This is a genomic window from Mesotoga sp. Brook.08.105.5.1 (assembly GCF_002752635.1).
Lineage (GTDB): Bacteria > Thermotogota > Thermotogae > Petrotogales > Kosmotogaceae > Mesotoga.
The window spans coordinates 57,672-115,342 of sequence record NZ_AYTW01000017.1; the positions used below are offsets into that span (position 1 = coordinate 57,672).

Annotated in this window: 53 protein-coding genes (2 of these 53 cut by a window edge); 24 read left to right on the plus strand and 29 right to left on the minus strand. The window is 44.8% G+C overall.

Annotation, left to right across the window (positions count from 1 at the left end):
* On the minus strand, positions 1-11 hold the start of the coding sequence (gene rbsD, locus V512_RS07815) for a D-ribose pyranase (RefSeq protein WP_099829912.1). The gene continues 433 nt to the left of window position 1, outside the view; the window shows 11 of its 444 coding nt (coding positions 1-11); the start codon lies at positions 9-11; the stop codon falls past the left edge of the window.
* Positions 12-32: 21 nt separating this feature from the next.
* On the minus strand, positions 33-1,046 hold the full coding sequence (locus V512_RS07820) for a LacI family DNA-binding transcriptional regulator (protein WP_099829914.1): 1,014 nt from the start codon (positions 1,044-1,046) through the stop codon (positions 33-35).
* Between the two features lie 381 nt (positions 1,047-1,427).
* Between V512_RS07820 and V512_RS07825 the strand changes: the two genes are divergently transcribed.
* Both V512_RS07825 and V512_RS07830 read left to right on the plus strand, forming a co-directional pair.
* Positions 1,428-1,871 carry a PspC domain-containing protein gene (locus V512_RS07825; protein ID WP_099829915.1) on the plus strand — a complete coding sequence of 148 codons (444 nt, stop codon included), beginning with the start codon at positions 1,428-1,430 and terminating at the stop codon, positions 1,869-1,871.
* A 4-nt stretch (positions 1,872-1,875) separates the two neighbouring features.
* The gene (locus tag V512_RS07830) at positions 1,876-2,748 is read left to right on the plus strand and encodes a hypothetical protein (protein WP_099829917.1); all 873 of its coding nucleotides are present in this window, start codon (positions 1,876-1,878) and stop codon (positions 2,746-2,748) included.
* Here V512_RS07830 and V512_RS07835 read toward each other — a convergent pair.
* Positions 2,740-3,180, minus strand: coding sequence for a hypothetical protein (locus V512_RS07835; protein ID WP_243392320.1), 441 nt, complete (start codon positions 3,178-3,180; stop codon positions 2,740-2,742). The two genes, V512_RS07830 and V512_RS07835, sit on opposite strands and share 9 nt — an antisense overlap.
* Before the next feature lie 183 nt (positions 3,181-3,363).
* Between V512_RS07835 and V512_RS07840 the strand changes: the two genes are divergently transcribed.
* Positions 3,364-5,064, plus strand: a complete 1,701-nt coding sequence (locus V512_RS07840; protein WP_243392321.1) for an IS1634 family transposase — start codon at positions 3,364-3,366, stop codon at positions 5,062-5,064.
* A gap of 47 nt (positions 5,065-5,111) precedes the next feature.
* On the opposite strand, the gene V512_RS07845 is transcribed toward V512_RS07840, so the two are convergent.
* Genes V512_RS07845 through V512_RS07890 form a run of 10 tightly spaced genes read right to left on the minus strand, consistent with a single transcriptional unit; the run spans position 5,112 to position 14,247 of the window.
* Positions 5,112-5,588, minus strand: a complete 477-nt coding sequence (locus tag V512_RS07845; RefSeq protein WP_099829919.1) for an acylglycerol kinase family protein — start codon at positions 5,586-5,588, stop codon at positions 5,112-5,114.
* Between the two features lie 49 nt (positions 5,589-5,637).
* Entirely contained in the window at positions 5,638-6,414 is a 777-nt protein-coding gene (locus tag V512_RS07850) for an OAM dimerization domain-containing protein (protein WP_099829921.1), read from the minus strand.
* On the minus strand, positions 6,407-7,969 hold the full coding sequence (locus V512_RS07855) for a lysine 5,6-aminomutase subunit alpha (protein WP_099829923.1): 1,563 nt from the start codon (positions 7,967-7,969) through the stop codon (positions 6,407-6,409). The genes V512_RS07850 and V512_RS07855 overlap by 8 nt, the downstream gene beginning before the upstream one ends.
* Positions 7,966-9,339, minus strand: a complete 1,374-nt coding sequence (locus V512_RS07860; RefSeq protein WP_099829925.1) for a permease — start codon at positions 9,337-9,339, stop codon at positions 7,966-7,968. Before V512_RS07860 ends, V512_RS07855 begins: the two co-directional genes overlap by 4 nt.
* On the minus strand, positions 9,336-10,340 hold the full coding sequence (locus tag V512_RS07865) for a hypothetical protein (protein WP_099829927.1): 1,005 nt from the start codon (positions 10,338-10,340) through the stop codon (positions 9,336-9,338). Before V512_RS07865 ends, V512_RS07860 begins: the two co-directional genes overlap by 4 nt.
* Positions 10,337-10,747 (minus strand): MaoC family dehydratase, encoded by a 411-nt coding sequence (locus tag V512_RS07870; protein WP_099829928.1) that lies wholly within the window; start codon positions 10,745-10,747, stop codon positions 10,337-10,339. The genes V512_RS07865 and V512_RS07870 overlap by 4 nt, the downstream gene beginning before the upstream one ends.
* Positions 10,744-12,012, minus strand: a complete 1,269-nt coding sequence (gene ablA, locus V512_RS07875; RefSeq protein WP_099829930.1) for a lysine 2,3-aminomutase — start codon at positions 12,010-12,012, stop codon at positions 10,744-10,746. Before ablA ends, V512_RS07870 begins: the two co-directional genes overlap by 4 nt.
* 9 nt (positions 12,013-12,021) lie before the next feature.
* Positions 12,022-13,053, minus strand: coding sequence for a zinc-binding dehydrogenase (locus V512_RS07880; RefSeq protein ID WP_099829932.1), 1,032 nt, complete (start codon positions 13,051-13,053; stop codon positions 12,022-12,024).
* Complete coding sequence (locus tag V512_RS07885; protein WP_099829933.1) at positions 13,050-13,874, minus strand: 3-keto-5-aminohexanoate cleavage protein; 825 nt, start codon at positions 13,872-13,874, stop codon at positions 13,050-13,052. The genes V512_RS07880 and V512_RS07885 overlap by 4 nt, the downstream gene beginning before the upstream one ends.
* Positions 13,867-14,247, minus strand: coding sequence for a hotdog fold domain-containing protein (locus V512_RS07890; RefSeq protein WP_099829992.1), 381 nt, complete (start codon positions 14,245-14,247; stop codon positions 13,867-13,869). The genes V512_RS07885 and V512_RS07890 overlap by 8 nt, the downstream gene beginning before the upstream one ends.
* Positions 14,248-14,480: 233 nt before the next feature.
* Between V512_RS07890 and V512_RS07895 the strand changes: the two genes are divergently transcribed.
* A complete protein-coding gene (locus V512_RS07895; protein ID WP_243392323.1) occupies positions 14,481-15,485 on the plus strand; it encodes a sugar phosphate nucleotidyltransferase in 1,005 nt (334 codons plus the stop codon).
* A gap of 11 nt (positions 15,486-15,496) precedes the next feature.
* Positions 15,497-16,882, plus strand: a complete 1,386-nt coding sequence (gene pepV / locus V512_RS07900; protein ID WP_099829936.1) for a dipeptidase PepV — start codon at positions 15,497-15,499, stop codon at positions 16,880-16,882.
* Positions 16,883-16,960: 78 nt separating this feature from the next.
* On the opposite strand, the gene V512_RS07905 is transcribed toward pepV, so the two are convergent.
* Positions 16,961-18,292 (minus strand): MATE family efflux transporter, encoded by a 1,332-nt coding sequence (locus V512_RS07905; protein WP_099829938.1) that lies wholly within the window; start codon positions 18,290-18,292, stop codon positions 16,961-16,963.
* A gap of 137 nt (positions 18,293-18,429) precedes the next feature.
* Between V512_RS07905 and V512_RS07910 the strand changes: the two genes are divergently transcribed.
* The 6 genes from V512_RS07910 to V512_RS07935 all read left to right on the plus strand — a co-directional run bounded on the left by V512_RS07910 (position 18,430) and on the right by V512_RS07935 (position 24,744).
* A complete protein-coding gene (locus V512_RS07910; RefSeq protein WP_099829940.1) occupies positions 18,430-18,873 on the plus strand; it encodes a CGGC domain-containing protein in 444 nt (147 codons plus the stop codon).
* A 44-nt stretch (positions 18,874-18,917) separates the two neighbouring features.
* Positions 18,918-19,562: a hypothetical protein gene (locus V512_RS07915; RefSeq protein ID WP_099829942.1), complete on the plus strand. Its 645-nt coding sequence runs from the start codon at positions 18,918-18,920 to the stop codon at positions 19,560-19,562.
* A gap of 370 nt (positions 19,563-19,932) precedes the next feature.
* A complete protein-coding gene (purB, locus tag V512_RS07920) occupies positions 19,933-21,231 on the plus strand; it encodes an adenylosuccinate lyase (protein WP_099829943.1) in 1,299 nt (432 codons plus the stop codon).
* 4 nt (positions 21,232-21,235) lie between these two features.
* Positions 21,236-22,489, plus strand: a complete 1,254-nt coding sequence (locus V512_RS07925) for an adenylosuccinate synthase (protein WP_099829945.1) — start codon at positions 21,236-21,238, stop codon at positions 22,487-22,489.
* Between the two features lie 31 nt (positions 22,490-22,520).
* Positions 22,521-23,909: a cysteine--tRNA ligase gene (gene cysS, locus V512_RS07930; protein WP_099829946.1), complete on the plus strand. Its 1,389-nt coding sequence runs from the start codon at positions 22,521-22,523 to the stop codon at positions 23,907-23,909.
* Between the two features lie 391 nt (positions 23,910-24,300).
* Entirely contained in the window at positions 24,301-24,744 is a 444-nt protein-coding gene (locus tag V512_RS07935; protein WP_099829948.1) for an OsmC family protein, read from the plus strand.
* A gap of 46 nt (positions 24,745-24,790) precedes the next feature.
* On the opposite strand, the gene V512_RS07940 is transcribed toward V512_RS07935, so the two are convergent.
* From V512_RS07940 to ggt, 3 genes are all read right to left on the minus strand, one after another.
* Positions 24,791-26,434 (minus strand): S8 family peptidase, encoded by a 1,644-nt coding sequence (locus V512_RS07940; protein ID WP_099829949.1) that lies wholly within the window; start codon positions 26,432-26,434, stop codon positions 24,791-24,793.
* A gap of 147 nt (positions 26,435-26,581) precedes the next feature.
* On the minus strand, positions 26,582-27,034 hold the full coding sequence (gene mscL, locus V512_RS07945; RefSeq protein ID WP_099829951.1) for a large conductance mechanosensitive channel protein MscL: 453 nt from the start codon (positions 27,032-27,034) through the stop codon (positions 26,582-26,584).
* A gap of 177 nt (positions 27,035-27,211) precedes the next feature.
* A complete protein-coding gene (gene ggt, locus V512_RS07950) occupies positions 27,212-28,894 on the minus strand; it encodes a gamma-glutamyltransferase (protein WP_099829952.1) in 1,683 nt (560 codons plus the stop codon).
* Between the two features lie 161 nt (positions 28,895-29,055).
* Here ggt and nadE point away from each other — a divergent pair, with 161 nt between their 5' ends.
* Entirely contained in the window at positions 29,056-29,895 is an 840-nt protein-coding gene (gene nadE / locus V512_RS07955; protein ID WP_099829953.1) for an NAD(+) synthase, read from the plus strand.
* Here the strand turns inward: nadE and V512_RS07960 are convergent.
* From V512_RS07960 to V512_RS07970, 3 genes are all read right to left on the minus strand, one after another.
* Positions 29,864-30,958 carry a hypothetical protein gene (locus V512_RS07960; RefSeq protein ID WP_099829954.1) on the minus strand — a complete coding sequence of 365 codons (1,095 nt, stop codon included), beginning with the start codon at positions 30,956-30,958 and terminating at the stop codon, positions 29,864-29,866. The genes nadE and V512_RS07960 overlap by 32 nt on opposite strands.
* Before the next feature lie 454 nt (positions 30,959-31,412).
* On the minus strand, positions 31,413-33,860 hold the full coding sequence (locus tag V512_RS07965) for a hypothetical protein (RefSeq protein WP_099829955.1): 2,448 nt from the start codon (positions 33,858-33,860) through the stop codon (positions 31,413-31,415).
* A 54-nt stretch (positions 33,861-33,914) separates the two neighbouring features.
* A complete protein-coding gene (locus V512_RS07970) occupies positions 33,915-34,379 on the minus strand; it encodes a hypothetical protein (RefSeq protein WP_099829956.1) in 465 nt (154 codons plus the stop codon).
* A gap of 134 nt (positions 34,380-34,513) precedes the next feature.
* Between V512_RS07970 and V512_RS07975 the strand changes: the two genes are divergently transcribed.
* The 7 genes from V512_RS07975 (at position 34,514) to V512_RS08005 (ending at position 42,936) form a co-directional block, all read left to right on the plus strand.
* On the plus strand, positions 34,514-35,365 hold the full coding sequence (locus V512_RS07975) for an aminotransferase class IV (protein WP_099829957.1): 852 nt from the start codon (positions 34,514-34,516) through the stop codon (positions 35,363-35,365).
* 137 nt (positions 35,366-35,502) lie between these two features.
* Positions 35,503-37,587 (plus strand): peptide ABC transporter substrate-binding protein, encoded by a 2,085-nt coding sequence (locus tag V512_RS07980; RefSeq protein ID WP_099829958.1) that lies wholly within the window; start codon positions 35,503-35,505, stop codon positions 37,585-37,587.
* A gap of 70 nt (positions 37,588-37,657) precedes the next feature.
* A complete protein-coding gene (locus V512_RS07985) occupies positions 37,658-39,034 on the plus strand; it encodes a M14 family zinc carboxypeptidase (RefSeq protein ID WP_099829959.1) in 1,377 nt (458 codons plus the stop codon).
* The gene (locus V512_RS07990) at positions 39,031-40,017 is read left to right on the plus strand and encodes an ABC transporter permease (RefSeq protein ID WP_099829960.1); all 987 of its coding nucleotides are present in this window, start codon (positions 39,031-39,033) and stop codon (positions 40,015-40,017) included. The genes V512_RS07985 and V512_RS07990 overlap by 4 nt, the downstream gene beginning before the upstream one ends.
* Positions 40,018-40,019: 2 nt before the next feature.
* Positions 40,020-40,952: an ABC transporter permease gene (locus V512_RS07995; RefSeq protein ID WP_099829961.1), complete on the plus strand. Its 933-nt coding sequence runs from the start codon at positions 40,020-40,022 to the stop codon at positions 40,950-40,952.
* A 5-nt stretch (positions 40,953-40,957) separates the two neighbouring features.
* A complete protein-coding gene (locus V512_RS08000) occupies positions 40,958-41,941 on the plus strand; it encodes an ABC transporter ATP-binding protein (protein ID WP_099829962.1) in 984 nt (327 codons plus the stop codon).
* Positions 41,938-42,936, plus strand: a complete 999-nt coding sequence (locus V512_RS08005) for an oligopeptide/dipeptide ABC transporter ATP-binding protein (RefSeq protein WP_099829963.1) — start codon at positions 41,938-41,940, stop codon at positions 42,934-42,936. The genes V512_RS08000 and V512_RS08005 overlap by 4 nt, the downstream gene beginning before the upstream one ends.
* Positions 42,937-43,009: 73 nt before the next feature.
* Here V512_RS08005 and V512_RS08010 read toward each other — a convergent pair whose 3' ends face one another.
* The 3 genes from V512_RS08010 to V512_RS08020 all read right to left on the minus strand — a co-directional run bounded on the left by V512_RS08010 (position 43,010) and on the right by V512_RS08020 (position 46,361).
* Complete coding sequence (locus tag V512_RS08010) at positions 43,010-44,290, minus strand: alpha/beta family hydrolase (RefSeq protein WP_099829964.1); 1,281 nt, start codon at positions 44,288-44,290, stop codon at positions 43,010-43,012.
* Positions 44,291-44,431: 141 nt separating this feature from the next.
* Complete coding sequence (locus tag V512_RS08015; RefSeq protein ID WP_243392324.1) at positions 44,432-45,625, minus strand: ABC transporter permease; 1,194 nt, start codon at positions 45,623-45,625, stop codon at positions 44,432-44,434.
* On the minus strand, positions 45,612-46,361 hold the full coding sequence (locus V512_RS08020; RefSeq protein WP_099829965.1) for an ATP-binding cassette domain-containing protein: 750 nt from the start codon (positions 46,359-46,361) through the stop codon (positions 45,612-45,614). Before V512_RS08020 ends, V512_RS08015 begins: the two co-directional genes overlap by 14 nt.
* Positions 46,362-46,627: 266 nt before the next feature.
* On the opposite strand from V512_RS08020, the gene V512_RS08025 reads away from it, so the two are divergent.
* From V512_RS08025 to V512_RS08035, 3 genes are read left to right on the plus strand one after another with little or no spacing between them, the layout of a single operon-like run.
* Positions 46,628-48,058: a TldD/PmbA family protein gene (locus V512_RS08025; RefSeq protein WP_099829966.1), complete on the plus strand. Its 1,431-nt coding sequence runs from the start codon at positions 46,628-46,630 to the stop codon at positions 48,056-48,058.
* Positions 48,058-49,332, plus strand: coding sequence for a metallopeptidase TldD-related protein (locus V512_RS08030; protein WP_099829967.1), 1,275 nt, complete (start codon positions 48,058-48,060; stop codon positions 49,330-49,332). Before V512_RS08025 ends, V512_RS08030 begins: the two co-directional genes overlap by 1 nt.
* Before the next feature lie 17 nt (positions 49,333-49,349).
* Positions 49,350-50,015 (plus strand): nitroreductase family protein, encoded by a 666-nt coding sequence (locus V512_RS08035; RefSeq protein ID WP_099829968.1) that lies wholly within the window; start codon positions 49,350-49,352, stop codon positions 50,013-50,015.
* 76 nt (positions 50,016-50,091) lie between these two features.
* On the opposite strand, the gene V512_RS08040 is transcribed toward V512_RS08035, so the two are convergent.
* The 4 genes from V512_RS08040 to V512_RS08060 all read right to left on the minus strand — a co-directional run bounded on the left by V512_RS08040 (position 50,092) and on the right by V512_RS08060 (position 54,517).
* The gene (locus V512_RS08040; protein WP_099829969.1) at positions 50,092-52,149 is read right to left on the minus strand and encodes a heavy metal translocating P-type ATPase; all 2,058 of its coding nucleotides are present in this window, start codon (positions 52,147-52,149) and stop codon (positions 50,092-50,094) included.
* The gene (locus tag V512_RS08045) at positions 52,130-52,501 is read right to left on the minus strand and encodes a metalloregulator ArsR/SmtB family transcription factor (protein ID WP_099829970.1); all 372 of its coding nucleotides are present in this window, start codon (positions 52,499-52,501) and stop codon (positions 52,130-52,132) included. The genes V512_RS08040 and V512_RS08045 overlap by 20 nt, the downstream gene beginning before the upstream one ends.
* A 67-nt stretch (positions 52,502-52,568) precedes the next feature.
* The gene (locus tag V512_RS08050; protein WP_099829971.1) at positions 52,569-53,186 is read right to left on the minus strand and encodes a PhoPQ-activated protein PqaA family protein; all 618 of its coding nucleotides are present in this window, start codon (positions 53,184-53,186) and stop codon (positions 52,569-52,571) included.
* 653 nt (positions 53,187-53,839) lie between these two features.
* Positions 53,840-54,517 (minus strand): hypothetical protein, encoded by a 678-nt coding sequence (locus V512_RS08060; protein ID WP_099829973.1) that lies wholly within the window; start codon positions 54,515-54,517, stop codon positions 53,840-53,842.
* A gap of 128 nt (positions 54,518-54,645) precedes the next feature.
* Between V512_RS08060 and V512_RS08065 the strand changes: the two genes are divergently transcribed.
* Positions 54,646-55,305, plus strand: a complete 660-nt coding sequence (locus V512_RS08065) for an HAD family hydrolase (protein WP_099829974.1) — start codon at positions 54,646-54,648, stop codon at positions 55,303-55,305.
* Here V512_RS08065 and ltaE read toward each other — a convergent pair.
* Positions 55,283-56,320 carry a low-specificity L-threonine aldolase gene (gene ltaE / locus V512_RS08070; RefSeq protein WP_099829975.1) on the minus strand — a complete coding sequence of 346 codons (1,038 nt, stop codon included), beginning with the start codon at positions 56,318-56,320 and terminating at the stop codon, positions 55,283-55,285. The genes V512_RS08065 and ltaE overlap by 23 nt on opposite strands.
* A 453-nt stretch (positions 56,321-56,773) precedes the next feature.
* Entirely contained in the window at positions 56,774-57,049 is a 276-nt protein-coding gene (locus V512_RS08075) for a DUF3795 domain-containing protein (protein ID WP_165775364.1), read from the minus strand.
* A 98-nt stretch (positions 57,050-57,147) separates the two neighbouring features.
* Here V512_RS08075 and V512_RS08080 point away from each other — a divergent pair, with 98 nt between their 5' ends.
* On the plus strand, positions 57,148-57,671 hold the 5' portion of the coding sequence (locus V512_RS08080) for an acyl-ACP thioesterase domain-containing protein (RefSeq protein ID WP_099829977.1). It continues 214 nt past the right edge of the window; the window shows 524 of its 738 coding nt (coding positions 1-524); its start codon is at positions 57,148-57,150; its stop codon lies beyond the right edge, outside the window.

Genomic DNA, 57,671 nt, shown 5'->3' on the forward strand with positions numbered 1-57,671 from the left:
TTTGTCTTCATTCCTTCACCTCCATTGATTTGTCATATTTCAGTTGATTCCCTCACTATAAGCTGTGAATCCAGCTCTATCTTTCTCGTGTGGACATCTTCACCACTCTGCTTCTTCATTATCTTCTCAAGAAGCAACTTCATTGCTGCCCTTCCGGCTTCATACTTCGGCTGATTCACAGTCGTCATCGCCGGGATTACTAGTGACGAGTAAAGAACATTGTCAAACCCCGCGATGGAGATATCTATCGGAATCTTTAAACCATGCTGTTTTGCTGCCTCGATTGCCCCCCACGCCATCATGTCATTCCCGGCAAAAATAGCAGTAGGTCTGTTCTTAAGTTTCAATATTTTCTGCTTCATTATCTTGAATCCGTCTTCATATTTGAAGCTACCGTAATAGATTCTTATATCTCCTTTGCGTATTCCATCTCTCTCGAGCTCGCTGCAGAATCCCTGAAGCCTTCTTACTGCGCTGGGCACATCACTTGGCCCTGCTATGCAGGCGAATCTATTGTGGCCTTTGTTTAGTAAGTGTCTGGCTAATTGAGCAGAACCTTTGAAATTATTCGTGTAGATTACGTCAATTAGTGGATTCTCGATTGTGAGATGCCTGTCAAGAATCACCATGGGCATTCCATCTGAGAGATCTGCTAGAAGCCCCTCTTCCATTCTGGGTGCAACATTGATCACACCATCAACTCCGTGGCCAAGGAAGGAAATCAACGTCTCTTCTTCTCTGTAACTCTTTCCGTCGCTGTTGCAAAGAAACATCTGATAATCGTGATCGAGGGCAATGCTTTCCACGCCTCTCGCAATTTCTGCGAAGTACGGATTAGTTATATCTGGAACCAGAAGTCCAACCAGGAATGACTTTCGAATTTTCAGACTTCTGGCAATTTTACTTGGTCTGTACTGAAGGGCGTTTATGGATTCAAGGACAGCGCTTTTCAGTTCAGGACTCACGAACTTCTTCCCAGATATTACATTTGATACTGTCGCGACCGATACTCCAGCATGTTTGGCAACATCTTTCATATTAGCCATTTCATGGACCCTCACTCGATTTCTAGTTAAACGTTTAGTTAATCGTTTAACTAGAGTGTATCATCCATGAACTTGTATTCAAAACCCAGCTATGTTTGAATGAAAGCAGTTATCTTTGAAGGAGGGTGATTAAAATAGTTTTGCTAAGAAAATCGCAAGTATTCAAAGTGAAGCCTGCTTATTTCTGACCAGTGGGAGCTGGCGCCATGACTGGATAATCTGAATGTTTGTCTTTCCAGAAGCGAAAAACTATTCACACGAAAACTGTTCGAAATCGCATTGGCTTAGTGTTTGTTGTTTGTGGAAATTGATCAGATTGTATTATGATGTATGAGTTTTTTGTAGTATTATTGCACAGAAGTCATCGTGGGAGGTGGTTATGTGAGCTTAGAGAAGAGGCTTTACAAGTCGAGAAAGGACAAAGTGATAGACGGTCTAGCTGCAGGAATAGGGGAGTATTTAGGAATCGATCCGGTGATTGTAAGATTGGTCTTTGTTGCACTTGTTTTTGCAGGTGGAGCCGGTTTGCTGATTTATATCATCGGCATGTTCATAGTGCCGAGGGCTCCAATCAACAAAGAGAACAATGTTGTGATAATGGATGAGGAGGGTAAGCCGATAGAAGAGGGAGAGAAAGAGGCGCTTTCGGATGACAAAAGCAAGCTGATTATTGCTGGGCTTCTCATTGTTTTTGGCATAGCACTCTTGTTAGGGTCATTCACTCCCTGGAACATTTTCAGCGGGATATTCTGGAAGTTTGTTATTGGAATAGTATTGATAGCAGGTGGAGGGTTCGTAATCTATAAGTCCGTAAGCAGGAGCTGATTATATGAGAATTGCAATGGGATTGATTTTCGTCTTGGTTGGTGTCTTGCTGATCTTTGGATTGTTCACTGGAGACACACTTCTCAATGCCCTGGTCAATCTCGCAAATTACTGGCCGATTATTCTTGTCCTGGTCGGGTTAAGCATTCTTTCAAGCGTAAAGGCCCTTCGCTGGATCAGATACGTTAATGTCCTGCTTATTGTCGCTTTTGTGCTGTTCATATTCTTTTGGCCCTCGCCATTTCTCTCGGGCGAGAAAGCCGTTAGGAATTCTGTGACACTTGAGGCTTCTGAGTCTTCCAGAAGCATTGAGATTTTACTCAACCTTGCGATGGCTAACATTACTGTTGAATCATTGATGGAAGATGTAGCGTCTTCAACGTTTGCGGTAGTCGAATATTCAGTTCGAGGCACCGATCTCAGGATTGAAGAGGATAGTACGCAGCTATCTCAAAGGTTTGTGATAAGACCTGATTCAAACGTCTCTTGGCTTGGAACAAGTACCGTAGTGATTAAGCTGAACCCAGATTATAACTATGTGCTCAAGTTTGACAGCGCGGTAATGAATGGCAGGTTCAATCTGGCTGAGCTGAAAGTTGACGAACTGAAGTTGAGCGGGGCTGTTATTAAGACAAAATTGATTATACCTGAAGTGGGCCCCTCAAATACTAAAGTCAATGCTGCCATTATCAACTCAGAGATTATTATCCCAGACGGTATTAGGTCTATTCTGAAAGCTAATGCTGCCATACGGAATATTAGAACAGATCTGTCATATACCGGAGACAAAGAGTATGTGTTTGAGGGTTCAACATTTGATTTCAGCTCATATCTTACTTTTGACAGTGCAATAATGAATCTGAGAGTCCTACGCTGAAGCCAGTTTTAGAGCTTTGTCGCAAATGGAGATTTCCATGGGCAGGGTTCCGACAACCTCCCCATCCATCTGAATAATTACATCTCTGTCGCTTATGACAGAAATAGATCTGGCGTTTCTGTAGCTTACTGTATCCACGACTAGATGTTCGCCGCGATAGATCTTCGGGAAGTGGTACAGAAGACGGAGCTTTGACATCTTTGAGACACCAACTATGTCCATGAGCCCATCATCTACAAGCGCTTTGGGGGCGATTCTCATTCCTCCTCCAAAGTAGTTTCCGTTTGCCATAGTAAGAAAAAAGAATCTGTCCGAGAACTTTTCTCCGTCAATGGTGAAACTTAGCGGATAAGTTCTCGAAGTGATGAATTCGATCAGAAAGGAAAGCAGGTATGCCATCTTTCCACTGGTCTTGAATCTCGATTTGTTCATTCTGTTAGTCTGAAGTTCCCCGACAGGAAATTAATGAGACTCTTTCCCAGAGAGAAAAAAGGCACAAGAATGTTGTGAAAGTGTAGACAGTAAATGGTCAATTTACAATTGACTTCGCTCGTTTCTTTGTGCTATGATTCTGTTATGAATTACAAACCTAAAGGCCTTTATTTAGCTAAGATTGTGAGTAAGTACAAGGACAGAGAATACTTCACTTATCTTCTGAGAAGAAGCTATCGAGAAGATGGTAAGGTGAAACAGCAAACCATTGCCAACCTTACTGAATTGCCAGAAGTTACTAGAGAGTTAGTCAAAGAGAGTCTCCAGGGGAGAGTCTTTCTTCCATCCGAAGAGGCAATTGAGATTACTCGGTCGAGAGCTCATGGTAATGTTGCGGTTATAAGTAAGGTAATGGAGGATCTAGGTATTTCCGAATTGCTTTCTTCTCGAAGGAGTAGAGAAAGCGATCTAATAGAGGCGATGATAGTTGCAAGGATAATAAACCCTCAGACGAAGCTTTCCACAATACGCTGGTGGGATAATACCACTATTCCCGAAGAGTTCTCAGTGGAAGATGCGGACGAAGATGAGTTATATACTGCTCTGGACTGGTTGCTCCAGAGGCAAGAGACGATAGAAAGGAAACTTGCGCAGAGACACTTAAGAGAAGGAAGTCTTGTTCTTTACGATGTCTCTTCGAGTTACTATGAAGGGAGTCATTGTAAGCTTGCGAGTTATGGTTATAACAGAGACAAGAAGAAGGGAAAGAAACAGATAGTCTATGGACTCATGACGGATTCTAAAGGTATACCAATATCCATACAGGTATATCCGGGATGTACGAGTGACACTAAAACGATAGGGGAACAGGTAGACAAGGTAAAGGAAGAGTTCAAAGTAGAAAGGTTCGTCGTGGTCGGAGACAGAGGGATGTTAACGCAGGGGCAGATAGACAGATTGAAGGCTCTCGGTGGAGTTGACTGGATTAGTGCCTTTAGAGGGCCTACAATTAAGAGTCTCTTTGAAAATGGGTATTTACAGCTGAGCTTATTTGACGAGAGAGACCTTCTTGAGATAGACTCACCCGATTATCCTGGGGAGAGGTTAATAGTCTGCAGGAATCCCTTTCTTGCAGAAGAGAGAAGGAGAACGAGAGAAGACTTACTCAGGGTGACTGAAGAAAACCTGAACAAACTCTTGAGAAGGATCGCTTCAGGAAGGTTGAGAGAGGCGGGGAAGATAGGGCAGGCACTGGGAAGGATAGAGAACAGGTACAAGATGGCCAAGCATTTCATTTTCAAGATAGAGGATGGGAAGTTCGATTACAGGAGAAATGAAGAAAGTATAGCCTTTGAAGCTTCTCTTGATGGATTTTATATAATCCGAACCAGTGTAGAGAAAGAGAAGTTGACTGCAGAAGAAGTGGTGTACAGCTACAAGAGTCTATCCAGAGTTGAGAGGGCATTCAGGACGCTAAAGGGAGTGGATCTGAAGATACGGCCAATACACCACTGGCTTGAGAAGAGAGTGAGGGCTCACATATTTCTCTGCATGCTAGCGTATTATGTTGAATGGCATTTGAGGGAGTTATGGAAGAGCCTGATCTTCACTGACGAATATACCGATAGAGAACATGTACTACAGGCTATTAGATCCAAAAGCGCACTTGAGAAGACGAGGAAGAAGAAGCTGAGTGACGGGACACCGGTACACAGCTTTCAGACTCTTCTATCTGAAATGAGTACGATTGTCTGTAACGATGCCAGGGTACCTGCGGTACCGGAGATACCTTCATTCACGATAATAACAACTCCCAACGAGGTACAGAGAAAAGCTCTTGAACTTGTCGGATTGAAACAACTCAGCAAACGTAGACAGAAATAATCACTTCATTTCTCTGAAATCCTTTCAGATAGCTATTTCTTGCTTGCTCAGTTCGGGAACTTCAGGTTAGTGATTGCCGCATCGAAACCTGCTCCAACAACGTTTACTGCATATCTAGTTGAATTAGTGCCGTTGAAATCTTTGAAGTTTACCCTTAGCAGGTCGATCTCGCGAATTCTCTTTCCAGATGCTATTTTCACCATTTCTCTGTAGTCTTGTTCAAGGTTTATGGCTCTCGCGAGATCATTCCCTGAGCCAACGGCGACTATGCCGATAGAAGCTCCCGAATTGCCAGCTTTCATTCCGTTTATGACCTCATTCAGAGTCCCGTCTCCGCCAACACTTATTATTCTCTCGTAGCCGCTGTTAAGAGCCACAAACTGCAGAGCATCACCTATACCCGTCGTTATGTGTAGGTCATAATCACCAAGTTTTTCGCGAATCAGTTCGGAGATGTAGCTTTCAAACTCACGGCCTGCTTGACCATGACTGGCATTTGGATTAACTACTACGAGCGTATTCAAAACACCTTACCTCCGCTTAAGCTACGATGGTAGATTCTATCACAAGTTATCAGACCACAGACTCGAGTTTGTGGACAATGAAACTTGCTACATCTTCAGCAAAAGTGCCTGGCCCGAATCCCGCATCGTATCCCAATTCCTTTGCCAGTTCATGAGTTATTCTTGCTCCACCTGCCACCAAAACGATCTTCTTCCTAATGTTTTCCGCTTCAAGAAGCTCCACAAGGGCAGTCATATTCTTCAGATGAACGTTCTTGGCAGTTACAGTTTGAGATACCAGAATAGCATCGGCATTTAGTTCAATTGCCCTTGCTACCAACTCCTCGTTTTGGACCTGGCTACCTAGATTGTGAGCATCTATGTTCCTGTATCGTTCCAACCCATAGTGACCTGCAAAGCCTTTCATATTCATTATTGCGTCAATGCCAACAGTGTGAGCGTCCGTTCCTGTGCTAGCTCCAACCACAACTACCTTTCTCCCTATCCGCTCTTCAATGAACCTGTCGATCTCCTCCATAGACAGTTTCTCCATTGCTATCTTGGGAACTCTAATAGAAGTGTAGTCAACTGAATGGGAGGATTCTCCGTATGCTACAAAAAAAGTGAATCCGGTCGTCATCTCTCTTGAAAATGAGATCTGAGGATTTTTTAGGCCCATCTTTCGCATCAATAATCTGGCAGCCTCATCGGCCTCGGGACCTCCAGGTAGAGGAAGAGTAAAGCTGAGCTGAACTTTGCCGTCGTTCATCGTGTCTCCGTAGGGAGTGATCCTGGTGAGATCTACTGCAGCAGGAAGTTCATTCTTTTTGTATGAGTTTTTATCCATCATAACTCCCTCCAAGCATCTTCTCGATAAATGGATTCCTGTAGCTGTTTCCCTTTTTTTCGACTCCCTCCAGTCCTTTTCCGCCGTGGAGTGATCGCTTTATGTTTGCAAAAGTCCCCTTCTCTAGTGTCTCAAACAAACCTACTGATTGAATTTCCTTCAGTAGATCCACGGCTTCATCTAACACTCTGGAAGCTCTTTCCTGGATTATGCCATCTTCTTTGAATACTATCTCATCACTAAGATTTCGCAGGTTATTGAATATGTACCGTGCGTTTTCAATTGCAAGGTACCTGTCGCTCATGAAGGGAGTGTGAATCGCTTCAGTAAGCATTCCAAGGAGTTGAATGCCTTGATTAGTCATGATGGAAATCACATTGAAAAGAGTATCCTGAGCGTAACCCATGAAGATGTTTCCTGTCATGAACTTTGTAGGAGGCATGTATTTCAGTGGCGCCTTCGGAAATATCTCCCGGCTCATCTGCGCTTGAGCAAGTTCGTACAGGAAGCCGTTTTCTATTGAGGGATCCATTTCAAAAGCGTGCCCAAGACCCATCTGTTCCTCGGGAATACCTGCCATTAATGCCAGCCTTTCGTTTATGAACTGGGAAGCCAGTACCGTGTGGGCTTCTTCATAGGCATCGGCAGTAGTCAGGTAGTTATCTTCACCGGTGTTGATTATTACTCCGGCGAATCCATTAATGACCCTTGAAAAGTATTGGTCGATTATGGTCCTCTTCATGTTTATGTCTCTGAACAAGATACCGTAAAGGGCATCGTTCAGCATGACATCAAGTCTTTCAATAGCTCCCATTGCCGCAATTTCCGGCATGCAAAGTCCGGAGCAATAATTACAGAGCCTGATATATCTTCCTACTTCTTCTCCAACTTCATCAAGCGCAGACCGCATTATTCTGAAATTCTCTTGAGTGGCGTATGTTCCACCGAAACCTTCCGTTGTCGGTCCAAAGGGGACATAATCCAGAAGGCTCTGCCCCGTCGATCTGATTACTGCTACTATGTCGGCGCCTTGCCTTGCTGCCGCCCTTGCTTGAACCACATCCTCATAAATGTTTCCAGTTGCTACTATCACATAGAGATAAGGTTTCTTGCCTTCACCCAGTTCCTGTATAAGAGAGTCGCGCTTAACTCGATTCAAGCGAATCTTCTCAACTGTCTCTTCCACTAAACCGTCGATAGCTCCAAAGACTTCGACTTCAGGTCGGTAACCGAGACTTCTCAGGTCAAGTCTGCCATGTGAGATCTCCTCAGCAATTCTCTGTGGAGAGAGACCGGTTACGAGTATGGCATTGCCTATTGCGTATGCTGCGCCTTCGCTTAATAGGTTCGCGGATTTGAGGTGATCGACAACTACGTTTGACATTGGAACACCGTACTCATCGACTCCATCTATCCCGAGAAGCCTACATATTGCTCTCTCTACACTAACTGTAGTATGTTCGTTGACGAAATTGTGCACTGCATCAGCTATCTTTCGAGAGTAATTCCGCGCTTCTTCTACTTTATTCCAGTCTAAGTTCAGTTTTCCTTTCATTCACAGCCTCCCACGATATTGCCTTTTATCAGCTCTATGAATTTTTTGTCAAGTCCCATAATACGGGCGATTGCAATAGCCTCCTTCGGAAAGATTACTTTGTCCCTCATTTCTATAAGTGAGTGGTCAACGTAGTAAGAAATCTCCCTGTCTCTTTCGGTTTCAATTCTGTGGTGATCAACACCTTTAATCATAAATAACTGGGCGGAGTTGATTTGGAGTGCCTCCTCGTAATGAGATGTGAAAATGGAGCGGCACTTGGGGTTGCGACCGAGATAATCGGCAGAGGCTATCAAGAAAGCGGGACCTTCAACAGGATTAGTGCTCCGACCGATCTCGTCGAACAGGAACAGGCCCGCGATTTCCGCTTGAACTATCTCGATTGCTTCTTTCAGGTGTTGAATTTCTCCCGCAAACGACGACAGACCATCGGTGAAAGACTGTTTGTCCCCGCTGAAATAAACCACCGACTCGTACACGGGAATAAAAGCTTTATTTGCAGGAACAAAGAGACCGTACTGAAACATTGTTTGAAGAAGAGCGACACTCCTGAGAAGAACGGATTTCCCGGTCATGTTACCGCCAACGATGACAACCTTTCGTCCAAAGTTTGCTGAAAATGGCTGGAACTCCTTCCCCTTTTTTCTGAGGCTCTCGGATATCTCTGGATTGAAGAGGTCTTCGAACTCATACTCTCCAGAAGAGATTTCTGGTTTCCTCAAGCCTAGCTTCTTATTCAGATCGGTGAGAGCGATTACTAGGTCTATGTTTCCGGTCTTGTTAATCGCTTCCTCGAGGACGTCACGATACTCTCTTAGTCTATCCGAAAGATCGGCTCTCACCCTCCTCTCAATCTCGAAGTTCTTCTGAACAAGTTCATCAAGACTCTTGGTATGTTCTCCACCTATTCGCTGTAACCTGTGAAGCTCCTCCCTAACCTCACCGAGTGCATCGTCGAAGTTATTGGAGATATAGAAGCTCTCTGTTTGGGAATTATCAGGGTCTAGAATTGAAAATACGGGCGAAAGGCATGGGAGTTGCATCCATGAGCCGCAAGTGCCTAGTTCTTCCCTAAGCTTTTCGCACCAGTAAGTGAAGCTCTTGATTTCAAAGAGCTCTATATCCTCAAGCAAATTTCCACCGGAGAGGTTTGAGATTGTCCCCCTAACATCCCGGATCCTTGATAAAATTCGCTTAAGTGAAGGTACGATCTCTTCCTTCTTGAGAATCTCCTCTTGCCTTCTGTGAATTTCTTCTATTGACTTTCTGGTGGTAAGAAAGGTGAGGTTGCGCAGCGCCTCTCTTCCAATAGGTGTTATTGGCTCAATGAGAGAGATTATGTATTCAAATCCGCAGTCAAGGTATTTCAATTTGCCGTCTCCTCCAGAACATCGATTACGGGAACACTGACAAACTTCTCCAGGGCTTCTACAAGCTCTCTTGACTTGACACTGAAACCTGTTGGCGAATAAGGGTTCACCGTTACCGCGATGAGATTGGCTGGATAAACAACTTCAAGTCTTCCTCCGGATCTTTCGTACTTCACGAGAGTCTGTTCGTCAACGAAAATACATGAAAAATCTCTAATTACTACTCTCGTTCCGGGTTCTGCAAGACGAAGCAAAACGGAAGATGTCAGTGATCCGTTTATGTAGATTGTTTTCCCCACAGTATCTGTGCTTGAGTACGATGCTGTCAAGGATGAGGAGGATAGTCTTTCAAAGACCCCATTATCATCTATCCATACACCGATCTCGAGGGGGAGTAGGCGATTTCGGAGCTCTCTTTCTGCACCGGGAAGAGAGATCAGCTTCACCGCAAAACGTGTCTTTCTTACTAATTCTTCTAAGTTCATCGACAGAGCGGCACCGGTTGCAAGGATTAATCCGTCCGATATTCGTGGAGCTCCGGGGCTAAGTCTCGATGTAGAACCATCTATAAGAACCTTATCACAGCCATAGGATTTCAACGTCTTTACAGTTTCGCACAGATAGTCCAGAATAGATGGCCCCGAAATTATTACTTCGCCAGCAGTCTCTGCTCTTGCGAAGACCGTTCTGCCGAGAGGGGATCTGTAATCCCTCAGGTCTAACACAGTGGCGGAAAACCGTCGGTTGTGGAAGTCCTTCTCGGATGTTGCGAAATAAGTGCCTTTACTGACATTGATCTCGGGCTTTTTATTCAGGAAAATCTGGTCTATCTTCTCACCTTCAAGTCCCGTTGATGTCAGTCCAACAGAGACTCCCTCTTTTCTAAACTCTCTCAACAGCCGATTAAGTACGACCGTCTTACCGGTGTTCTTTTCCAGGCCGATCACGGATACTGTTTCAATTCCATCGGTTAATTCTATGACGCTGATGGGAGGTCTCATTCTCCAGTGAAGAGCAGCAATGCTTCGCCGTCAACTGCCTTCTCTCCATTGCTCTTCTCGACAGTTGTACCAACCAGTAGTCTCTTTTTCTCTTCGTTTTTCTCGAGGATTTCGATAGTGATCTTCACTTCCTCTTCCAAAAAGATTGGCTTCAAGAACTTGACTTCTTGTTTCATGTAGATAGAACCCGGTCCAGGAAAGTCATTTCCAAGGATGGCCGAGATGATTCCTACAGAAAGCATCCCGTGAGCTATCCTCCTTCCAAAACGTGTGTTTTTCGCGAATTCTTCGTCAGTATGAACAGGATTCTTGTCGCCAGTCAACTCGGCAAATGAATCTACCATAGCTGTTGTGATCACTCTCTTTGTAGAGAAACTTTTGCCTTCATAGAAATCTCGAAATCTCATTTCTTCACCTTCTTTTCTTTCCACTTCTTAATTCTTTCTCTTCTCTGAAGGGTCGTGGGTTCGAAACTCATGGAATTTCCATAAAGAAGGTCGGAGACACCCGTAAACTCGTATTTCTCTTTATAGAGACTGTCATCAACGTCGCTGGAAGTATCCTCCGGCTCATGATACGTGGTGATTACTCCTTCATAATTTCTTAGAACGACTACTCTATCTGACTCGGAGATGTTGTACTGGGGCATCACTCTAATCTTACCGCCTCCGCCAGGGGCATCGACCACGAACGTTGGAACGCATAGTCCCGAAGTATTTCCAATCAAAGACTCCATGATTCCTATTCCTTTCCTTATGGAAGTTCTGAAATGGCCGATGCCTTGTGAGAGGTCACACTGATATATGTAATAGGGTCTAACTCGTATTTTGACAAGCTGGTGTACGAGCTCCATCATTATGTAGGGGGAATCATTCACTCCTCGAAGGAGAACGGATTGATTTCCCAACGGTATTCCTGCATCAGCGAGCATTTCGCATGCTCTCGTAGAATCGGGAGTGATCTCCAGTGGATGGTTGAAATGAGTGTTAATCCAAATCGGGTGGTATTTTCTCAGCATTTCTACAAGTTCGGGAGTCACTCGTTGGGGAAGAACGACAGGTGTCCTGGTGCCAATTCTGATTATCTCCACGTGGCGGATCTTTCTCAGCTCGCTAAGAATGTACTCGAGATATTCGTCTCCTACAAGCAATGCATCTCCTCCGGAGAGCAGCACATCTCTTACCTCTGGGGTTTGCCTAATGTATTCAAGTGCATCGTCAATTTCCTTTCTCGTTCTTGGCTTATCGAGTTGACCGGCAAATCTTCGTCGTGTACAATGCCTACAGTACATCGAGCACTGGTCTGTAATTAGAAAGAGGACCCTGTCGGGATATCTGTGAGTGAGTCCCGAAACCGGAGAGTCTTCATCTTCATGAAGTGGGTCAATCATATCCCATCTGTCGATTCTCAGTTCCTTGTCCGTGGGAACTGCCTGCCTTCTTATCGGGCATCTTTGATTGATTGGGTCCATGAGAGTTGCATAGTACGGTGTAATTGACATTCGAAGTGTTCTAAGGCACTCGGCAATTCCGAGGGCCTCTTCTTCGGTGATCTCAATGATCTGCCTCAGACCTTCAACCGACTTCACTCTGTTGGCAACCTGCCAGCGCCAGTCACTCCATTGAGCAGTAGTAACCTCTTTCCACATTGGAATTTCCCTGTAATCTCGCATTGCTCCACCTCAAATGTATAGCTTCTGAAAAAGCCTTCTAATACTGTCTGATTCTCTCAAAATGTCCAACGCAAGCTCATCGTGGCCTTTGGTGTACCCGTTCCCGATGATCATGGTAATATCCTTCCCGACACCTTCTGCTCCTAGGGCCGCTCTGGTAAAGGAGGTGGCCATGCTGAAGAAATAAACTATGCCTTCGTTTTTGGTAACGAGTATCGAGCTCATCTCAGTGTTGGGAACATTCACATTGTTTACTACCACATCACAGAGCTTACCTGCTGTCAGTTCGTGAATCTTATTGTAAACTTCAAGAGGCTTTGTTGCATCTGCAATAACTACCTCATGGGCAAGGTTAAGCTCTCGGATCCTCTTCGCATTTTCTTCAGAATATTCTACTACAATCACTTTTCCTGAGTCACCGCATTTCTTCATCGCTTGGTAGCAACATAACACTCCGGATTTTCCGCCACCCCCAAGTATTGCTACACTCATACCACGCTGCACAAGCTTGTCGACTTGCGCCGGAGCTCCCGCAACGTCCAGAACTGCAAGGGCCATCTTAGCGGGAATATCTGATGGCAGTTTTGCGTATATCCCACTCTCAAACAGTATAGCCTTCCCTTCGACATCCACCTGATCTTTTTCGAGATGCACCTTCAGAATCCTCTCGATTTTCAGCGGCGTCAAGGATAGCGAAACAAGTGAGGCAATTCTGTCGCCAACTTCTAATTTACGGTCTTTAAGGGCTTCTCCTATCCGCGAGACTCGACCAATTAGCATTCCTCCTGAGCCTGTAACTGGATTCTGAAGCTTCCCCCTATTGTTGACTATATCGATTATCATGGCAGCGATTCCCAATTCATCGTCTTTGCAAGCTTCTCTCATCTGGGTGAAACTAGCGGAGTCAACGTTAAGGGTTTCCACATCAACGGAGATTTCATTGTCATAAAGATCCTCTGAGTTGTCAATTTTTCTCGCTGCTTGAGGGAGAAATCCGAGCGGCTCAATAACTCTATGGCTCCCAAATGGGCATCCCTTCATTTATCTTTCCTCCTAATTCCAAGTATTTCTCTTGCTTCGTTAGGAGCTGCTATGTCTCTGCCCAACTCTTTTGCGATTCTCACTACTCTCTCCACCAGCTGAGCGTTAGAAACCGCAAGCTCTCCCCTTCTATAGTAGATATTGTCTTCAAATCCCACTCTAACATGTCCTCCCATCAGGATGGCAACTGTTGCCAAAGGGAGCTCATACCTACCAATTCCTGCTGCGGTCCAGGTACTGTCAGTCGGTATATTGTTAACCATGTGAATCAGGTCTTCGATATTCCCTGGGCAGGCACCCGGAACACCAAGAACAAAGTCAAAGTGTATTGGGCTTCTTAACAGTCCTTTTTTTTGCAAACGTAGAGCATTTTCTATCATGCCTCTTTCAAATACCTCTATCTCAGGCTTTATTCCTTTCTCTTTCATCTCCAGAGCGAAATACTCCATTGTTTTCTCTGAATTGAAGAAGACATCATCTCCAAAGTTGCACGTTCCGGCAGAGAGGGTCGCCATCTCCGGATTGATCTCAAGAGGTTGAGATCTCTCTTCCACTTTATGCCATACTGCTCCACCGGTGGATGGCTGGAATATCAGATCGCACTTGCTTCTGATTCTTTCCATGATTTCTCTATAGATTTCACGATCTTGTGTGGGCTTTCCAGACGAGTCTCTTGCGTGAACGTGGACAATGCTCGCTCCTGAGAGAAAACAATCGTATGCTGCCTCCGAGATTTCTTCAGGAGAAACCGGTAGCGCCGGTTGTTGTTTTTTCGTGACTTCTGCACCGGTAAGAGCTGCAGTGATTATCAACTTATCCATCGTTTTTCCTCTGCTTGTTCTTGGGTACTACGCATGTACCACTAGCTCTGCATACTAGGACAGGTTCAGAAAGGCTCTCAGCCGCGGAATCATTGATATCAGGTCTTGCCTGAGCAACTTTGAAGGCTTGAAATGTCATCTTTCTAGAGGTGTTGCCTCTAGAGACAATTTCCCCTGTTGCTTCAATGTAATCCCCTGCGTAGACGGGAGCGAGAAACTCAACGTTATCATAGGCTTTGAAAAGCCCTTCATCGCCATCGCTTTTAATCAAGAGCTCAGTAGCCACGTCTCCGAACATCTGAAGGATTCTTGCTCCATCAACAAGGTTTCCCCCGTAATGAGCATCATGAAGACTCATTCTCACTCTAACCATCGTCTTTTCCAAAACAACACCTCCTTCATTTATTTTGCCTTCAAACTGTAACTTTATCAAAGCTCGCCGGCGCTAATTAGAAGCGTACAGGGTCGAACAATACTTTCTATGTCTCTCTTTCTATTCTGTTATACACGATTTTTCCGAAAAATTACCTCTCCGCCTTTGCCGGGTAAAGCTCTACCTTTCTGGTATGCTATAGATATCGGATCTATCGGGAAGGAGAGATGTGCATGGTCAAGACTCTAATAATGGCTGGGGGAATAGGGGAAAGGCTTTGGCCTGTTAGCGTAAAAAAAAGACCCAAGCAATTTCACAAGTTTGGGTCAAACAAAACGATGATTGAAGAGACTATCGAAAGAATGGAGGAGCTTACCGACGAGACAATCATAATTACTACAAGAGAGCAATATCCTCTTATGCAGTACTATCTGCCTCTCTTCCCGAGTGAAAATGTGATTTTCGAGCCGATGAGAAGAAACACTGCTCCCGCCATCGCTCTCGGGAGCAGTAGGTTTTCTCCCGAAGACACTATGGTTATTGTTCCCGCAGATCACGTAATAAGAGATAAAGAGAATTTTCTGAAGACGTTAAGGACGGCGATCAGATTTGCTGAGTCTCACGAATCGCTTGTTACTATAGGAATAACTCCCACACATCCCTACACAGGCTATGGATACATAGAGAGGGGGAATGTGGTTGATGAAAACGATGAGGTCTATGCGGTGAAGAAGTTCCACGAAAAGCCTGACTACGAGACTGCTCAGCAGTATTTTCGGTCAGGCAGGTTTCTTTGGAATTCGGGGATGTTTGTTTGGAGGAAGAGCGTTTTTGATTCAGAGCTCTCAGAGAACTTCCCCGATCTATTTTCTGTAATCTGCGAGATCAAAGACAGGCCCGAAGAAATCGAAGAGATCTATGAGAGACTTCCGAAGATTTCGATTGACTACGGTCTAATGGAAAGGTCTTCTAGAGTTGTTACTGTGCAGGGGAATTTCTACTGGAATGACATAGGGTCCTGGGATGCGGTTTATGATTTGCTAATTAAAGACAAGAACGGGAACGCAATTGAAGGAGAATTCTCAACAAGAGAGGTGAAAAACTGTTTGCTGATCAATCACACACAGAAGAAGCTGGCAATATCCGGCATTGATGGCTATATTTTGGTGGCGAGTAGTGAGGGAACTCTATTATGCAAAAGAGGAGAGTCACAGGAAATAAAAGAGATAATAGTGTAAGGAGGAGAAAAGTGGATAGAAAACTTGACGAAATTGTGATTTCCCTGAAGGAGGAACTGGTAAGATCAATATCCGATTCAATTAAAATCAAGTCGGTTCAGGATACTCCGGTGGATGGCGGTCCCTTTGGCAAAGGAGTAAGGGATTCGCTTGATCAAACTATCAAGCTGGCGCAGAAGCTAGGCTTTGAGGCAAGGAACGCCGATGGGTATGTAGGCATAGTAGATTATGGATTGGGCGAGACTTTCGGTGTTCTTGGTCACCTTGATGTAGTTCCAGAAGGAGAAGGTTGGGAAGTTCCACCTTACAGCGGCCTGGTGAAGGACGGAGAGATCTGGGGAAGAGGAACTCAGGATGACAAAGGCCCTATGATTGCAGCACTTTATGCTCTCAAGGCAGTAAAGAACTATGTTAAGAAGCCCTCCAAGAGGATTAGGCTGATTTTCGGAACAAACGAAGAAACTGGCTGGGAGTGTATGAAGTACTATGTCAAGCACGAAGAAATCCCAGATTTTTCTGTGACACCCGATGCCGCTTTTCCTGTGATTTTTGCGGAGAAAGGAATAGTGAATTACGGGATTTCAGCACCTGCCATCAGTAGAGAGAAAGGGCTGGTAATCGAGAACTTGACTGCCGGAGAAGCACCAAACATGGTTGCTTCGTCAGCAAAGGTAGTTCTCAGGGGTGCAGACGACGAGATTCTAGAGAAAATTCGCTCCTTCTCACCGAAAAATAATACTAAACTAGAGATAAATAAGTCGGATAGAAGAGTTGAGATTTCGATAACGGGAGTCTCCGCTCACGGATCCACCCCAAATAAAGGGCAGAGCGCATTGGCAGCTCTGGTAGATCTTCTCGCGGAGCTTCCTCTGGAAGATTCTGAGATGAAGAGGCTTTTGAGTACAATAAGAAACAAGATTGGTTACGAATTCTATGGCGAATCGTTAGGAATTTCCGGAAGGGATTCGATGTCTGGAGAATTGACTCTCAATATGGGAACTCTCAGGCTTCAAGCCGGAGTCCTGAAGCTTGTAATTAATATCAGATACCCCGTTTTCTTCAATGAAGCAATGATAAGATCGCAGATTGAAGAGGTTTTCAATGGATTCCGGGTCGAAAGCTTTCATCACCAGAAGCCGCTTTATGTATCTCCCGAATCGGAATTGGTAAAGATGTGCAGAGAAGTATATAAGGAAGTGACGGGAAATGATGAAGAACCGATAGCTATTGGTGGAGGAACATATGCCCGGGCAGTGCCAAATGCCGTGGCTTTCGGAGCTTTGTTGCCCGGAAACGTTGAACTGGCCCATCAGCCAAATGAAAGGATATCGATTGAAGATGTTCTTCTTGTGGCAAGAATTTACGCTCAGCTATTCCTTAGGTTTTTGCAGACCTGAGTAAGAAGCAGCTTGCGTGACAAGTCAATCAAGGGCCGAAGAAATTGTTACTCGGCCTTTTTTTGATCCCGGATGCTGCTAATCAACAACGTTTTTCAGCCACTTCCATGTCAAAGTCCTTCTGACTCCCAGAATTGCCTTGAAGAGTTCTTCAATCATCATCGCGACGTAGACGAGAGTGAGCGGCCATTTCAGTACCAGTCCGGTGACGGCCACAAGAGGAATTCCCACTCCCCAAAGCGATGCAATCTCGATGATCATAGCTGCTCTGGTGTCTCCTCCGCTTCGGAGAACTCCAACGATGTTCACTGCATTAAACATTTTGATTGGCTGGGAGATGCCCACAATGATAATTATGGTTAGGACAATATTCTTGAGTCCCTGATCTATATTGTAGAAATTCACGATGATCCTCGAAAGCAGAATGATGATGAGGCCGGTTGCCACTGCGGTCATCACAGTAAGCTGAAGCAGCTTCTTTGCGTTATACTTTGCCTGAGTGAAGTTATTTCTTCCCAGTTCTGCTCCTACCATGACAACTGTCGCTGAAGCTAATCCGCCAAAAATGACGAACCCGAAGTTTTCGATGGTGCTGGATATATTCCTGGCAGCTATAAACTCAGTACCCATTCTTGCCATAACAAGCGAGTACATTGTAATGCCCAGGCTCCACAAAAACTCATTTACTATCACTGGAGTAGCATATTTCATAAGCCTTTTGAAAAAAGGAGCTTCGAACTTGAAGGCGAATTTAGAAAGCCTTACAGGGGTTTTCCTTCGCAAGACAATATTGACAAAAATCACGAACTCCACAAATCTTGACAGGAGAGTTGCTAGTGATGCTCCATAAACACCTAGAGGTTGGATCGGTCCAAAACCAAAAATCAGCACGTAGTTCACCACTGTATTGATCGACAGAGCGACAAGACTTACATACATAGGGATTCTGGCTTTTTCCACTGTTCTCAAAGCCATCGCGATAATAAAAGAAAATGATGTCAGGAACGTTGAAAAGGCTACTGGCCTTGCATATGTCGCGCCGGTTCTTATTACTTCAGTATCGGTAGTGAAGATCATTAATACTCTTTCGGGGAAAAAGAACAACAGCACAAAGAATACAACGGCGGCTCCCATGGTAATGTAGAGAATGTGCCCGAGCGTCTTCTCGATGTTCTTTTCGTCTCTTTTTCCCCAGTACTGCGAAACGAATATTCCGGCTCCGCTAGAAACTCCAAAGGTGAGAATATTGAGAATAAAGACCACCTGATTCACCAGACCCACGGAAGCTATTGCGGTTGTGCCTAATTGTCCAATCATAAGGTTGTCAATGAGATTGAGGCCGGTAGATATTAGATTTTGAAGTGTTATAGGTATCGCAATGGAAAGCATTCGCCTAGTGAAATCCTTCATATCGACCTCCAAAAATTGAACCGTTGAATTATACAGCTATTTCTCGAGATAGGCAATAGTACGACCGAAGAAGCAAAAGCACCATAAGTTGCTATAATGATGATAATAAGTATTTCGCATTATAAAGGGGTGTCTCTGTGAAGAAAATCGGAATAATCATTTGTGGTCGGTATCAGAGTTGTGGGGGAGGGAAATGTCTCAGAGCAATGAGAGAACATGTGGGTGGTTTTTCCATTTATCCTGATGAAGAAGAACTGGTTCTTGTCGGTTATTCTTATTGTGGAGGCTGTCCGGGGGGAAATGTAGAATACGTGCCTCAAGAAATGATCAAGAACGGAGCCGAAGTAATTCATCTCGCAACTGGAATGGTGGTGGGTTATCCACCTTGTCCACGACTAAGTCAATTCAAGGAGTTCATTGAGAGTTACTATGAGATTCCAGTCGTGATTGGGACTCATCCCATACCAATGAAATATCTCACCGCCCACGAGAAGCTTTCATTCTGGGAGAAATCAGACATGTATGAAAAAGCGGAACACCTGATGAAAGAGGATAGGGAGATAATGAAGGCGTATGACTGATCCGGAATCTCCCGATCTTGTCGGGCCTGAAACCGGGGGAAGAGATGATTAGTGAGAAAAGAATCTCTCAGTATATTCGAAGCGCACTGAGCACTATCAGTGCCGACAGAGAATCGAAAGAGAAAATTAGAAGAGAAATGAACTACGATATCCAAAACAAGGTCTTCGACAGCGGTAAAGGGGATCCTTTTGAAGTGCTGGGAAACCCCGCTTCGTATGCCAGAGAATTTATAGAAGAGAGGAAATCGACTTACCCTCAGGTTCGCACGAGGTTTTCTCGGACTTGCGGTATCGGAGGCCACGCCGGTTATGAATTTATTTCTAAGGCAACTGTTTTAGGCCTGCCTTTCATCCACATTAATACGCGTCCGTTTGGAGTTGCAAAAGGCATCATTGCAGTCGTGAATGTGGCAATCGGAGTGTTGGCCATTGGTGGAGTTTCAATCGGACTTTTCAGCTTTGGAGGGGTAGCGCTTTCTCTTCAGCTTTCTCTGGGTGGATTGTCTGCCAGTCTTTTCTCTACATTTGGCGGATTGGCAACTGCGTTGTATCTAGCAGGCGGGGGCCTTGCGGTTTCTTATGATTTTGCAGTGGGAGGAGCAGCTATTGCCAGAAACTACGCGATAGGAGGCTTTACATCTGCAAGAGTGGCTATTGGAGGAGAGGCTAGAGGTGTAACTGCAATATAAGAGCAGAGTGGAGTTGGGGATTACCTTCTCAGATTGCCAAGAACGGCCGACCAGATAATTGACTTTGTGATCTCAAAAGGTGAAGAAGTCAGCGCCGTATTTGAATGGGCCGTTAGGCTGATTTATTGACTCTTAGAGACGGCCCCCCCATTAGAAGCTTCACTTTCCTATCTCATTCTGAGTTGGTTCTTCGGATATGATAACCAGTCTGCTTTTGTCAAATCCCGGCAGAAGCCAGACGGACGCGGTTCCCAATTCTCTTCATATCTGTTCCGATTTGACCATAACCTTTTTCATTGGAATGACACATATGAAAAACAATGGCAGACGGTTTGATGTAAACTATTATCTGTTGGATGGGAGGTAGACTATGATAGAGAGATATGCGCTTTCCCCCCTAAAAGAACTTTGGGAACTGGAAGCCCAGTATGAGAGATGGCTCGAAGTGGAACTGGCCGTCGTCAATGCCTATGAGAAGACAGGGCGAATTCCTCAAGGAACACTTGAAAAGATGAAGTCCGCAGCAAGAATTGATTTGGAAGCGATTGCCGAAATTGAAAAGCAAGTAGATCACGATGTCATTGCTTTCATAAAGTTCGTGACACAGGGAATGGGGGATGAAGCCCGTTATTTCCATCTTGGATTAACATCATCCGATGTTGTGGACACTGCCCTTTCGCTTGCCGTTAGAGAGTCCGGGCGCCTTATTGTCGGGTCTCTGGAACAGCTCTCGAGAGCACTGAAAGAAAAAGCAGTTGCCTATAAAGATGTAGTATGTATGGGTAGGACTCACGGCATACATGCTGAACCCACTTCGTTTGGGCTGAAGTTTCTATCGTTCTTTGTTGAAATAGAGAGGGCGATCCTTCGCTTGAACGTAGCTATAGATGGTTGCTCAGTTGGGAAACTGAGTGGAGCCGTTGGAAACTACGCTAATATTTTGCCGGAGATCGAGAGTATTGCTCTGGGCGAGCTCGGTCTGAGGCCGACCGCTGTTTCCTCCCAGATCATCCCGAGGGATATACACGCCGAGTTTCTTTCGGCGCTGGCAATTACGGCCTCTTCAATAGAGAGAATGGCTGTGGAGTTCAGGCATCTCCAGAGAACAGAGGTCCTGGAAGTTCAAGAGCCATTTAAGAAGGGGCAGAGAGGTTCTTCCGCTATGCCTCACAAAAAGAATCCCATTATATGTGAAAGGCTCACCGGTATGGCGCGTTTGATAAGAAGTTACGCAGGTGCTTCACTAGAAGATATCGCCCTTTGGCATGAAAGGGACATCTCCCATTCCAGTGTAGAGAGAGTAATCCTGCCGGATGCGACACTGCTTCTGTATTATATGGCTGAGAAGTCTGTTTATCTTGTGAGCAATCTTGTTATCTATCCCGAAAGAATGAGAGAAAACTTCAAGGCCTCCAGAAACCTTGTTTTCTCCCAGAGGGTCATGTTGGCCTTGATCGAAAAGGGCATGTCGAGAGAGGAAGCTTACCGGTTGGTACAGGAGTTATCAATGGATTGCTGGAACGGCAATCTTGATTTCAAACAGTTGGTTCTGACTAATCAAGTGATCACAGGGCTCATGAATTCAGAAGAGATTGGAAGACTTTTCAATCCTGATTATTTTTTGAGAAACGTTAATTGCGTATTTGAGAGAGTTCTTAATGGAGGTTGACCGAGTGAAGAAACTGGCCGTTGTTGGAGCCCAATGGGGCGATGAAGGAAAAGGAAAGGTTGTCAATTACTTTTCCAGGGATTTTGAGTGGATAGTAAGGTTTTCCGGTGGCGCAAATGCCGGTCATACGATCTATGTTGGGGATAAAAAGTATGTGAATCATCTTTTGCCCTCGATAAATCCTGTGATTGATTCAAAGGGCTTTCTTGGTGCAGGGATGGTAATAGATGTCGGGCAGTTGATTGAGGAACTGAAAATCCTGGAAAGAGATTTCCCGGGCATCTCCAGTAGATTCTATCTTGATCCCGAAGCCTTTATCGTTCTTCCCTGGCACAAAGAGGAAGACCTTTTGCTTGAGAAGATGCGCAAGGTACCGATCGGCACAACGGGAAGAGGTATAGGACCCGCTTATACCGACAAGGCATCGAGAGAGGGGCTGAAGCTCTTCGTCCTCTTTGACGAGGCACTCTTGAGACAAAGACTCGAAGCGATATATCACATGAAGAGAAGCAAGTATAACAGGGATTTCGCTGTCTCTATAGAGGAAATGTTGGTCTATCTGCAAGGTTTTAGAGCTGAGCTTGAAAGGCTCAGCGTCAATTTCACAAGTGCGGTAGATATGTATAGAGTCTTCAGGAGTACTTCCGTCTTGTTTGAAGGAGCTCAGGGTGTTCTTCTGGACCTGGATTTTGGCACATATCCCTTTGTGACATCCGGGGCGTGTATGGCTCATGGAGTATCCTCGGTAGGTTTCTCTACTTTTGAACTAGACGGTGTCTACGGGGTTCTCAAAGCTTACACAACTCGGGTAGGAGCCGGCCCCTTTCCGACAGAAGAGGCCTCCGGGGTAGGTGAGCTACTGCGGGAAAGAGGAAAGGAATTCGGCGCAACAACAGGTAGAGCACGAAGGATAGGCTGGCTGGATCTTCCCGCTCTTAGATATGCAAAAATCAGGTCTGGTCTAACGGGCCTCGTTATTACGAAAGGAGACGTACTGAACGGACTGGATGAAGTGAAAGTCTGTGTGGCGTATGATGTCGATGGAGTCGTAAAGGAATTGCCTTCCACTTCGTATGATTTCTTCAGAGCAAAACCAATTTACGAAACTGTTAGTGGATGGCCCGTTACTGATCACATAAACTTCCTGAAGTACATGACTTTTATCGAAAGAGAAACGGGTGTCGAGATTGACTACATCTCATATGGGCCGAAAACTGAAGAGATGAAAACCAGGAACGATCTTATAATGAACATATAGCCCGGTTTTGGGGAAGGAGGGAAGGCAGAGAATGGAAATACTACTCACGAACACGATGTCACGAAGAAAGGAAGTCTTCAAGCCGTTAAGGGAAGGCGAGGTGGGCATATATACTTGTGGACTCACTGTTTATAACTTCGCTCACATTGGTAACCTGAGGGCGTACGTCTTTGCCGACACCCTCAAAAGGATGTTTCTTTTCAACGGGTACAAGGTCAATCATGTCATGAATATTACTGATGTGGGCCACTTGACCGGAGACGAGGATGAAGGCGAGGACAAGATGGAAGCCGGTGCAAGACGCGAGGGGAAAACCGTCTGGGAGATAGTGGACTTCTATACCGAGGCTTTCTTCGACGATCTGAAGAGATTGCGCATCATCTTCCCAACTGTCACATGTAGGGCAACCAGGCACATAGACGACATGATTGACATGATACGCAAGATAGAATCTAACGGATACACATATGTCGCTGGTGGAAACGTATATTTCGACACTTCGAAACTGCCGGACTATGGAAAGCTGGCAAGGCTTAAGCTTGACGAGGACAATACGCGTTCTAGAGTGGAAAGCGATCCCTATAAAAGAAACCCCTTTGATTTCGTCCTGTGGTTTACTCGATACAAGTACGATAGCCATGCAATGCAGTGGGACTCTCCGTGGGGCAGAGGTTTTCCGGGATGGCATATCGAGTGTTCTGCGATGTCTTCGAAGTACCTCGGTGAAAGATTCGACATCCATACGGGCGGCATAGACCATATTCCAATTCATCACACAAACGAGATTGCCCAGAGCGAGGCCGCTTTCGGTCATGAATGGGTTAATTACTGGCTCCATTCTGAATTCCTCGTCATCGGCGAGGGGGAGAAGATGTCCAAATCCTTGGGCAACTTCATTACTTTGCAGACGCTGATCGACAAGGGTTACGATCCTGCAGAGTATCGATACTACCTTCTGGGAGCTCACTATAAGAAGCAGCTGGCTTTCACACTCGAGGCTCTCGATGGAGCGAAAAGCGCCATGAAGAGGCTTACAACTAAGATAGGAGAATTGAAGGGATCAGAAGCACCTGTTAGTAAACTCAATTCAGTGCTTCTGAATGAATTTCATGAAGCAATAAACGACGATCTGAATACACCCAGGGCACTCGCTGTTTTGTGGAAGGTAGTAGACAGCGAGGATCTCCGTCCTGGCGAAAAGCTCTCATTGATCAACGAATTCGACAGAGTTCTTGGACTAGGTCTTTCCGAAATCGAAACTGAGGTAATTCCCGAAGAAGTAGAAGAGCTTGCAAACCAGAGAGATCAGGCTCGAAGGGGCAAGGACTGGAAGAAAGCAGATGAACTGAGGAAACTGATTTCTGAAAAGGGATATGAAGTTCTAGACGAAAGAGACGGATACAAAATAAGAAAGAAGTGAATCGCAGCGAATACCGGTAGATGAAGAGTTTTCCGTGAATTCAACGCTTCTCGATGTCACGTTTGCAGTAGGATCTTGGCCTAAGATCTGTCTTCAAGCAGAGTTTTTTGACTTGTGAAGAAGATTTTTATTACAGGTTCGGTTTTCTTCATGGTTTTCGCTTCAAACAACGATCTGTCCATCCGTACCATATCGTACGATATCAATACTTCAGTTTATGAACTCAGAACCAATAGGTAAATGACAAAGGACTTCTGTTCATTGCCTTTCTGAAGACTTGGTCCGCCATTATTGCGGGTATTTAACTGATAATTTATATCGGCTTAACTGAGAAGAATCTCCATGCTGTTAGAATATTTGTGAAAGATATAACAAATTAGGAGGTATTTGTATGCCAGATGCGAATTTCAGAGTGAGAGCAGTTTCGGAAAGTCCGACGCGAGTTGCCGTAAAGGCAAGGAATTTTACTATGATAGTTGATGAGCCACCAAATCTCGGTGGTGACGATAAGGGTGCCAATCCTGTCGAGTATGTTTTGGCCGCATTGGCCGGCTGTTTGAATGTAGTCGGACATCTTGTAGCAAATGAGATGGGCTTTCAAATAGACAAGCTGGAGATCGATGTTTATGGCCCGCTGAACCCGGCCAGATTGTTTGGCAAATCGTATGAAGACAGAGCGGGTTACAAGGAGATAACCGCAGAGATGAAGTTTGATACCGACGCAGATGAAGAGACGCTAAAGAAATGGGTCGAGGCTGTGGAGGACCGTTGCCCAGTCACTGACAACCTGGGAAATTCTACACCGGTAAGGGTGGTTGCAAAAGAGCTTACATAGGTCTGATAAATCTGAAAGGGCTCCTTCAGAGGAGCCCTTTCAGATTCTAATAACCGGACGATTCGTTGACCGGAAAGAACTGGACCGGAGTCTCGAGCTCATTATGCCCGCTGCTGAAAAAAGATAGAGTCACGGCGTTCTCAATTTCCGGGTGCCAGGTTGTAGTTGCACTGGAGCCAGAGAAGCCGTAATAGCCCAGGAGGTCGCCTTTGTCGATCTCTTTGTTTCCATTGAAATCTCTCCAGACCCTTATTTTGATGTAATTTTCCGTGAGTCCGCTTACGTAAAATGAACCGTCTGCCTCAACTTCGGCTTCCTTCAGAACCTCACCCGAAGTGGAGAGGATTTGGACCAAGAGAGGTCTCCGCTCTTCGTCGAAATTTAGAGCATCGCATGCCTGAATAAGGCCGTATCCATAGTACTGATCCCATCCCGGATCTCCCAGATCAAGGGCCGTTTCCCGAAGGATCTTCCTGATGATCTCTTCGCCAGAAGAATCTCTGCCTGCGTAACCTTGTGCCATCAAGAGAGCCGCAAGCCCCGTTACATGTGGCGCCGCCATCGAAGTGCCAGACATAGCGGAATAAGTGTTTCCCTCGCCAAACGAGTATCCCGTGCTCAATATCTGTGAGGATGACGAACCTCCCGGAGCGACAAAGTCAAGATGTTCTCCGTAGTTCGAATAGCTTGCCCTTTGCATCGTATTGTCGACTGCGCCTACTGATAGTACTTCTTCGTAGGAAGCCGGATAATATGGCCTTGAGGAATAGTAATTGCCTGAGGCAGCTATCATCAAGACTTCATTTTCCGATGCGTATTGGATGGCTGCTGCAACAACCGGAGAGTCCGGTCCTGCAAGGCTCATGTTTATAATCTTTGCTCCGTGATCAACCGCGAAGATGATGCTTCTAGCGAGTATGTCATCAGTGGTTTTTCCTTCTTCGAAAATTTTGATTGGCATAATTGTGCGGTGCTCTCCCCATGTAATCCCCGAAACCCCGAGAGAATTGTTTGTTCTTGCAGCAATCGTACCTGTAACATGGGTTCCATGGGATTTAACGGGATCGTAATCTGTAGGGTCATCATCACCGTTTATTAGATCGTATCCCGGAAGAAAGACACCTTCTAAATCCGGATGATCCAGCCTAGCGCCCGAGTCAATAACAGCTACAACAACCGTTGACGATCCCCTTGCAATTGTCCAGGCTTGAGGCATCTGAATCATCGGGTAGTTCCACTGATAGGGATACAACGGATCGTTGGGGACACTCTCCTCGGATTGAAGAGTGAAAATCTTTTCCGGCTCGATTGATTTAACTCCTTCAATGCCATACAACGAAGATGGATCGTTTGTTTTCACAACTGCATAGCCAAGAGACCCATCTCTTGAATAGAACTCATCAAGAATCTCTAGTCCAGAAACGCCTGAGATTATTCCTGAATTAAACCCTCTATCAAATAGGACAACAAATTGATTACTCAGGAAACCCTGCTCAATGTCTTTAGCGGAAAACGTGGGAGAATATGCCGCAGTTCTTTGAAAATTATCGATAACTGGAGTTTCTGGAAAGTAAGGAATGACCTGACCTGAAAGAGAGTAATAAACCTCGGGTTTGATGCATCCCGTTAGCGAAAAACAAAGAACAATAAAAAGCGTAATCAAGAGCGCGAAAAATTTCCTAAGCAGCATCTGAACCTCCGGATCTAGATAGAAAGATTGTACCATCATCTCTGAAGCATTGTATTCATTTGACAAATCGATTTAGATAACAACCACGAATGGAAACACGCAAACAAAAAAAAGCGGCCGCTAGGCCGCTTTTTGCTAATTATTATCTCAAGTTTTCTTTCCAAGTTCAGATGTACAGTTAGGACACCTCACTGCATCGATAGGAATCGATGTGTGACAGAAAGGACAGGTCTTGGTTGTTGGTGCAGCCGGAGCCTCTTCTTTCTTCAGTCTGTCCCGCATTTTGTTGATTGCTCTTATAATCAAGAAGATAACAAAAGCGAGAATAATGAAATTAATAATCGCGTTGATGAAAAGACCGATGTTTATAGTTGCTGCACCGGCCGCTTTTGCCTCTGCGAGTGTTGCATAAGATTCCCCTGATATGTTTATGAATAGGTTGCTTAAATCAATGCCGCCTGTGAATAGACCGAGAATTGGCATCAGTATGTCGTCTACAAGAGATCTCACAATTACTTGAAACGCACCACCGATTATGATACCAACAGCAAGATCAATGACGCTGCCGCGACTGATAAACTTCTTGAACTCTTTCCACACACCACTCACCCCCTCTACTGTGAAGTTATGGAAACATTATAATCTGGTTTAATTCCAAAAGCAAAGTCCAAAACACTCTTAATAAGCGGTTCGTTTTGATCTACTCACCAACACCATTATTAAAATTAGACTCTGCATTGCTTTCGATTGAGCTTCAGAGATCTCCAAAACATCATCTCAATAAGCGACAGCCTGCCCGTCTCTTCTGGGATCGGCTCCTCCAAATAGTATTCCAATATCTCTGTTGAACAAGACGGCATGAACCCCACCGAAGTAGGGATCATAGTCGTTTCTTACAGTTATGTCATGCCCCATTTCGATTAGCCTATTGTAAGCGTTAATTGATATCCTTCCTTCTATGGACATCGGGCCAGTCTGTGTCCTAAATACTCTGGGTGCGAGAATTGCTTGCTGTACAGTCATTCCGTGGTCAATGATGTTGCTTATCGTTTGAGCCACAGTAGTGATAATCCGTGTACCTCCTGGCGCGCCGATAGCCATATATGGTTCACCTTCAGGATCAATAACCAGAGTAGGACTCATGCTACTGAGAGGTCGTTTGCCAGGTTCGACTGAGTTTGCTGAGCCGGGGGTTTTTACGAAGTCGTCCATGTGATTATTGAGAATAATTCCTGTTGTCGGTACAACAACGCCGGAACCAAAGAAGTAATTTATGGATTTTGTAATAGCAACCATGTTTCCTTCTCTGTCCATAACAGAAAGATGAGTAGTGCTTCCGCTTTCGAACTTCCAGGGGTCACCGGGCTCGACGGATTCAAGTGGAATGCGCTTATCGATTTTCTCAGCAAGGATCCTAGCATAATCTTTCGAAGTTAGTCCCTCGAGAGGAACATTTACAAAGTCAGTATCTGCCATGTATTTTGATCTATCTGCAAAAATCAGTTTCATTGCCTCCGACCAGATGTGGATCGTCTCGGCTGTGTTGTCTCCCATCGATCCGACATCGAAATTTTCCATAATATTTAGGAGTTCAATCACATGAGTTCCTCCAGAGCTGGCAGGTGGAACTGACAGAATAGTGTAACCTCGATACGTGCCAACAACTGGTTTGCGAACCTTCACTTCATAATTTGCAAGATCATCCATTGTCATTACTCCGCCGCGTTTCTGAACTTCGGCCACAATCTTCTCGGCAATTTCCCCAGAATATATCGCATCTTTCCCGTTCTCTACGATAGATCTTAGCGTATCGGCCAAGTCCTTTAGTACAATAGTCTCACCCACTTCATAAGGAATACCTCCATACTTCAAATAGAGGTCTACGCCATTTTCCATCATCATTATCTTCTCGTAGTTATCGCTAATAATTGAAAAAAGGTTAACTGTTACGGGGATTCCCTTCTCGGCCCAGTCTATGGCCGGCTGAATTACTTCTTCTCGAGAGAGCGTTCCGTAGTTTTCAAGAGCGTACAACAGGCCAGCGACTTCACCTGGAACCCCGACGGCCTTTCCTCCGATGACGCTCTCATAGTTTACTGGGCGATTATTCTCGTCAAGATTGAAAAAAGTGGGGCTTGTAGCGTTCGGTGCAGTTTCTCTGAAATCAATAACTACTGCTTCGTCCATATCGGCCAGCTTAATTATCATGAATCCTCCGCCGCCAATTCCAGAAGCATTAGGTTCCAGAACTCCTATCGCAAATGCCGTAGCTATCGCAGCGTCTACCGCATTCCCTCCCATCTCGAGAATTCTAACGCCTACTTCTGAGGCTTCGGGTTTTGCGGCCGCAACAACTCCATTTCTTCCCTCTGCATCCCTTCCATAAAGGTTAAGAGGGTTCGATGCCAGGACGGTCCCAGCGATTAGTATTGATACAAGAAGAAACATGGTTTTTCTCATTTTTCTCTCCTCCTTAAACATGAGATTACCTTAACGTATAAGTCTAGCATTTCTGGCAACTGAAATTTCTTCGATGTCAGACTTTCCAATGGGTTCTTTGTGTTGAACATTCAGTTTTCAAGAACGGAGGATTAGTCTAGTATAATCTTATTGGTGATCGTATGCGAGAAATTGTCGATTTTATAAGAACGACTGTTTTGAAGTGGGGCTATCGAGGGGCTGTGATAGGAATAAGCGGAGGAATAGACTCCGCGGTGGTAGGTAAGCTAGCCGTAGATGCCCTAGGTAATAGAAACGTATTTGGCCTTCTAATGCCCGAACGCGACTCTTCGAAGGATACCCTGGAGGATTCGAAGCTCGTAGCGCACTTCCTGGGAATAGACTTCAAAATCAAGAACATAAGTTCGATTCTCCGTGCTGTTGGTTGCTATAGACTTCAACCGCCGGCCCTTTTAATACCTCAGTCGGTTAAGGAAAGGTATGTAAGGGATAAGTGGCAGCAGCTTTCTTCAGACCCTTTCCTTGACGACCTGGCCGACAGGGGCAGTGAAGAATTCAAAAGGGGACTGGCTTTCTATAGAGCTAAGCACAGAGTCAGGATGGTTTCGTTGTATTTGGAAGCTGAGAAAAGGGGTTACGCTGTACTTGGCACGACAAACAAGACCGAATGGCTTTGCGGACTTTATGTGAAGTGGGGAGATGATTCAAGCGACATTGAGCCAATCAAGCATCTGTTCAAAACTGAGGTCATTAGCCTTGCTAGAGAATTGGGAATTCCGGAGAGGATCATAGAGAAGCCGCCGAGTCCTGACCTTATTCCTGGTGTTACCGATGAGACTGCTTTTGGGATGTCTTTTACTGAGCTTGATGAGGCACTCATAAAGATAGAAGCCGGAGAAAAACTAAACCCTCACGACAAGAAGGCCGTGAGGATCATGGAAATAGTGAAAGCGGCCGAACACAGACAGTTCAGAAATCTGTCTGTTTTTCAGCAGAAGTGAAGGTCTCTAGACCGTTACTCCACGAAATACTTATCAGATTAATCGCCACTCTTTCCAGCTGATGATCAGCAAATTCCGGAAAGTCGGTGAAATCATGCTTTTTTGCTTCCCCGGGTCCTACGCTTAGGCCCTCTAGCTCCTTCTCAGCAACGTAAAGCTCCTTGCCCATAGGATCAAGCAGTCTGAAAGATATATGGACTCCCTTAACCGTCCCAAGGTCTGAATTATTTTTTATCCTCAGAACAACTCCCTTCTTCTTGCTGAAGGTTCCGACCTTCTCTATGCTTGATTGAACCACGACTTCACGATGGAGAGAGTCGGTAGTCTTTCGATCCCCGGCCAGGTACAGGTCTGCAGATTCTGGAATGCTTTCTTCCAGATCCAGAGAGGATACTGGTATTTCCTCACCGAGCGGTTCAGGCAGCGATTCATTCTTAGTTTCAAAACTCTCTAGAGATTTGTACAGCTGATAAAGATCCCACAAGTTGTCGTTGAAGACTCTGTGCTTTTTCAATTCATTAACAATAATCTCCGTACTGAATGAATCTAAACTAACCTTTGAGTTCTCCTTGCGGATCTTTGCGCCGTCTTGTCCGAAGAAAACTCCAGAAAGAACAAACCATTCGTCAGGTAGCGGAAAGACGAATCTTCCCAAATGCTCTTCCTTTGAAGAAAACTCTATTGTGTTAACAATAATTGGAACCACATAATCTGTATCTCTCTTTGCGGGAATCATCGATGCCTCGTTGTCCGATACGACTCTAATAGTCTTGCCTAAAGTTCTCGATTCGAATGCCCAGAGCGATACCGAGTCTTCGTAAAGTTTGTCGCCAACGACTTTGATTCCATGTAGTTTAACTGAACTTAAGTCCAGCTTGCTCTTGGTTAGAGAGAATCTCGAAGCTTCCATTTTCACTTCGATAACGGCCATTAATCGGTCTCTGTATTTGGCAAAGACTGGATCGGAAGGAAATGTAAAAGTTATTCCGTCATGCTTTGATTCTTCAATAAACACTGAGCCTGAAGCACTTATAAGAAAAGCCGAGTACTCAATAGTCTTCATGTTGTTTCCCCCTTTCTCTTTGTTATCTCCGATAACAGCATTATACCTCATACGGTTGTTGTGGTTTAAGCAAAGTCGACTGGCGGGCAAGTTTTAAGTTCCTTTAACAAGTAGGATAACATAATGATTTTGAATCCCCATCATCGAAAGATTCAGTTTTACGAAAAGAATGCCAGGGTGTAACTAGCTCTTTGGCCCACGCTCCTCTTGCTTTATTCACTTCTGATTTGTGACTACATGAGATCTCGGTCAACGGTACAGATATAGTGCTCCCGAATAAAAATGTTTCAGGTTCTTTGCTCCCAACAAAGGTTGTGGGTATTGTGGAAAACAGGTGCAGGTGCATGCAAGTTTCTATGAGAATGTTAGAGACACCTATATGAAGAAGAGGGGGAGGATCCCCCCTCTTTGATTACTCTTAATGCAAAGTCCTGACTGAAGCGCGAAACCTCTTTCAGGGCCTGGTCTCTAATCCTAAGTAGAGTCCCAATCGAGAATTGCTGTATTGAATGCCAATCTTTGGGAAAAGATCTCCGAGACCGATAGTTGAACCGACATTTACAAATAGATACATAGCAGAATGATCTAGATTAGTGTTTGATCCATTTACCTCAATTCCGACTCCCATCTCTTTTAGAAAGAAGAGTGGACTCCATCCCCAGTTGATCCGATATAGTAGTTGGGCTCCATTGATATACCAGTAGAAGTCTTCGTAGAAACCCACTCCAAGACCGACAGACGTTCCCAAGGTTGGAGAGAATGTTGCATCAAGAGCAAGCAACGGTGTTATCTTTCCATTTGAGAGTCTTATGCCCGGTTCTAGGGAAATCGAGAAGAGATTTCCGTTTAGACTCAACGGGACGGAAGTCGTTATTCCACCCGATGTGTCCAGTCCAATGTAAGCATGCGATCTGAATCTTGTGGAAGGATTGAGAGGCAACTGGAACAGCTCAGAAGAGAGGCCGGCGCTTGCAATAGGAGCTTCGGGAACGCCCAGATTGACAGTAAGAATTGCATTGACCCCTTCAAATACCTGCCCACTGTACTCGGCAGTTAGGGAAAGCTTGTTGGTTCCGAATGTGAACGATGGCATTAGCGTCATAGAGTGGTTAGAATCATGGGACAGGTGAAGAGTTAAAAAGCCCAAAGAAAAGTGCTCGCCATCGTACGATACAAGAGGCGCTCTCAAAATTGGATTCAAGAAGTGAAGGAAGGTTTTCTTAAGATAATTGCCTTCTGTGTAGTCCGCCGCTGCAGGGTCGAAGTCGTCGGGTTCAACTTCTTTGACAACGTATGGGCTACTCTGTAGATCAAAGGTAAATATCGACATTCCTTTCTCTTGTCTGGAATGTCCAAATCCATATACAGTAGAATCGAGCACGACGGCCTTTTCGAGATTGGCTCCCTCGGTAAGTCTGAAAACCTCACCTGATTCAACATCTACGGAAAAGGCATCCATGAACCCCTCTTCGTAGGAGGAGGTAAAGATTATTTGCCCATTGTTATAGTCGATACCCCTTCCTTTGAGATATGGATCTTGTAGAATGATCTTGAATTCACCTTCGGTAAATTTAGCGATCGCTCCGTTGATACCGTCCTTCGAGAGGAGCATTATCAAACTACCGTCTTCGAGTGCTATTATGTCCTTGATCAACCACGGGATTGTTGTTAGCTGCATTTCTTCGAAGTAGATTGTTGAAAATCCAGTCTTCGTGTCATAAAGCGCTTTTATCAGTCTTCCATTGTAGATATCAAAGGCAGTTACCATGCCCTTGTCCAGAAGCCTAACTGAGAGAGGAGGTCTGTACGACCAGATCTCTCTAAGAGTTGTGCTTCTCTCAGTGACTGAAGTCATCAGGTAGATGTTACCTTCGCGCCATTTAAGGGTAATTGCTCCAAAGTCAGAGAGTCTTCTAGAAAAACCTCCATCAACATACTCTTCAATTCCTCTTTCAACTGCCCCATTCCATGAACTTGCTTCTCCAAAAACAGAATAAGAGAAAATGACGCCGTTTTCCGTCTTGGTCATGTCAAGTATCTGTCCATTCTTGATCGTCTTGACTTCGTTCAATGTTCCGTAGTCTGCGGCTTCAGATTCCACTTCTTCTTTCCAGTCATCATAAAGCACGTCTAGCGTTTCGTCAAATGCGATTCTTGAGGCGTTGATTACCCCTATGACAGGCATTCTCCCCGAAACTTCTTTGTGAAACTCCTTCACAGATTCTATTCCGAACCTTCTGACGAGATAATCATAGAAACTGGCAATGTAGTTGTAATAGAGAGCTCCTCCGCGGTAGTCCTCACGCGAAACGGACAGAGCGTAGTCCAGGCCAGCGAAGGAGTCGGCCTTCATATTCTGATATGTCATCTCTTTCCCCCACAATGGGTTGTTCAATCTTCCCTCGGAGAAGTAATTAGAGGATTCGGCGAACAAGGTCACTCCTTCAATAAATGGTGAGAACATCTGCGGCGAAAAGAGTTCCGTTCCTAAAAGCACTCTAGAAATGAACGCAGGCACACCTGTTGTGTAAGTCAGGTGGGCGATATGAGTGAATTCATGCATCAACAACTGTCTATACAAATTCGACACATTCATTCTCGTTGAGAGTATTGTGTCGGCAGGCCACACAAAGATCTGAATAGTCTTGTGGTTTTGAGCCTGAGCGATACCGTTCGTATTTGCCCCGAAATCTTTCAGAACGATGTTTATTCTTCCGGGGTCGTTGCCCACCAGTTCAACGACTTTCGGTCTTATAGATTCAAAGACATTACCTACATGGATAGCGATCTCCTCGAACCCCTTACGGTAGTAGATATCAGCATTTGGAAATTCAAGAACTTTGTTGGCCAGCGAAGTGACTGCGATTAGAGCCACAGCTGCCAATAGTATCGTTTTTCTCATGGCATACCTCCTGCCTCAGACCATAGGTGAATGAGTTTACCCGTGAACGACACGTTATACTCCAAACGTGTCCCTAAAAAAACGCTTAGTTTCCCTTACGTTTAGGTATGTCCTGAAGGTCAATTTCATTTTTCCGCCTGTCCAGACTATCTTCATCACGGTACTGTCTGTGTTAGCACCTCCTGATGAAGAGTCCATAGTACTGGAGACCTTGACTTTTTTCAGTGAGTCTTTCGGAATGAAGAGATTACCAGGTGTTTCGTTCAAAATCTCTTCTCTTGTCTTCTCGTTGTATCTGTCAAGCAAAGAAGAACCCGCAGACATCACAGATGCCATCTTTTTGAAGAACCCTTCGTTTCTTTCTTCGGAGGCTTCCTTTGCCTTCTTAACGGCTTCATTTGTTATTGATTTAGTCAACTGCACCAACAAGAGTCCCTCTGGAATTACAATAACATCGTACACCTTACTTCCAAAAAGTCCCGAAGAGCCTCCAGGAAAAAGTGCCAAAACGTTGTCCATTTAGAAAACCTCCAAATGAAAGGTCTGCTTACGGTTCCGTTATATTCTATCATTGATGTGCTGTCTTACCGCAAACTAATAGTCTGTTGATGCATAATGGTGTTATGAACGAAGTGAAGCTGGAGGAGGCACTTATGTGGGCATTTTACGATGGCGAATTTGTTCAAGAAAAGGGTAAGCATGTTCAACTGGAGAATAGGGGACTCACTTTTGCGGACGGTCTCTTTGAGGTTGTAAGGACAATCAAAGGCAGGATATTATTCTTCGAAGATCACTTCACGAGGATGATTAAGAGCGCTGCTTTCTTCAACATGGAGATTCCGTTCACTTCGAAAGAGACAAAGGAGTTTGCATCGGAACTAATCAGAAGAAATGCAATTGAAGACGGGGAACTCTATATACAACTTACAAGAGGAACAGATCTTCACAGAGAACACAGATTTCCTTCAGAGAAAACCCCAAGCACGTTCTTTATGCTTGCACTTCCATTGAGAAGAATTGATGCAGAGAACTGGAAGAATGGAGTTAAGCTCTTCACCTATCCAGATCTAAGACACAAGCTATGTGAGCACAAGACGATAAATCTGCTGCCCAACGTTCTTGCCAAGAACTTCGCCTATAGCAACGGAGGCTACGAAGCTTTGATGTTTAGAGACTTTGAAGGCAAGAAAGTTGCCACAGAAGGTGGCAGTTCGAATTACTTTCTTGTGAAGAACGGTGTTTTTTTCACTCCAGAAATCGATAACATTCTCCCGGGCATAACGCGGGGAAAAGTGATCGACCTCATTAAGAAACTGGATTATCAGGTTGTCGAAAAACCGGTTACCGTAGATGAATTTCTTGAGGCTGAGGAAGTCTTTCTCGTAAGCACAGTCTCCAGGGTGATGCCTGTCAGAGCGATAGACCAAGTCTGTTTCAGCGTTTGTGGTGATTATACTAGACAGATAATGCAGTCTTACGAAGATCTCTTCTTCTCTTCCAGGTGAATGATTTGGTATTAACTTGTGTTGGAAGGTAAACAATACGTATAAATCTTCCCTGTTTTGGGAAATCTTCTCTGTGACTGGTATATAATTACATAAATTTTCCGTGTTCCAAATAATCTTTCTTGGAGGTGTGCGGGATGAAAAAGCTCCTGGTTTTCTTTCTAATTATTCTCTTCTCAGCGTTCTTGTTGGGACAGGTTCTCCCGGAAGAGGCGATTCCTGTAATCGAATCAAAAGGAATCATGTCTTCAGTCGATGAATCACCGTTAACTTATTCAGAATTCAGGAATGCAGTTGAAAAGGCCTTTCCCGGCAAGGGAAATCTGATCTCCGGAGCAGGAGAGGTCTTGAGAGCAGACTTCGCCGTTGCGATGGTTGAGGTTCTCGGTCTGAAGTCTGAAGCTCAGTCCTACGATGAGATTTGCACCACAGCAATTGACGAGTGGGACGCTCCGGTGGAGGCATGGGGAGCCCTCACTGTTGCTTACAGGAGCAATCACCAACTTCTCGATTTCCGATATGGCCACTTGATCGAGGCCAGCTCACCCATCACAAGGGAAGAGGCTGCCATTTCGATCTACATGGCTATGAATCCTCCAGTTAGGGGCGGAATGGCAACGACTGCGGTTACTGCCGATGCTCCTGGTTTCAACACCTTGTTCACTTCTTCCGGACTGACATGGACGATCTGCAATATCATTGGCGATGGAATAACCGGAACAGACAAGGACGGATTCTACTTTCCGAGAATGGTCAAGAGAATGCCAAGTCTAGAAAACGGGCTGATGGTAATAAACGAAGACGGTTCACTTACGATAACTTACGAGTTAAGAAAGGGAATGAAGTGGCACGATGGAGAGCCAGTGACTGCCCATGATGCGAAGTTCCAGTGGGAAGTTATGAACAGCGGCGCCCCGGTTACGACGAACTACTTCGAGAGGTCAGTATCCGAAGTCAATGTAATTGACGACTATACATACTCTATTACCCTTCCTGAACCCCTAAGTAATGCCGAGCTGGGGTCTTCCGTCTATGCCTATTATTTCGGCTGGTTCCAGCTGCCAGAACATGTCTACAGAACAAGCTTCGAAGCAGCAAAAGCAAGCGGAAACTGGGATCGTTTTGTTGAAGAAGCTACGAAGAATCCTATTATGACAGGACCCTACAAGTTCAAAGAATATGCTGAAGGTCAGTATGTGATAATGGAAGCTTTTGATGACTATTATATGGGTAGGCCGAACATCGACCAGCTGGTAATGAGAATCATTCCTGACATGGACGTTGTTTTTGCTTCCACACTAAATGGAGAAATCGATTTCGGTAGGTACACTCTCTCCCTCAAACAGTCGGTACAGCTGGAGAATCAACGGGCAGACATGTTCAACGTTTTCTATACACCAAACATTGCTTACGATAATCTGAACTTGAATCTAAGGGATCCCGAGGATACAACAAAACCCCATCCGATCTTTGGAGATAAGAGGGTAAGGCAGGCCGTTCTCTATGGTATAAACAGAGAGCAGATAAGCAATGTAGTATACGCCGGACTGGCCGAAGTGGTGGATACCTGGATTACTGATCTTCATCAGATGAGAGAAGCACTTAAGGCGCCAGATGTTAAACATTACGAATACAATCCCGCAAAGGCCAAAGCACTGCTTGAAGAGGCTGGCTGGAAGCTCAACAACAGAGGTATCTATGAGAAAGACGGTAAAACCTTGAAGTTCAAGCTTTCTCTTGCTTCGGGAAGTGGAGATTATCAGATGATGGCACAGATTATCCAGGGCATGCTGAAACAGGTCGGAATGGACGTCGAGATCGATGTGAAGCCTGCTCTCGTTATATGGACAGAAGCTTTCCCTTACGGAAACTATGATGCTTTGCTTTCCGGCTGGGGTTATGGTGTCAGCGACGAAGCAGCCAATTACTGGACCACAGATCAGATACCTTCTGACGAGAACTACTGGGGAGGAATGAACTATACCGGTTGGGCAAACGCTGAAAACGATGAGATAATTAACGCGGCCGCAAAGGAGCTTGATCCAGAGAGGAAACAGGCTCTCTATGAAAGGCATTTCGCGCTCTGGACGGATGAACTCCCCGTTCTGCCGTTAGTAGTTGCACCGACACCTCATTTTGCAAAGAAGTACATCAAGAGTTTCAACTCTGGATATGATAATGGACTCGGCTGGATAATCCAGAACTGGTACATAGATAGATAATTGGCTTCTTTGGGGGAGAAGATGAGCTTCTCCCCCATGTTTTCTTACATCATCTTTCGGAGGTTTCGACATGAAGTTCAGAGAACTTATCGATGCAGTCCCCGACTACAAGGAGTTCTTCACAGTCGAGGAAATGAACCATAGATCGTTCGAACTCGCAAAGAAGTATCCAGACAAAGTCAAGATATATGAGGCAGGAAGATCACGTGCCGGAAATCCAATCTATGTTCTGGAAATTGGTAAAGGTAAAAAGAACGCACTTCTGTTCGGCTGTCCTCATCCAAACGAGCCGATAGGTGCAATGATGCTGGATTTCCTGAGTGAGAAGCTTGCAAGCGATGACGCTTTTCGCGATGGATTAGACTTCACCTGGCATCTGATAAAGGTAATTGACGTCGATGGCACAAAGCTGAATGAGGGGTGGTTCAAAGACTCTTCTTCAATAAGAAAGTATGCAGGCAACTTCTACAGACCGCCGGGCCACGAACAGGTTGAATGGACCTTCCCTGTTGATTACAAAACTCTGCATTTCCACTCGCCATTGCCGGAGACAGAAGTGCTTATGAAGCTTATTGAAGAGAAGAAGCCCGATTTCATGTACTCTCTTCACAATTCCGGGTTTGGAGGGGTCTATTATTATGTGAGCGACGCAGTTCCAGAACTCCATGAAACTTTCAGGAAACTTCCAGGTTTGTTTGGTTTGCCCCTTGCTCTTGGAGAGCCGGAAGCGCCTTTTTTGGAGCAGCTCGAACCTGCTATTTTCAAGCTTTTCGGAATGGCTCAAGAGTATGATTATCTAAAGAAGAATCTTGGTCCAAACAAAGACCCAGCAGACGTCATCAAAGCCGGTACTAGTTCTGATGATTTTGCTTCATCCGTGGCCGATACGTTTTCCTTGGTTTGTGAGATGCCATACTATTATGATGCAAGGGTCGAAGACATGTCTGAAGCAGAGATTACGAGGAAGGAAGCGCAGAGATTCAACTATCAGAGGTCCGTCGAGAATTTTGAGTTTGTGAGCGAAGTGTTGAAAGCGCTTGAACCTTACGTTATAGACAGAAAGTCGCCGTTCTACAGAGTCTTCAAGAATGTTCTTGAAACCTACCCAGATCAACTTCAAGCGCAGAAGAATTGGATTGAAAATGACCAGTCTCTGGAGAGAAAGGCAAGTATGGCAGAGGTCTTTGATAATAAGATTGTCAGCCAGTTCTATCAATCATTGATGCTAGGGATGCTAAAAAGATTGGTCAGGGAGAATGATGACGGATCGGAGAAGCTGTCGGCAATCTCCAAGATGGCAGATGAGGCATTTGAGAGGAAAATGGAGTATCTTGAAGAGAATCTAAACTACACTACAATCCCCATAAAGAGTCTTGTCAGTGTTCAGCTGATTGCAGGTTTGAATGTTGCCGATTATATTCAGAGAAGGGAAAGCCGGATATCGTGAAAGTATATTTCCTGAAGAGGTTTCTCGAACTTATCCCGGTCTTCTTTGCAATATCGATCATAATATTTGTGATAATGAACTCCATGCCGGGAGATCCTCTCCTCCAGATGAGAATGCAGAATCCTCGGGCAATGGCCAACGATCCTCAGAGGATGAAGGAACTAAGGGAGTATTATCGCCTTGATGATCCTCTTCCGGTGAAATACTTCTCATGGCTGAAGAGTGTTATGATTGGCGACCTGGGATATTCGAGCATGTACAAGACTCCGGTAATAGACCTCATTTTTTCACGGCTACCGAATACTTTAATCCTTACTATCACCGCATGGTTGATTGGGCTGGTAGTAGCTCTTCCTATTGGGATACTTTCGGCAGTAAAGAAATATTCTGTTTTCGATTACTCAACGACTGTATTTGCTTTTGTGGGAATCTCTTTGCCTGGATTCTGGTTTGCTTTGATCGCGATAATAATTTTCAGCGTTGGTCTCGGTTGGTTTCCCGTTTCCGGTATGTCAACCTATGGGGTCACAGGTACTTGGAATGTCTTTGTTGACAGACTGAGACATCTCGTACTTCCCGCCTTTGTTCTAGGTTTGGTACAGGTTGCTTCTTGGGTAAGGTATATAAGAACGTCTCTGCTGGAAGTTCTTGATCAGGATTATGTTAGAACTGCGTATGCGAAAGGGGTTCCCGATAGAAAGGTCATCATCAAGCACGCTCTTAAGAATGCTATGATACCGATTATCACCATAATCGCCCTAGACATTCCGTATTTCTTCGGCGGAGCATTGATCATTGAAACGGTCTTCTCCTGGCCGGGAATGGGGAGACTTATGTACAACGCGGTTATTTCAAGCGATTACAATCTGGCGATCAGTTGTCTGATGTTCCTAGCGATTGTAACCCTAATATCGAATCTGGTTGCCGATTTACTGTATGTGTTGGTCGATCCAAGAATCAGAATGGGCAGAAAGGGAGCTTAGCTATGCGAAAATTCTTCTATAAAAGGAAACTTGACGAAATCGAGGAGAAGGCGCGCCCGATCCATATAAACAGTTACAGGCAGTTGGTATGGGCAAAGTTCAAGAGTCATAAACTTGCCGTGTTAGGTGCCGTGATGCTCGTTGCAGTTGTTATATTCACTCTGATAGGTCCGCTCTTCATCGATGTGGGCTACGAGGACATGGATTTCTCTAACCTCTTTTCTCCGCCGTTTACAGAAGGTCATTTATTCGGAACAGATGAACTGGGACATGATGTGCTTGTTAGAGTAATGTATGGAGGAAGAATATCTCTATTCGTGGGTTTCGCCTCTGCAGTCATAACCACTCTCATTGGAACTGCCGTAGGTTTGTTTTCAGGCTTCTATGGAGGACTGGTAGATAGATTCCTGATGAGATTTGTAGATGTGATGCTTTCTATTCCTATGTTTCCAATTCTAATCACCCTTACACTTGTCTTTGGCTCCGGGATATCTAATATCATTCTAGTGTTAACGGTCTTCGGCTGGATGGGTGTTTCCAGGTTGGTCAGGGGACTGGTTTTATCGATAAGAGAGACCGAGTATGTTATGTCGGCCAAAGCTATGGGGGTCAGAAATGTGAGAATCATTCTCAGACACGTTCTGCCAAACGTAGTACCAATTGTAATTGTCTCTGCAACATTGAACATGTCTTACGCGATTCTCGCCGAGTCGTCCCTTAGCTATCTTGGGCTTGGCATACAGCCTCCCATGCCGTCATGGGGTAATATGCTTCAGAGAGCCATGAACTATATTCTTGGCACAACTACTGGGGTAAATCCATGGTGGCTTACCGTATTCCCGGGATTCTTCATATTCATCACAGTACTGAACGTGAACTTTCTTGGAGATGGACTTAGAGATGCTCTGGATCCGAAATTTGTGAGTGAGAGTTGAAAAGCATGGAAAGAATACTCGAAGTTGACAACTTGAAGATTTCCTTTAAAACCCAGCTTGGAAGGATAACACCTCTAGACGGGGTCTCCTTTAGTCTATCAAAGGGAGAGACTCTCGGGATCGTGGGAGAATCTGGCTGTGGCAAGACAATCACAGCTTTCTCAATAATGAGGTTGCTCCCAAAGAACTCCTTTCTCGGTGAAGACACAAGAATTGCTTTCAGAGGGAAGGACATTTCGACGCTCGGCAAGGAAGAGCTTCAGAGGATTAGAGGCAAGTCGATATCTATGGTATTTCAGGAACCCATGACCTCATTGAATCCCCTCTACACGATCGGATGGCAGATTTCCGAAGTATATAGACTGCACGAAGGTCTTAGTGAGGAGGAGGCAATGACGAGGAGCGTGGAAATGCTCCGGCTTGTTGGGATTCCAGAGCCTAAGAAGAGAGTCACGGAATTTCCTCATCAACTGTCTGGAGGAATGAGGCAGAGAGTAATGATTGCTATGGCGCTCGCCTGCAGCCCGGAGGTGCTCATTGCCGACGAACCAACTACAGCGCTTGACGTAACCATTCAAGCCCAGGTTTTGGAGCTAATGAACGAGCTGAAGGATAAGTTCAGCACAGCCACGATAATCATTACGCACGATCTGGGAGTAATTGCCGAAATGTGTGATCGAGTTCTTGTGATGTATGCCGGTCAGATTGTAGAGAGCGGTGGGATATTCGATATCTTTGACAGTCCAATGCATCCCTACACAAAGGGGCTGATCAACTCGATACCGAAGATAGAAATTTCCAAGAAAGAACAGAGAAAACTGAATGTTATAAGTGGTTATGTTCCGCATCCTTCAAGCTTTCCTGAAGGATGTAGATTCAGGCCCCGGTGCTCGGTGGCATTTGATAGGTGCCTGGAAAAACCTCCTCTGATCGATTTTGAGAACGGGCATTCAGTTCGTTGCTGGCTTTTCGAAAGGAATGATCGATGATGTTATCTCCAATGGTAGAAATCAAGAATCTGAAGAAGTGGTTTCCTATAAAGAGCGGTTTCAGAAAAAAATCGCATCTTAAGGCTGTAGACGGCGTGGATCTGCACATATTCAAAGGTGAGACTTTAGGACTTGTCGGAGAATCGGGTTGTGGAAAGACTACAATAGGAAGAACTCTAATAAAAATCTACCAGCCTACAGATGGAGAGTTTCTTTACAGAGGGGGAGGTTCCACGGATGACAACGTAGATATCTTCTCTCTTTCCGAATCGAAAATGAGACCCTTCAGGAAAGAGATACAGATGGTCTTTCAAGATCCATATGCATCTCTCAATCCGCGAATGACAGTACATGACATAATTGCGGAAGGATTGAGAGTACACTCCGTTGGCAAGAGTAAAGAAGAGAGAAAGTCTATGATATCCGATATCCTTGAAAAGGTAGGTCTGAGGCCAGAGTATATGTATCGTTACCCCCACGAGTTCTCCGGAGGGCAGCGACAGAGAATAGGAATAGCCAGATCGATGATCCTGAATCCTGCTCTTGTCATTTGCGACGAGCCTGTTTCAGCGCTTGATGTATCTGTCCAGGCACAGGTTATAAACCTTCTTGAAGATCTAAAACATGAGTTCGAGCTGACTTACCTATTCATTGCACACGACCTCGCGGTAGTAAAGCACATTTGTGACAGGATTTCGGTTATGTACCTGGGAAAGATAGTGGAAACCGCGGAGACAGACGAGCTTTTCAATAATGCGCTTCATCCCTACACTCGCGGACTGCTTTCTTCTATCCCCGTGCCGAATCCTCATTTGAGAAAGACTGGAAAGAGAGAGATAGTGAAAGGAGACATACCTTCACCTGTCGATCCGCCCGATACATGCAGATTTGTAAAGAGATGTCCGAAAGCCTTCGACAGATGCGGTAAAGAAAGCCCGTCGCTTAAAGAAGCAAGTGACGGTCATTTTGTTTCGTGTTTTCTTTATGGTGAATGAGGATTGCCGTGAGCAGCCTATCAAAGTTTCTATGGGCCTAAATGCTCGATTGCGGAAACACCATGAGCGTTCCTTAGTCGAAGATGTATATCCAGGAGAACATTGTGTCGATGAGTTGTCTGTCGACATGTCTGAACTCATAGTAGTGATCGGGTGTTGACAAGCCATCTCTTACAGGCATGAAATAGTGGTCCAGACCGGGTAATAACTGGAAATAGACGTTGATTCGTGTCCAGAGTGCATTCATAAACATTATGTAGTCCTGAACGGTTGACTCGAAATCTGCATCACCCTGGACTATTAGGACCGGTATTTCCAATTCCCTTATGGTCTCAATATGATTCATTCTGTCAAGTTCATAGTAGTAGCCGGCCGTTGCCGCAAGAACAGGAGTACCTGGGGGTAATTTGCCATCTAGCGCGGCCTGCAAGTAATCTGTAAGAAGTTGTGTCTGCTGCCCTCTATCTGTTTCGTAAATCGATGCAAAGTACTTCTGCTTATCGATTATTACTTGAAGCTCTCTTCTGGCCGGGGTGGCAAGAAGAATAATCCCATCAACTCTAGGGTCTCTGGCGGCGATTACTGGGGCAACTCTGCCTCCGAGTCCGTGCCCAGCAAGAAATATTGATGAAACTGACGGTATTCTCGACGCAGCGGTTATTGCACTGACGACATCCTCAATCACTTCTGTTTCGATGCTAGGAGGGGTTTGAGATAGCCGCTCTCCGAATACAAAGGATCTCTTATCATACCTCAGAACGGCCACACCTTGAGTCGCCAGTCCCCAGGCTATCTGCCTGAATGGTTTGTTCGGCCCAATTGTAGAATCTCTGTCCATAGCTCCCGAATCATGTATGAGAATCACAAGTGGATACTTGTCAATCTCTTTGGGAACGGTAATTACTGCGGGAAGCCGGTATCTTCCCTCGCCAATTGTTATTTCAAACTCATCAAACTTGCTTGTATCGATATACTCGGCTATACTTCCCGGTTGAAGAGTCGGTTGAATTACAAAAGTGTCGACCTTTCCCTGATCATCAATTACTACGTTGAAATCTATAAATCCTCTCTCGAACTGAGCGTGAAAGATGAAGACCGTGAAACCTCTTATCTCGCTCCTCTCTGTCGAGAAGACAAAAAGATAGTTTCCGTACTCGTCTCTTAGCTGCTGGAATTCTCTTTCCATTTCTTCAACATTGTACAGACCTTTTGCCCGCACGCTCTGCATTTCGTATGCAAGATAATAGTTGCCACGCAACAACAACTGAAGGTACCTATCGGCCAGTACCTCAGACCCAAGGAGTAATGTGAAAGCTAAAAAAGCTGCAATTCCTGATGAAATTATCCTTTTCAACCCTGGCTTCTCCTAAAATAAGATTCCAACATTTTCGTTTCTAACTCAATGATAAACCAACAGCCCTCAATTGATGAAATTAAAACGGAGGGCGTTTGCCCTCCATTTACAATAATCAGGCTACTTCATACCAAAGGCATCTCAAGAACCTGAACTATCCATTATCTTTTCGCTGTTGAAGACCTTTGTCAAGAAGTATATGAACAGAGATATGTAAGCCAGATTACTCAACAACATTAGCACAAATCTCGTCATCACAAAGTTAGCAGTAATAATATCCTTCATTACGAAGATGGAGTTTACAAGCGGGATGAAGTAAAGCAGGAGGTTATCGGGTGACTCCATCTGCATAGTTGCAACTCCCAGTACTATTGCGATAATATATATGGGCATCACATAACCGCTTCCCTCTTTCATGTTTCTTGCTAAGGAGCCAAGGAGAACAATTAAGGCGGCTGCGAGCCCAGACATTGTCACCAGTGTAATGAAGAGACCAAAGAGAGTTGTGGCTGACAGGGATGAGAAATTGAGCTCACCAGCCCCAAATGCAGGTCCTCCAACTCTAAAAGCGATTATCAGGCCGATGAAGGTGAATATGCTGTTCAAGATCGCAATAGTCATTACATACAGAATCTTCCCTGCAGCAATTGATGATCTCGACACCTGATTAACAAGCAGGACAGGCATGCTTCCCCTCTCTTTTTCGCCCGCAGTTGTGTCGAGGCCTATATTCATGGATCCGGCGAAGATGTAAATGAGCAGCAAGTACGGGATCAATGTGGCCAGCAGCTCTGTTCCCTGAGATTCTTCCGGCGCAACATCTCTTTTCTCTACACTTACTAGATTGAGATCTTCGAGTGTCAATCCATGTTCGAGAAGCTTCTCCGAAAGAAGTAGAGATGAATATGACAATAGGGCATTCTGAACTATTTGAGCCCCATACGAAGAACCTCTTGAAGTCGAATTATAGAAGAGACGCGCATCCAACTTCTCTCCACCACGAACTCTTTCCGCGGCATCTGCGGGAAACTCTACCATGATTGAGTTTTCCTGGTTTCTGACCGATTCTTCGCTAAGATTTTCGTCAATTTCAAATGAAATCATCTGGTCAAGAAAACTCAGGAACCTCCCATCGGGTAAATTAACTATCTTCAGCTTGTAGACTGTTTTTTCGTAGGTTTTGGCTTGGGATGAAGAAACTGTGTTCATTACGAGGAAGATCACTGGCATGATCAACATCGGCAAAATAAGAACTGCGAAGACAGTTCGGGCGTCCTTGAATATATTCTTGAGTTCCTTTCGAAAGATAATTAGAGCATCCCTAAACAATCTCAATCACCCCTTCTCTGTCGGCAATCTTAAAGAACACGTCTTCAAGATTGTCTTCGCCAAACTTCTCATAAAGCCCTTCAAGAGTGTCGTCTTCAACTAGCCTGCCCTTGAAGACAATTCCAACTCTATTACATAGCTTTTCGGCAACAGACATGATGTGAGTGGAGATTATTATCGTCTTTCCCTGGTCGCGGTAGTCTTTGAGAAAGTCGGTGACTGTTCTTGCCGTAAGGATGTCCAGACCGTTTGTGGGTTCATCAAAGATTATTACTTCGGGATTATGAATAAGACTCACTGCGATAGCAGCCTTTTGCTTCATTCCTGTAGAGAGCTTCCCGATTCTCTTGTCAAGGAAGTCATTCATATCCAGATATTCTGATAATTCCTTTGTCCGTCTAGAGATATCTGTGTCCCTCATATGACTGAGTTCGCCGTAGAATTTAAGCAGTTCCTTTGGTGTAAGGTTTCCCGATAGTTTCATATCGCTTGTAAGGAAGCCGATTCTCTTACGAACTTCTGTGGGTTGAACTACGCAGTCGAATCCCATTACGCTTGTCTTTCCTCTGTCTGGCTTGAGAAGAGTTGAGATAATTCTGAGGGTTGTAGTCTTTCCGGCACCATTTGGCCCTAGAAGGCCATAAATGCTCTTTGGCTCGGCGGAAAAGCTCAACGAATCGACTGCTACGACCTTTTTTCTTCGACTTTCGAAAGTCTTTGTGATTTTCTCAACCTTGACCATTTTTTGCCTCCTAAAAACGTTTGTTCCAGGGTGTAGAATAGCATTCTGTTGTTAATGTGAAGTGAAGAAATAAGAATCGCAAAAAAATATTTCATTATAGCGTGGATATGGATTAATTATATTCACAACGGAATTCAATTATTTCAATCCTTGATAAATTATAGTATAATTTGTCATAAGAAACGTGCTTGGAAATCTTAGTGTCGACTCTTCGGAGAAGGCTTGCTTAGTGATGAACAAAATACCATTGCATTAGGAGGTTCTAGATGAAGGTAGAAGATTCAAGATATCTAAACGATAAACGGGACTTGATGAAAAAACTTTTGCGTTCTCTGGAACGTGACTTTCCTTACGTTTCAGTTCTCGGCACGGATGTCAGGGGTAAACAGTACCAGGTGATGACAACTGGGATTAGCGTGAACGATTCGAGATGGTCCGAAAGAGGGTTCGTGCTCAGGATTCATGATGGAAGAGGTTACTTTGAATTCTCGTTTAATCAAATGGGGAATCAATCAATTGAGGAAATTGTCAAGTATGTCAAGAGAAAGCTTTCTGCGTTCAGGAAAAGTATGAATGAGAAAAGTCTAGATGCTTCAGCAGTATCGATGCTCGAAGAAGAGGAATCAAAACTCTGTTTCAATGACGAAGTTGGAATTCTTCCGGGTTCTCTTTCGGCAGGAGAGATAATCGATAGACTTTCTTCTTTTAAGGATACGGCTCACGAACTCTCCAATGAAGTAATAACTGTAATGGCCCTCATGGAAAACGTGCAAGTGAGTAAGCTCTTCATTTCTTCCAGGAAGGAGCTCTCACAATCCTACATCTGGTCTCAAGGTTATTTGCACGTCGTTGCCAGAAGAAACAAGAAGACCAAGTATAGTATGAAAGGTTTTTCGGGACTGAAGGGTCTGGAGGTTCTAGACGAGATGGAAGCGTTCGTCGGAAAAGTCGTCGAGAATGCTCGACTTCTGCTCTCGGCCGAGAGAATAGATCCAGGTGAGTACGATGTAATTTGCTCGCCCGATGTTGCGGGACTGATTGCTCACGAAGCTTTCGGACACGGAGTCGAAATGGACATGTTTGTGAAGGGGAGGGCAAAGGCCGTCGAGTATCTGGGAAAGCAGGTTGCGTCTGAGTTAGTTACGATGCATGACGGAGCGGCCGGTGTAAGAGAGGTTTCATCTTACGCTTTTGATGATGAAGGCAGTCTGGCAAAGGACACGGTGATAATAGAAAAGGGAATTCTCAAGAGGGGAATTTCAGATTTGATTTCTGCATCTGTTCTTGGAACTGAGCCGACCGGCAACGGTAAGAGGGAATCGTTTGAGAGAAAAGCATATGCACGCATGACGAACACATATTTCTCTCCGGGAAAAGATGATCTAAAAGATATGATCGAATCAATAGATTATGGTTTTCTTCTTGAGGACTATTACAGTGGAATGGAGGATCCCAAAAACTGGGGGATTCAGTGTGTCATAGCCTACGGACGCGAGATCAATAAAGGCCAGTTTACAGGTCGCATAGTATCTCCAGTAATGATGACAGGATATGTACCTTCATTGCTGAAGTCGATTTCCATGGTATCTGGAGATTTCAAGCTCTCAGGAACGGGAGCCTGCGGTAAAGGTCACAAGGAGTTCGCTAAAGTCTCTGCGGGCGGACCATATATTAAGGCAAAAGCGAGGTTGGGATAATGATAGAGACGATTGTAAAGAACCTTGAAGCAAATTCAGTAGATGCATGGAGAATAAGGGAAGAGAACATTGAGAGTGAAGAGTATTTCTTTGTAGGGAACAAAGCAGATCTTGGAAGGGCGAAAAAGGTAAAGAAGTATGAAGTAACTGTCTACCGTGATTTTGAAGAGGGCGAAAAGAAATACAGGGGAAGCTCGACGGTTACTGTAAACCCGGGAACAACGGTTGAGGAAATCGTCCAGTCAATACAGGAGGCCTTTTTTGCTGCAGGTTTCGTTAAGAATCCCTGGTATCCAATGGCACCGGGATTTTCACGGAGATTCGAAACAGCCGAACATGACCTTCACGATCTTTCAAGAGATGCGATCGGAGCAATCTTTTACAATGAAAAACCGTCCAATTCATGGTTGAATTCTGTTGAGATTTTTGTGACGAGAAACGGGTACCACATTCTCAACTCTGAAGGTCTCGATGTGACTTTTTCAAAATATAGAACATACATCGAAAGCATTGTAAGTTCTTCTGGCAGAGAGGAAGTTGAGCTGTACGATCAGTTTCTCCTTGCGCTTCCCGATGTTGAACGTATAAGGGAAAGGATTTCCAGGCTACTTCTGATGGTCTGTGAAAGGGCTAATGCTGTTCCTACGCCAACTTTAGACAGGATACCGGTAGTACTTACGGGAGAGCCGGCGAAAGAGGTAATGAGATACTATTTGAAACAGGCAAATGCACGTCTTAAGTATGACAGGATATCCGAAGTTGAACCTGGAGACTCTGTTCAGTCAGGAGAATCGGGAGATAAGATAGCGCTTGAAGTCGTACCGGAACTTGAAGGTTCATACTTCAGCCTTCCTGTTGACAATGATGGTTTTCTCATTGAGAAGAGGACGGTTATCGAAAATGGGATCTTGAAGGATTACTGGGGTGACATCAAATATTCCCACTACCTGGGAATCGAACCAACAGGTGCTGTTCTGAACTTCTCGGTTGGTCGTGGCAGTCTCAGCATTGACGAGATGCGAAAAGTTGATCATCTGGAGGTTACTAATTTTTCGGCAGTTGACGTTGATGAAACAACGGGTGATTTCGGAGGAGAGATCAGATTAGGCTGGTATTTCGATGGTTCGGAGAGAATCGCGGTGTCGGGAGGTTCAGTAACCGGTAATCTAAGAGAACTTGATTCAATCTATCTGTCGAAAGAGACAGAACTGGACGGAGATTACTATGGACCGATCTCGATAGCAGTAGAGGGGTTGAAGATTTCGGGTGAGTAGTTTTTGCGAAGGTGCACATGATTATTGAGACAATAAGAATGAGGCATTCAACGAGGAAGTTCCTCAGTTACGACCTGTCTGCTGAGGAGAAGGAAAGGCTAATGAACTTCTTCAGGGAGCTTCCTACTCTTCATTCTTTGCACCTGAAATGGACCCTTAGAGATCTAAACAAAGGATCGGGTGTTATATTTGCACCGTGTCCCGAAAAGCCGAACTGCCTTGTGGAATACGGATTCCAGGGAGAGATCATTGTTCTGGAAGTGACCAAGATGGGATTAGGCAGTTGCTGGAATGCCGGGATTAGAGAGGAAGGCTCTCCTGCTGGGATTATCCTTGGTAAGGAAGATTCAGGGAAGGTAACTTTAAACGATGTCCTTACCGGAATGGGGAGAAGGAAGGAGTTGAAATCTCTTGTCGAGGGACCGTTGCCCAAAGATGAGAGGTTGCTTCAAATATTGGAATCATGCAGACTTGCCCCTTCTTCGATGAATAGGCAACCCTGGAGATTCAACGTTCAGAATGGCGATCTATACATCTGGACAAAAGGCAACGTGATTGGAGGGGGTCACTGGATAGATCTTGGGATTGTGCTTTCACATGCATACATCACTGCGCTTGAGTTCTTCTCGAAGGTTTCGATAGAAAAAGCTGCCAGAGACAAATACAGAGTGATCATGAGTTAGCGGCTAGTTGTTGCTTCGTTCTGAAACTTTGACTTCCTGCAGACATCGGATTGCGAAAAGAAAAGGTTCTTCTCGTTCATTCTCTAAGTAGTCTTAGAGAGTTCATAACAGCTACAAGAGTTACTCCGACATCTGCAAATACAGCCCCCCACATGTTCAAGAGACCCAGAGCGCCAAGGCAGATGAAAAGGATTTTTATTCCCAAAGAGATTACGATGTTTTGGATAGCTATGGTATTTGTCAGTCTTGAAAGCTCTATCGCTCTCGCGACTTTTGTGAGGGAGTCACTTGAGAGAACTACGTCTGCTGTCTCTATCGTTGCATCTGCTCCAGAATTTCCGATAGCGATCCCAACGTCAGCTCTAGCGATTACCGGGGCGTCGTTTATGCCATCGCCAACGAAAGCTGCATGTTTCCCTCTTCTCAAAGCCGATTCCACAATGTTCATTTTTTCCTCGGGGGTTGCTCCAAAAACGAAACCATCAAGCTCGAGGCTGGTGGACACAGAGGCCGCGGCATCGTAGTGGTCACCGGTAAGCATCACTATCTCCTTGATCCCAAGTTTTCTCAATCTAGCCAGGGCTTCTGACGAATCGTCCTTAAGAGCATCTGACAACTCAAACACTCCCTCAATGCTGCTATCTATTACCATAAACAGCTTGTTGGATCCATTGTCTCCCTTGTACTCGATTCCAAGATCCTCTAGGAGGCGATAGTTGCCGACACTGATTTCCTTGCCGTCGACTTCGGCTTTGACGCCCTTCCCAGCTATCTCTGAGTAGTTGGAAACGCTCTTGTAACTGGGAATCTCAGAGACCAACCTAACGAAACGATCTGCAATAGGATGAGTAGAATAGCTCTCAATAAGAGCTGCATATTCCAGCAACTCTCTTTCACTGTATTGGCCAACTTTTTCCATTCTAGTGATTTCTGGTTTTCCTTTAGTAAGTGTCCCCGTCTTGTCAAAAAAGATCGAGTCTACTTTTCCTAGAGACTCAAGATAGTTGCTTCCTTTGAAGAGTATTCCTTCTCTCGAAGCCTTTCCGATTCCTATGAAGTAGCTTAATGGCACGGATATTACCAGAGCGCATGGACATGAGATTACAAGGAGTATTAGCGCTCTGTGAAGCCACTCAGATATCGTACCTCCCAAAAGCAAAGGCGGGAAGATGGCGACAGATGCTGCAATCAATATTACAAACGGAGTATAGATTCTTGAGAATCTTGTGATGAAACGCTCCTTGCTCGACTTTCTCAGAGTTCCTTCTTCTACCAATTCAAGCATTCTGCTTGTATATGACTTCTCAAGAGTAGCTGAAGCTACAACTTCTATCACACCGGACTTATTGAGTGTTCCTGCGATAACAGCGTCTCCTTCACCGACCAAAACAGGATCGCTTTCTCCCGTAAGAAGCGATTTGTCGAGTGAAGTGCTTCCTGAGTCTATTACTCCATCGATAGGGATCCTGTCACCAACTCTCACAATGAATCTGTCGCCGGGCCTAATCTCTCTTGCAGGTACTGTCTTCAACACTCCATCTACCATTTGAACAACTTCATCAGCTCGAAAATCAATGAGTTCTTTCACCGATCTCCTAGACTTCCGCAAAGCCAGCGATTCCAGAAGCTCGCCAAGACTGTAGAAGATCATTACTGCCACTGCCTCTGGCAGTTCGTGAATCAGAAATGCACCCAGGGTCGCCACAGTCATCAGGAAATTCTCATCGAAAAAGTCTCCCCTCAGAAGGTTCTTCAGGGCCCTCAAGAAAGTATTGCCACCGGCGACGAGATAAGCGATCACAAACAGACCATATTCGAGAAACTCTCTGTCTCCGTGAAGAATTGTGGACAAAGCGATCGCAATTAGAAGCAGAGCTGTTGAAACAATCAGTCTTGTCAGTTCCACAACGGGAAAGTCTCTCACAATCTTGGAGTGTTCTAGCAGTGAGAGTTCTGGATCTTGTTCCTTTATTATCTCATTCAGCTCGTCCAGTGAGTGATTATTCTCACCATATATAACAACAGTTGCAGAAGAGAAATCAATCTTTGCATTAATCCCTGATCGTTCAAGCCGGTCTTCAATTTTGACTGCGCATTTAGGGCAATCTAGACCTTCAATTCTGTACTTCATCATCCGACTCAACCTCAACCAATTCGTCAAAGTGCTCTTTTGCGATCTTTATCAGATCAATAACGTGATGGTCGCCTAAAGAGTATAGGACTGATTTCCCTTCTCTTCTACTCGTTACGAGTCTGAATGACCTAAGTAGCTTGAGATGATGAGAGATTGTTGGTAATGTTAATCCAAGAATTTCTGCAAGATCACATGTGCATAAGTCGGCGTTTGAAAGGAGGAAGACGATCTTTGTTCTGGTCTCATCGGAAACAACCCTAAAAAGCTCCGAAAGACCTGAGACTTCTTCCGCAGACTTTCTGTATCTCTCTTTGTCGACGTGGATTTCTCGACTTGGGCAAAGGGTGCTCACCAAAAACCCCCTTAACGATTAGATGGTTATCTAATCGATTATACTTCTTTTGGCTGCACTGGTCAAGTTATTTGCCCAATACTCTCGCAGGCGTTGAAATAAGAAGCCCCTTACCACCAAAAGTGAAAACACCCTCAACGTAATAGACTGTCGGTTGTTCAAACGAGAATTCAATTGCCTGGTTATCTTCGATAACCTTGAAGTCAAACTCTGATCTTTTGAAGTCGCCTTCAGGAGAAGAAGATGTGAAGATTCTTAGTTCCTTCAGCTCTGAGTCCCCTCTCTCGACTGTCGGGATGAACTTTGTGGAACTCCCGGATCGTTCTTCTGAAATGCTCAATGAAGGGAGAATCTCTCCCGCATTGAGATTATGGATCATCGAACTGATTGCTTGGGTTACCGTAAAGACTTCGTATTCATGTCCTGCGTTCGCAGCGTAAACCATGGAAGAATAGCCTGATAGTTTGTCTTTGTACAACCTTGAAGCGTCTATTGGCCAGTAGGGATCGTTAGTTCCAATAACAATAAGTTTCGGGATATCGAGTTCAGAACGATAGGTGAAGGGATCTATGTACTCAAGCAAATCTCTCTTTGTCGGATCATCTAAATTATCTAGGATTCCACTTTCAACATATTCTCTTATTGAGGGACTAAAGCTTCCCCAGAACTCGAGCTGATGTTCCATTTTGCAGCGACATTCAGATTATCAAACGTGATGGGAACGATTCCTGTAACTCTCTTATCCATGGCAGCGGTGAGCCAGCAAGTCCATCCCCGTTTAGACCCGCCTGTCAAGATGAAGCCGTCTACAGTGTCTCCGTTATCCCTCGCATAGTTATCTAGGAGACTCATGGAAATGATGGTCGATTGAACCACAGGTAAGAGAGCGGGCCAACTGTAGTCACCGGTCTCAATGCATTAGGAGAATGAGTAACTCAATAACCAATCCTCCCTAAGGCCACCAAAGAGGGGTTGGTTTGGAATATCAAATAGGACTGCAACATATGTTCGGTTTTGAAGTGCCAGCAATCTAAATAGGGAGAGTTCTTCCTGAGAATACTTGAAATTCCCTGCGATGAATACTACCGCAACATTAGATTTCACGCTGGGCGGTCTAATAATCATTAGGTGGTTCTGCCACTGAATATCCTGTCATAAAACGGAATCGAATCGAATTGTTTCAATCTCTATCAGTCCTTGCGAGGGTGTATCTACAACATGTGAGTTTGCTTCTTGGAGGGTTGAAGGAAGAGCGTGTGTTTGGAGAAAAGCATTTATTGTGACTCCTGAAAGTGCAGTTGCAGCAATCAAAATTGACGAAATGACATAATCCTCATATCAATCACTCAATACCTTTTCCAGAATATTGGTAACTACTCTTAGCCTATCAATCACATCATCCGGTGCAACGATCCTTATCGCTTCATTTGAAGCAATAAACATTATCAGGTCCCCAAATCGGAAGAAGCGATAAGTTTGAAGCTTACTGTCAAGTTCAAAGGTAACCTCTTTGAATTCAGCCTCGCGGGGAACCACTCTGTTCCACAGCATTGGCTCCTCAACGTAGTGTATGCTGGAGACTCTTGCTGTCTCAACTGTGTCGGTCCTTATGATACATAGATGTCCATCTTCGTGTATTCCGTAGAATACCTCGTGCCTCTGGTCAAAGCAAGCAGGATGGAATAAGAATTCACTTCCCCCTCTAAGAACTAGCCTCACCGCTTTCTTCCGCTCGACTGCTTTCAGTAAAGTGAAGCTCACCCGATCCTCAGCTATCATCTGTGATTTCATGCTGTCTTCGAAGAGAGAAGGAAGGCGGTAAGACTCAGAGTAGAAGTATTTCCCTCTTTTTCTAGAGTACTTGAGTGGTGCTCCCAGGTTTATTCTCAAGTATCTGAAGTCCCTTAATGCCTGCCGGCTTGAGATTCCGAACTTCTGAGTATACTCTTTCATGGAGGCTTTGTCGTTGGTTGACAGGCGGTTGTGAAGCCAGATAATTCTCATTTCTCTAGACATGTCTGCCACCTCCGGTAGCTCGGATGAAGCCTGCCATCTTCGCAGAACCGTATTTGAAGATGATAGAATTGCATTAGTATTATACAGAATTGAATAGACTAAATCCAGAAGAGAGCAATGGAGAGCGTATGATTAGAGGGATCATTTTCGATCTGTTCGGCACTATTGTAAGTAATAGAAGGCTTTTCAGACCAATTTGCTCGAAAATGGCAGAAGACGTTGAAGTTCAATCGGAAGAGATAGAAAGAGACTTTGTCAGTCTATACAGAAGGTACTTCAATGACTGTCATAAGATGCCGTTTCAACCTGAGAGATACTACTACTATCTCCTTATAGCGGATCTCATCGACAAGTACAAGTTGCCGGGAGATATGGAATCATACTGTAATTACATGTATGATTCTTTTTCAGAACTGCCGGTTTATCCCGATTCAAGGGTCTTGAAGAGGATCTGCAAGGACTATAAAGTTGCAATTCTGACGAATGCCGATGACGTCTTTGTCAGAAAAGTGGTTGAGAGAAATAGAATCCCTCATCATGTGCTATTGACTTCCGAAACGGCAAGATCATATAAGCCTTCAGAAGTGATTTTCAACGAGGTTCTTCTAATGTTGAAACTTGCCCGGAACGAGGTTTTGTTCGTTGGCGACAGCATACAGGTCGACATGCTTGGAGCCGCCGGAGCTGGAATTAAGGGTATACTTATTGATCGCTCAAAGTCTTATTTTGATTACGCACCCAGAATCGAAAGTTTGGAGGATTTGCCTAGTTTGCTAAGGCAGTATTGAGAGCAGATTCGAATTCTGTCAGGACTCTGTCGATATCATCGCGCGAGACATTCAGATTCGTCACAAAGCGCCACTCTCCACCTTCTGGGGGATTTATCTTAATACCTTTATCCAGCAGTGTTGCTACTATAGGTTGTGAACTGACTTTCTTCGTGATTCTGAAGAAGACCATGTTTATATCCAGCCTTTCATTGAAGACATCCACATTTGGGATCTTCGAAAGGCCTTCGGCGAGATACTTCGCATTACAATGGTCGATTGAAAGACGATCTGTCATCCCTTCTAGAGCATATATTCCTGCTGCCGCGATGATTCCGACCTGGCGCATCGCTCCTCCCATAATCTTTCTTCCCTTTCTTGCTTTGGCAATGAACTCCTTGGTCCCGGCTAGCATTGAACCAATCGGCGCCCCAAGTCCTTTCGATAGGCAGAACATTACCGAATCGGAATTTGCGGCGATTTCTGCCGGGCTAACCCCTGAGGCGATTGCAGCGTTGAAAATCCTCGCTCCGTCTAGATGGAGGGGGACATTTCTCGCTCTTGCCAATTCGTAGACTTCACTCATATACTTTAGAGGGAGTGTTATACCGCTTGAGTGCGCGTTTTCAAGGCAAATGAGGCCGGTTCTAGGATAATGAAGGTCTTCTGATCTGATCGCTTTCCTTATTCTCTCCACAGAGGGCATCCCATCGTCACAATCAAGGGTTCTCATTTGAACGCCCGCTATGACCGCAGAAGCACCTGCTTCGTGAACTATTATATGATTTGAGGCCGGGATTATTACTTCATCACCCCTGAGCGTGTGAGTAAGAATTGAGAGCTGATTTCCAAAAGTTCCGGAGGGTACAAAGAGAGAGGCCTCCTTTTTGAGAATACTTGCTGCTATCTCTTCAAGCTTGTTTACTGTCGGGTCGTCTCCGTAAACATCGTCTCCTACTTCGGCGTTGGCCATCATCCGGCGCATTTCCTCTCCTGGAACTGTAACTGTATCACTTCTAATATCGATCAGCTTCACGACAGCACCTCCAAAGGTTTGTTATGAAAACAATTATAAACCAAAATCACGATATTGAAAAAAAGCCGGATCTGATGATCCGGACTATATGGGGTTCCTATCTAAGGGGGATAGGGGGGTTATAAACTATAATTATTCTAATTTGTTTTTGTTAATATCACTTTGTGTTAATGGGGCAACATTATGCAGGATGAATTACTTATTGCTTAATACCTGATCGAGATATTAACCTAGCGCTGTCTGAAATCAATGGCTGTAGCTACACTATATAGGTGCTTATAGAAATGACACTGCAAAATGCAGTAGATAGATGTTACGCTAGAAGAAAGATATTCTCGAGAAAAAGAAAAATCGCGGTTCCGGCAAAGCCTTCATATCTTGCCTGCTCTTCACTGTTCTCGAAATGTTCTCTGTGTACCTTATCTAGCCTTCTTCTTGCGCCGGGTAGGGTTCTTAGAAACCTATCAAGTGTCTCGCAAGGGTAGCGATCGGATTCTCCACAATTTGAAATAGCCCTTTTTTCACAACAGATCTTGAAGGGCAACCTTCGCACAGTCTGAAATGCACATCACCGTGGCAACCGCTGCAGTTGATATCCATGAAGTTGAGGTCGAATCCGAAATCTTTTGACCATCTACTTGCCGTTTCCCTTCTCATTGAATCATCGTTGGCTAGAGTGGCTCTGTATGTGTCGCACTTAGTGCAGTCGATCCCGCAGAATGCTATCATATTCATACCACCACCTGAACCTGCGACAATCAATAGCGTCTACTCATGAGTAGAGCATAGCATTATGAGAGAAAAAGACAAATCTATGGAGGTAGAACTTGAAACCAATAGTAACCGAAGAGGTTTACAAAGTGAGATACTACGAGCTGAAGAACGATTGGAAGGCCTCAATTTCTGCTATTATGGATTATTTTAACGACATAGTCACTCTTCAGACAGTTGAGATCGGTCACGGCGTGGAGGTTATGAGTAAGGGCGAATATGCCTGGCTTCTGCTTCGTTGGGATATTGCAGTTAGCAGGTATCCAGATTTCATGGAGAGCGTGGTTGTCAGGACTACCCCGCATTCAATGGACAGGTTCTATGCTTATAGGCGTTTCGAGATATTCGACAATTCAGGGCTACGTATTGTTGAGGCAAATTCGCAGTGGATCTTGATCGATCAGAATCGACGAAGACCTGTTCGAATTGGAGAAGAGCTCTACAGAAGATATGGTATTGACGAGGGTTTTCACCGACCACTTTCTTTCCCTAAGATCTCTGTGTTTGAGTCAAAGGGAGAAATGACTACTCTGAGAGTTCGAAAGTCAGATCTAGACACTAATGGTCATTCGAATAACGT

Coding starts and splice junctions, on each gene's coding strand:
- V512_RS07890 (WP_099829992.1), bottom strand. CDS start 14,247: ATGGTTAGAGTGAGAATGAGTCTTCATGATGCTCATTACGGGGGAAAC.
- V512_RS07820 (WP_099829914.1), bottom strand. CDS start 1,046: ATGGCTAATATGAAAGATGTTGCCAAACATGCTGGAGTATCGGTCGCG.
- V512_RS07980 (WP_099829958.1), top strand. CDS start 35,503: ATGAAAAAGCTCCTGGTTTTCTTTCTAATTATTCTCTTCTCAGCGTTC.
- V512_RS07995 (WP_099829961.1), top strand. CDS start 40,020: ATGCGAAAATTCTTCTATAAAAGGAAACTTGACGAAATCGAGGAGAAG.
- V512_RS07975 (WP_099829957.1), top strand. CDS start 34,514: ATGTGGGCATTTTACGATGGCGAATTTGTTCAAGAAAAGGGTAAGCAT.
- cysS (WP_099829946.1), top strand. CDS start 22,521: ATGGAAATACTACTCACGAACACGATGTCACGAAGAAAGGAAGTCTTC.
- V512_RS08025 (WP_099829966.1), top strand. CDS start 46,628: ATGAAGGTAGAAGATTCAAGATATCTAAACGATAAACGGGACTTGATG.
- V512_RS07985 (WP_099829959.1), top strand. CDS start 37,658: ATGAAGTTCAGAGAACTTATCGATGCAGTCCCCGACTACAAGGAGTTC.
- V512_RS08050 (WP_099829971.1), bottom strand. CDS start 53,186: ATGGAACATCAGCTCGAGTTCTGGGGAAGCTTTAGTCCCTCAATAAGA.
- V512_RS08065 (WP_099829974.1), top strand. CDS start 54,646: ATGATTAGAGGGATCATTTTCGATCTGTTCGGCACTATTGTAAGTAAT.
- V512_RS07855 (WP_099829923.1), bottom strand. CDS start 7,969: ATGAAAGGAAAACTGAACTTAGACTGGAATAAAGTAGAAGAAGCGCGG.
- V512_RS07865 (WP_099829927.1), bottom strand. CDS start 10,340: ATGAGACCTCCCATCAGCGTCATAGAATTAACCGATGGAATTGAAACA.
- V512_RS07870 (WP_099829928.1), bottom strand. CDS start 10,747: ATGAGATTTCGAGATTTCTATGAAGGCAAAAGTTTCTCTACAAAGAGA.
- V512_RS08000 (WP_099829962.1), top strand. CDS start 40,958: ATGGAAAGAATACTCGAAGTTGACAACTTGAAGATTTCCTTTAAAACC.
- ablA (WP_099829930.1), bottom strand. CDS start 12,012: ATGCGAGATTACAGGGAAATTCCAATGTGGAAAGAGGTTACTACTGCT.
- V512_RS08020 (WP_099829965.1), bottom strand. CDS start 46,361: ATGGTCAAGGTTGAGAAAATCACAAAGACTTTCGAAAGTCGAAGAAAA.
- V512_RS07965 (WP_099829955.1), bottom strand. CDS start 33,860: ATGAGAAAAACGATACTATTGGCAGCTGTGGCTCTAATCGCAGTCACT.
- V512_RS08005 (WP_099829963.1), top strand. CDS start 41,938: ATGATGTTATCTCCAATGGTAGAAATCAAGAATCTGAAGAAGTGGTTT.
- V512_RS07935 (WP_099829948.1), top strand. CDS start 24,301: ATGCCAGATGCGAATTTCAGAGTGAGAGCAGTTTCGGAAAGTCCGACG.
- V512_RS07895 (WP_243392323.1), top strand. CDS start 14,481: ATGGTCAAGACTCTAATAATGGCTGGGGGAATAGGGGAAAGGCTTTGG.
- purB (WP_099829943.1), top strand. CDS start 19,933: ATGATAGAGAGATATGCGCTTTCCCCCCTAAAAGAACTTTGGGAACTG.
- V512_RS07850 (WP_099829921.1), bottom strand. CDS start 6,414: ATGGATAAAAACTCATACAAAAAGAATGAACTTCCTGCTGCAGTAGAT.
- V512_RS07905 (WP_099829938.1), bottom strand. CDS start 18,292: ATGAAGGATTTCACTAGGCGAATGCTTTCCATTGCGATACCTATAACA.
- V512_RS07915 (WP_099829942.1), top strand. CDS start 18,918: ATGATTAGTGAGAAAAGAATCTCTCAGTATATTCGAAGCGCACTGAGC.
- V512_RS08040 (WP_099829969.1), bottom strand. CDS start 52,149: ATGATGAAGTACAGAATTGAAGGTCTAGATTGCCCTAAATGCGCAGTC.
- V512_RS07830 (WP_099829917.1), top strand. CDS start 1,876: ATGAGAATTGCAATGGGATTGATTTTCGTCTTGGTTGGTGTCTTGCTG.
- V512_RS08030 (WP_099829967.1), top strand. CDS start 48,058: ATGATAGAGACGATTGTAAAGAACCTTGAAGCAAATTCAGTAGATGCA.
- V512_RS07970 (WP_099829956.1), bottom strand. CDS start 34,379: ATGGACAACGTTTTGGCACTTTTTCCTGGAGGCTCTTCGGGACTTTTT.
- V512_RS07885 (WP_099829933.1), bottom strand. CDS start 13,874: ATGGATAAGTTGATAATCACTGCAGCTCTTACCGGTGCAGAAGTCACG.
- V512_RS08035 (WP_099829968.1), top strand. CDS start 49,350: ATGATTATTGAGACAATAAGAATGAGGCATTCAACGAGGAAGTTCCTC.
- V512_RS08075 (WP_165775364.1), bottom strand. CDS start 57,049: ATGATAGCATTCTGCGGGATCGACTGCACTAAGTGCGACACATACAGA.
- V512_RS07960 (WP_099829954.1), bottom strand. CDS start 30,958: ATGAAGACTATTGAGTACTCGGCTTTTCTTATAAGTGCTTCAGGCTCA.
- ggt (WP_099829952.1), bottom strand. CDS start 28,894: ATGAGAAAAACCATGTTTCTTCTTGTATCAATACTAATCGCTGGGACC.
- V512_RS08060 (WP_099829973.1), bottom strand. CDS start 54,517: ATGTCTAGAGAAATGAGAATTATCTGGCTTCACAACCGCCTGTCAACC.
- V512_RS07880 (WP_099829932.1), bottom strand. CDS start 13,053: ATGAAGGGATGCCCATTTGGGAGCCATAGAGTTATTGAGCCGCTCGGA.
- V512_RS07940 (WP_099829949.1), bottom strand. CDS start 26,434: ATGCTGCTTAGGAAATTTTTCGCGCTCTTGATTACGCTTTTTATTGTT.
- V512_RS07835 (WP_243392320.1), bottom strand. CDS start 3,180: ATGAACAAATCGAGATTCAAGACCAGTGGAAAGATGGCATACCTGCTT.
- nadE (WP_099829953.1), top strand. CDS start 29,056: ATGCGAGAAATTGTCGATTTTATAAGAACGACTGTTTTGAAGTGGGGC.